General features: G+C 37.8%; 58 protein-coding genes (2 of these 58 running past the window's edge). 36 read left to right on the top strand and 22 right to left on the bottom strand.

All coding sequences use genetic code 11. The features are described from left to right. The 5 genes from RGU12_RS18670 to RGU12_RS18650 all read left to right on the top strand — a co-directional run. On the top strand, window positions 1–125 hold the end of the coding sequence (locus tag RGU12_RS18670) for a LytR/AlgR family response regulator transcription factor (protein WP_309537369.1). Its footprint begins 607 nt before the window's first position; only the last 125 of its 732 coding nucleotides appear in the window; its start codon lies off the left edge, out of view; the stop codon is at window positions 123–125. 159 nt (window positions 126–284) lie between these two features. Beyond that, window positions 285–1,736 (top strand): carbon starvation CstA family protein, encoded by a 1,452-nt coding sequence (locus RGU12_RS18665; protein WP_309537368.1) that lies wholly within the window; start codon window positions 285–287, stop codon window positions 1,734–1,736. Then, window positions 1,737–1,886: a hypothetical protein gene (locus tag RGU12_RS18660; RefSeq protein ID WP_309537367.1), complete on the top strand. Its 150-nt coding sequence runs from the start codon at window positions 1,737–1,739 to the stop codon at window positions 1,884–1,886. Window positions 1,887–2,050: 164 nt separating this feature from the next. Then, window positions 2,051–2,347 (top strand): HesB/YadR/YfhF family protein, encoded by a 297-nt coding sequence (locus RGU12_RS18655; RefSeq protein WP_309537366.1) that lies wholly within the window; start codon window positions 2,051–2,053, stop codon window positions 2,345–2,347. Between the two features lie 485 nt (window positions 2,348–2,832). Beyond that, entirely contained in the window at window positions 2,833–4,056 is a 1,224-nt protein-coding gene (locus tag RGU12_RS18650; RefSeq protein WP_309537365.1) for a DUF438 domain-containing protein, read from the top strand. A 313-nt stretch (window positions 4,057–4,369) separates the two neighbouring features. Here the strand turns inward: RGU12_RS18650 and brfA are convergent, their stop codons facing one another. Then, window positions 4,370–4,582 (bottom strand): ribosome rescue factor BrfA, encoded by a 213-nt coding sequence (brfA, locus tag RGU12_RS18645; RefSeq protein WP_309537364.1) that lies wholly within the window; start codon window positions 4,580–4,582, stop codon window positions 4,370–4,372. Between the two features lie 528 nt (window positions 4,583–5,110). Here brfA and RGU12_RS18640 point away from each other — a divergent pair. Beyond that, a complete protein-coding gene (locus RGU12_RS18640; protein ID WP_309537363.1) occupies window positions 5,111–5,287 on the top strand; it encodes a PepSY domain-containing protein in 177 nt (58 codons plus the stop codon). Window positions 5,288–5,330: 43 nt separating this feature from the next. Here the strand turns inward: RGU12_RS18640 and RGU12_RS18635 are convergent, their stop codons facing one another. Further along, window positions 5,331–6,350, bottom strand: a complete 1,020-nt coding sequence (locus tag RGU12_RS18635) for a serine hydrolase domain-containing protein (protein ID WP_309537362.1) — start codon at window positions 6,348–6,350, stop codon at window positions 5,331–5,333. Between the two features lie 193 nt (window positions 6,351–6,543). Between RGU12_RS18635 and RGU12_RS18630 the strand changes: the two genes are divergently transcribed. Beyond that, entirely contained in the window at window positions 6,544–6,960 is a 417-nt protein-coding gene (locus RGU12_RS18630) for a DUF1284 domain-containing protein (RefSeq protein ID WP_309537361.1), read from the top strand. Window positions 6,961–6,984: 24 nt separating this feature from the next. Here the strand turns inward: RGU12_RS18630 and RGU12_RS18625 are convergent, their stop codons facing one another. Beyond that, window positions 6,985–8,001: a DUF1646 family protein gene (locus RGU12_RS18625; protein WP_309537360.1), complete on the bottom strand. Its 1,017-nt coding sequence runs from the start codon at window positions 7,999–8,001 to the stop codon at window positions 6,985–6,987. A gap of 217 nt (window positions 8,002–8,218) precedes the next feature. Between RGU12_RS18625 and RGU12_RS18620 the strand changes: the two genes are divergently transcribed. The 6 genes from RGU12_RS18620 to RGU12_RS18595 all read left to right on the top strand — a co-directional run bounded on the left by RGU12_RS18620 (window position 8,219) and on the right by RGU12_RS18595 (window position 15,168). Further along, a complete protein-coding gene (locus RGU12_RS18620) occupies window positions 8,219–8,710 on the top strand; it encodes an RNA polymerase sigma factor (protein ID WP_309537359.1) in 492 nt (163 codons plus the stop codon). After that, window positions 8,703–9,281 (top strand): hypothetical protein, encoded by a 579-nt coding sequence (locus RGU12_RS18615; protein ID WP_309537358.1) that lies wholly within the window; start codon window positions 8,703–8,705, stop codon window positions 9,279–9,281. The genes RGU12_RS18620 and RGU12_RS18615 overlap by 8 nt, the downstream gene beginning before the upstream one ends. Then, complete coding sequence (locus tag RGU12_RS18610) at window positions 9,278–10,018, top strand: YfjL-like protein (protein WP_309537357.1); 741 nt, start codon at window positions 9,278–9,280, stop codon at window positions 10,016–10,018. Before RGU12_RS18615 ends, RGU12_RS18610 begins: the two co-directional genes overlap by 4 nt. Before the next feature lie 270 nt (window positions 10,019–10,288). Beyond that, window positions 10,289–10,750 carry a MarR family winged helix-turn-helix transcriptional regulator gene (locus RGU12_RS18605; RefSeq protein WP_309537356.1) on the top strand — a complete coding sequence of 154 codons (462 nt, stop codon included), beginning with the start codon at window positions 10,289–10,291 and terminating at the stop codon, window positions 10,748–10,750. Window positions 10,751–10,752: 2 nt separating this feature from the next. Next, entirely contained in the window at window positions 10,753–13,881 is a 3,129-nt protein-coding gene (locus tag RGU12_RS18600) for an efflux RND transporter permease subunit (RefSeq protein WP_309537355.1), read from the top strand. Between the two features lie 228 nt (window positions 13,882–14,109). Continuing rightward, window positions 14,110–15,168, top strand: a complete 1,059-nt coding sequence (locus RGU12_RS18595) for a peroxiredoxin family protein (RefSeq protein ID WP_309537354.1) — start codon at window positions 14,110–14,112, stop codon at window positions 15,166–15,168. A gap of 22 nt (window positions 15,169–15,190) precedes the next feature. On the opposite strand, the gene RGU12_RS18590 is transcribed toward RGU12_RS18595, so the two are convergent. Beyond that, window positions 15,191–15,772, bottom strand: coding sequence for a DUF1836 domain-containing protein (locus RGU12_RS18590; protein ID WP_309537353.1), 582 nt, complete (start codon window positions 15,770–15,772; stop codon window positions 15,191–15,193). A gap of 160 nt (window positions 15,773–15,932) precedes the next feature. Here RGU12_RS18590 and RGU12_RS18585 point away from each other — a divergent pair, with 160 nt between their 5' ends. The 3 genes from RGU12_RS18585 (at window position 15,933) to RGU12_RS18575 (ending at window position 18,714) form a co-directional block, all read left to right on the top strand. Continuing rightward, window positions 15,933–16,610 (top strand): SGNH/GDSL hydrolase family protein, encoded by a 678-nt coding sequence (locus RGU12_RS18585; protein WP_309537352.1) that lies wholly within the window; start codon window positions 15,933–15,935, stop codon window positions 16,608–16,610. Between the two features lie 324 nt (window positions 16,611–16,934). Next, a complete protein-coding gene (gene def / locus RGU12_RS18580) occupies window positions 16,935–17,522 on the top strand; it encodes a peptide deformylase (protein ID WP_309537351.1) in 588 nt (195 codons plus the stop codon). Between the two features lie 22 nt (window positions 17,523–17,544). Beyond that, a complete protein-coding gene (locus RGU12_RS18575; RefSeq protein WP_309537350.1) occupies window positions 17,545–18,714 on the top strand; it encodes a MalY/PatB family protein in 1,170 nt (389 codons plus the stop codon). 46 nt (window positions 18,715–18,760) lie between these two features. On the opposite strand, the gene RGU12_RS18570 is transcribed toward RGU12_RS18575, so the two are convergent. Beyond that, entirely contained in the window at window positions 18,761–19,189 is a 429-nt protein-coding gene (locus RGU12_RS18570; protein ID WP_309537349.1) for a DUF4064 domain-containing protein, read from the bottom strand. Window positions 19,190–19,556: 367 nt separating this feature from the next. Between RGU12_RS18570 and RGU12_RS18565 the strand changes: the two genes are divergently transcribed. From RGU12_RS18565 to RGU12_RS18550, 4 genes are all read left to right on the top strand, one after another. Then, window positions 19,557–20,564, top strand: a complete 1,008-nt coding sequence (locus RGU12_RS18565; RefSeq protein WP_309537348.1) for a TAXI family TRAP transporter solute-binding subunit — start codon at window positions 19,557–19,559, stop codon at window positions 20,562–20,564. A gap of 78 nt (window positions 20,565–20,642) precedes the next feature. After that, entirely contained in the window at window positions 20,643–22,649 is a 2,007-nt protein-coding gene (locus RGU12_RS18560; RefSeq protein WP_309537347.1) for a TRAP transporter permease, read from the top strand. 162 nt (window positions 22,650–22,811) lie between these two features. Then, complete coding sequence (locus RGU12_RS18555; RefSeq protein ID WP_309537346.1) at window positions 22,812–24,197, top strand: aspartate aminotransferase family protein; 1,386 nt, start codon at window positions 22,812–22,814, stop codon at window positions 24,195–24,197. Between the two features lie 4 nt (window positions 24,198–24,201). Continuing rightward, window positions 24,202–25,050 carry a MurR/RpiR family transcriptional regulator gene (locus RGU12_RS18550; RefSeq protein ID WP_309537345.1) on the top strand — a complete coding sequence of 283 codons (849 nt, stop codon included), beginning with the start codon at window positions 24,202–24,204 and terminating at the stop codon, window positions 25,048–25,050. A 25-nt stretch (window positions 25,051–25,075) separates the two neighbouring features. Here RGU12_RS18550 and RGU12_RS18545 read toward each other — a convergent pair whose 3' ends face one another. Continuing rightward, window positions 25,076–26,083 (bottom strand): DUF3231 family protein, encoded by a 1,008-nt coding sequence (locus RGU12_RS18545; protein ID WP_309537344.1) that lies wholly within the window; start codon window positions 26,081–26,083, stop codon window positions 25,076–25,078. An 88-nt stretch (window positions 26,084–26,171) separates the two neighbouring features. After that, window positions 26,172–26,660 (bottom strand): hypothetical protein, encoded by a 489-nt coding sequence (locus RGU12_RS18540; RefSeq protein WP_309537343.1) that lies wholly within the window; start codon window positions 26,658–26,660, stop codon window positions 26,172–26,174. A 172-nt stretch (window positions 26,661–26,832) separates the two neighbouring features. On the opposite strand from RGU12_RS18540, the gene RGU12_RS18535 reads away from it, so the two are divergent. Continuing rightward, window positions 26,833–27,438 carry an alpha/beta hydrolase gene (locus RGU12_RS18535; protein WP_309537342.1) on the top strand — a complete coding sequence of 202 codons (606 nt, stop codon included), beginning with the start codon at window positions 26,833–26,835 and terminating at the stop codon, window positions 27,436–27,438. A gap of 101 nt (window positions 27,439–27,539) precedes the next feature. Here the strand turns inward: RGU12_RS18535 and RGU12_RS18530 are convergent, their stop codons facing one another. The 4 genes from RGU12_RS18530 to RGU12_RS18515 form a co-directional block, all read right to left on the bottom strand. Further along, window positions 27,540–28,412 (bottom strand): IS3 family transposase, encoded by an 873-nt coding sequence (locus RGU12_RS18530; RefSeq protein WP_309537341.1) that lies wholly within the window; start codon window positions 28,410–28,412, stop codon window positions 27,540–27,542. Then, a complete protein-coding gene (locus tag RGU12_RS18525) occupies window positions 28,409–28,699 on the bottom strand; it encodes a helix-turn-helix domain-containing protein (protein WP_309537340.1) in 291 nt (96 codons plus the stop codon). The genes RGU12_RS18530 and RGU12_RS18525 overlap by 4 nt, the downstream gene beginning before the upstream one ends. A gap of 208 nt (window positions 28,700–28,907) precedes the next feature. Continuing rightward, window positions 28,908–29,057, bottom strand: coding sequence for a protein YpzF (gene ypzF, locus RGU12_RS18520; protein WP_165439141.1), 150 nt, complete (start codon window positions 29,055–29,057; stop codon window positions 28,908–28,910). Between the two features lie 139 nt (window positions 29,058–29,196). Then, a complete protein-coding gene (locus RGU12_RS18515; RefSeq protein WP_309537339.1) occupies window positions 29,197–29,541 on the bottom strand; it encodes a gamma-type small acid-soluble spore protein in 345 nt (114 codons plus the stop codon). 290 nt (window positions 29,542–29,831) lie between these two features. Here RGU12_RS18515 and RGU12_RS18510 point away from each other — a divergent pair, with 290 nt between their 5' ends. Together RGU12_RS18510 and RGU12_RS18505 are read left to right on the top strand one after the other, a co-directional pair. Beyond that, entirely contained in the window at window positions 29,832–30,545 is a 714-nt protein-coding gene (locus RGU12_RS18510; RefSeq protein WP_309537338.1) for an ASCH domain-containing protein, read from the top strand. Window positions 30,546–30,811: 266 nt separating this feature from the next. Then, a complete protein-coding gene (locus RGU12_RS18505; protein ID WP_309537337.1) occupies window positions 30,812–31,993 on the top strand; it encodes a D-alanyl-D-alanine carboxypeptidase family protein in 1,182 nt (393 codons plus the stop codon). Window positions 31,994–32,045: 52 nt separating this feature from the next. Here the strand turns inward: RGU12_RS18505 and RGU12_RS18500 are convergent, their stop codons facing one another. From RGU12_RS18500 to RGU12_RS18470, 7 genes are all read right to left on the bottom strand, one after another. Further along, a complete protein-coding gene (locus RGU12_RS18500; protein ID WP_309537336.1) occupies window positions 32,046–32,579 on the bottom strand; it encodes a DUF5381 family protein in 534 nt (177 codons plus the stop codon). A 129-nt stretch (window positions 32,580–32,708) separates the two neighbouring features. Further along, window positions 32,709–33,476, bottom strand: a complete 768-nt coding sequence (locus tag RGU12_RS18495; RefSeq protein WP_309537335.1) for a YfjC family protein — start codon at window positions 33,474–33,476, stop codon at window positions 32,709–32,711. A gap of 9 nt (window positions 33,477–33,485) precedes the next feature. Further along, entirely contained in the window at window positions 33,486–34,742 is a 1,257-nt protein-coding gene (locus tag RGU12_RS18490; protein WP_309537334.1) for a hypothetical protein, read from the bottom strand. 608 nt (window positions 34,743–35,350) lie between these two features. Further along, on the bottom strand, window positions 35,351–35,752 hold the full coding sequence (locus tag RGU12_RS18485) for a GtrA family protein (RefSeq protein WP_309537333.1): 402 nt from the start codon (window positions 35,750–35,752) through the stop codon (window positions 35,351–35,353). Then, window positions 35,721–36,752, bottom strand: coding sequence for a glycosyltransferase family 2 protein (locus RGU12_RS18480; RefSeq protein ID WP_309537332.1), 1,032 nt, complete (start codon window positions 36,750–36,752; stop codon window positions 35,721–35,723). Before RGU12_RS18480 ends, RGU12_RS18485 begins: the two co-directional genes overlap by 32 nt. 21 nt (window positions 36,753–36,773) lie before the next feature. After that, on the bottom strand, window positions 36,774–38,468 hold the full coding sequence (locus RGU12_RS18475) for a DUF6044 family protein (RefSeq protein WP_309537331.1): 1,695 nt from the start codon (window positions 38,466–38,468) through the stop codon (window positions 36,774–36,776). Window positions 38,469–38,554: 86 nt separating this feature from the next. Further along, complete coding sequence (locus tag RGU12_RS18470; protein WP_309537330.1) at window positions 38,555–39,934, bottom strand: S8 family peptidase; 1,380 nt, start codon at window positions 39,932–39,934, stop codon at window positions 38,555–38,557. Window positions 39,935–40,121: 187 nt separating this feature from the next. On the opposite strand from RGU12_RS18470, the gene RGU12_RS18465 reads away from it, so the two are divergent. The 5 genes from RGU12_RS18465 to RGU12_RS18445 all read left to right on the top strand — a co-directional run bounded on the left by RGU12_RS18465 (window position 40,122) and on the right by RGU12_RS18445 (window position 45,712). Then, on the top strand, window positions 40,122–41,606 hold the full coding sequence (locus RGU12_RS18465; protein ID WP_309537329.1) for a spore germination protein: 1,485 nt from the start codon (window positions 40,122–40,124) through the stop codon (window positions 41,604–41,606). A gap of 24 nt (window positions 41,607–41,630) precedes the next feature. Beyond that, window positions 41,631–42,719, top strand: a complete 1,089-nt coding sequence (locus RGU12_RS18460) for a GerAB/ArcD/ProY family transporter (RefSeq protein ID WP_309537328.1) — start codon at window positions 41,631–41,633, stop codon at window positions 42,717–42,719. Then, entirely contained in the window at window positions 42,716–43,798 is a 1,083-nt protein-coding gene (locus RGU12_RS18455; RefSeq protein ID WP_309537327.1) for a Ger(x)C family spore germination protein, read from the top strand. Before RGU12_RS18460 ends, RGU12_RS18455 begins: the two co-directional genes overlap by 4 nt. Window positions 43,799–43,908: 110 nt before the next feature. Continuing rightward, window positions 43,909–44,664, top strand: a complete 756-nt coding sequence (locus tag RGU12_RS18450; RefSeq protein WP_309537326.1) for a (S)-benzoin forming benzil reductase — start codon at window positions 43,909–43,911, stop codon at window positions 44,662–44,664. 97 nt (window positions 44,665–44,761) lie between these two features. Next, complete coding sequence (locus RGU12_RS18445; RefSeq protein WP_309537325.1) at window positions 44,762–45,712, top strand: Gfo/Idh/MocA family protein; 951 nt, start codon at window positions 44,762–44,764, stop codon at window positions 45,710–45,712. A gap of 43 nt (window positions 45,713–45,755) precedes the next feature. On the opposite strand, the gene RGU12_RS18440 is transcribed toward RGU12_RS18445, so the two are convergent. Then, window positions 45,756–46,727, bottom strand: coding sequence for an ABC transporter substrate-binding protein (locus RGU12_RS18440; protein WP_309537324.1), 972 nt, complete (start codon window positions 46,725–46,727; stop codon window positions 45,756–45,758). A gap of 339 nt (window positions 46,728–47,066) precedes the next feature. Between RGU12_RS18440 and RGU12_RS18435 the strand changes: the two genes are divergently transcribed. From RGU12_RS18435 to RGU12_RS18415, 5 genes are all read left to right on the top strand, one after another. Further along, window positions 47,067–48,071 (top strand): FecCD family ABC transporter permease, encoded by a 1,005-nt coding sequence (locus RGU12_RS18435; RefSeq protein WP_309537323.1) that lies wholly within the window; start codon window positions 47,067–47,069, stop codon window positions 48,069–48,071. Next, entirely contained in the window at window positions 48,068–49,126 is a 1,059-nt protein-coding gene (locus RGU12_RS18430) for a FecCD family ABC transporter permease (protein ID WP_309537322.1), read from the top strand. Before RGU12_RS18435 ends, RGU12_RS18430 begins: the two co-directional genes overlap by 4 nt. A gap of 76 nt (window positions 49,127–49,202) precedes the next feature. Next, a complete protein-coding gene (locus RGU12_RS18425; RefSeq protein ID WP_309538287.1) occupies window positions 49,203–50,012 on the top strand; it encodes an ABC transporter ATP-binding protein in 810 nt (269 codons plus the stop codon). A 2-nt stretch (window positions 50,013–50,014) separates the two neighbouring features. Next, window positions 50,015–50,791, top strand: a complete 777-nt coding sequence (locus RGU12_RS18420) for an IucA/IucC family C-terminal-domain containing protein (protein WP_309537321.1) — start codon at window positions 50,015–50,017, stop codon at window positions 50,789–50,791. Between the two features lies 1 nt (window position 50,792). Further along, on the top strand, window positions 50,793–51,047 hold the full coding sequence (locus RGU12_RS18415) for a YusU family protein (protein ID WP_309537320.1): 255 nt from the start codon (window positions 50,793–50,795) through the stop codon (window positions 51,045–51,047). Between the two features lie 30 nt (window positions 51,048–51,077). Here RGU12_RS18415 and RGU12_RS18410 read toward each other — a convergent pair whose 3' ends face one another. After that, on the bottom strand, window positions 51,078–51,431 hold the full coding sequence (locus tag RGU12_RS18410; RefSeq protein ID WP_309537319.1) for a spore coat protein: 354 nt from the start codon (window positions 51,429–51,431) through the stop codon (window positions 51,078–51,080). 14 nt (window positions 51,432–51,445) lie between these two features. Further along, window positions 51,446–51,772 (bottom strand): hypothetical protein, encoded by a 327-nt coding sequence (locus tag RGU12_RS18405; protein WP_309537318.1) that lies wholly within the window; start codon window positions 51,770–51,772, stop codon window positions 51,446–51,448. A gap of 198 nt (window positions 51,773–51,970) precedes the next feature. Here RGU12_RS18405 and RGU12_RS18400 point away from each other — a divergent pair, with 198 nt between their 5' ends. Both RGU12_RS18400 and RGU12_RS18395 read left to right on the top strand, forming a co-directional pair. Continuing rightward, complete coding sequence (locus RGU12_RS18400; protein ID WP_309537317.1) at window positions 51,971–52,888, top strand: proline dehydrogenase family protein; 918 nt, start codon at window positions 51,971–51,973, stop codon at window positions 52,886–52,888. A gap of 335 nt (window positions 52,889–53,223) precedes the next feature. Then, window positions 53,224–54,420: an IS256 family transposase gene (locus RGU12_RS18395; protein WP_309535301.1), complete on the top strand. Its 1,197-nt coding sequence runs from the start codon at window positions 53,224–53,226 to the stop codon at window positions 54,418–54,420. 719 nt (window positions 54,421–55,139) lie between these two features. Here the strand turns inward: RGU12_RS18395 and RGU12_RS18390 are convergent. Beyond that, window positions 55,140–55,289, bottom strand: a complete 150-nt coding sequence (locus RGU12_RS18390; RefSeq protein ID WP_309537316.1) for a YuzL family protein — start codon at window positions 55,287–55,289, stop codon at window positions 55,140–55,142. A gap of 245 nt (window positions 55,290–55,534) precedes the next feature. On the opposite strand from RGU12_RS18390, the gene RGU12_RS18385 reads away from it, so the two are divergent. After that, a protein-coding gene (locus RGU12_RS18385; RefSeq protein ID WP_309537315.1) for a 3-hydroxyacyl-CoA dehydrogenase/enoyl-CoA hydratase family protein crosses the window boundary here: on the top strand, window positions 55,535–57,671 show its 5' portion. It continues 248 nt past the right edge of the window; the window shows 2,137 of its 2,385 coding nt (coding positions 1–2,137); the start codon lies at window positions 55,535–55,537; its stop codon lies beyond the right edge, outside the window.

Raw genomic sequence — 57,671 nt, 5'->3', positions numbered from 1 at the left:
AATATGTCACTAGACTTACCCCTTGGTTTAATGGAGCCTACCAATTGGAAATTGAAGGAAGAGAAGAACAGCTTTCAGTTAGCCGTAATTATGTCAAAGCATTGCGTGCCCAATTAGAAATTTAATTAGATGAAGGTAGAATTTTGCGTTTTAGTTCACAATTTTGACACGTTATCGTCAAATTTCTACCTTTTAATCTTAAAGTCTTCTAAACTTCAATTTATCTACTATAATAAATGTAAACGCATTCATTATTTTGATAAAGGGAATAAGGGGGAAATAACATGATTACATTTTTAGCGAGTATCGCTTTGTTAATCATTGGATACTTTACGTATGGTAAATACATTGAAAAAGTATTCGGTGTTAAGGAAGAACGTACTACTCCAGCTTATGTAAATGCTGACGGTGTAGACTATATTCCAATGAGTACCAAGAAAAACTCACTGATCCAGCTTTTGAATATTGCGGGTACTGGACCTGTTTTCGGGCCTATTATGGGAGCGCTTTACGGACCAGTTGCATTCATTTGGATTGTTGTTGGATGTATTTTTGCAGGTGCCGTTCACGATTATTTAACTGGAATGATTTCCATACGTAACAAAGGAGCTCACTTACCAGAGCTTGCAACGAAGTTTTTAGGTAAAGCAATGAAGCACGTGGTTAACGCATTTGCTGTTTTACTACTTTTATTAGTTGGTACAGTATTCGTTTCAACACCAGCTTCACTTTTAAATCTCTTATTAGATGGTAAAGTTGCTTTAGGAATTCTTATCGCAGTTATTTTCATTTACTATATCTTGGCTACTTTATTGCCAGTTGATAAAATTATCGGTCGTCTTTATCCTTATTTTGGAGCAATTCTTTTAATCAGTGCTGTTGGAATTGGTATTGGTTTAATCGTAAAAGGTGCACCAATCCCAGAACTTTCATTATCAAATTTCCATCCTGATAATGCACCAATTTTCCCATTATTATTCTTTACAATTACTTGTGGTGCTTTATCTGGATTCCATGCAACACAAACACCTATTATTTCACGTACGACACAAAAGGAAAGTCAAGGACGTAAAATTTTCTACGGTATGATGATTGCGGAAGGTATCATCGCAATGATCTGGGCAGCAGCAGCTATGAGCTTATTTGATGGTTACGGCGGCTTACAAGAACTTCTTGCAGCCGGTGGTCCAGGAGCTATTGTAAGTGAAGTTTCAACATTAATGCTTGGTGCAATTGGTGGAACACTTGCAGTATTAGGTGTTATCGTATTACCAATCACTTCTGGTGATACTGCATTCCGTAGTGCGCGTATGATTATTGCTGAATATCTAAATTTGGCTCAAAAGAAAATGTCAAGTCGTCTATGGATTGCCGTTCCATTATTCGCAATCTCTGTTGTTCTTACTCAAATCGATTTTAATATTCTTTGGAGATACTTTAGTTGGGCGAACCAAGCAACAGCTGTTATTGCATTATTCGTAGGTGCAATGTACTTATACATTGCGAAAAAGAATTACTGGATTTCACTTATTCCAGGAACATTCATGCTTTGTATGGTCATTACGTATATCCTGAATGCTCAAATTGGATTCAGATTACCGATGAATATTGCGTGGTACGGTGGTTTTGCAGGCACAATCATCCTTGTCGCATTATTCTTCCGACAAGCAGTGAAATATCGTGCAGCCAATCTACCACTTGAAGAAGACATTTCAGACTACAATCGGGTGGCCTAAATGGGGTGCTGTAGTCCTGAATATCGGAAGGTAGTCGAGGATCAAGAAAAGAAGGTCAATCAAAATACGAAGGACAAAGTTCCCGTTTGGGGTAAAATCGTGAGCGTAGCCATTATAGTAGGTGCTACAATCGCCTTTGTCCTCTTATAAGAAAAATTTGCACGCAGTCTTAATGATTGCGTGCTTTTTAATGTTTGAGAAATATTTCACAAATTAGTTGGTATCTTATCCTTGAAATCTTTAGTACTATAAGATAATAAAGTCCATATTTCTGCACAAAATAGCAGAAGGACAGCCAGGGAGGTTCAATACATATGGAAATGACTATAAGTGATGCAGCTTTAAAATGGTTTAAAGAAGATATAAGTGTCAAAAAAGGTGATTCCGTTCGTTTCTATCCAATGTTTTACGGAACTAGCCCCGTACAAGAAAAATATTCATTGGCTTTTTCTACGCATGACGAGCCCATCCAAATTCATACAAGTCAAAGCGTCGATGATATTATGTTCTATGTAGAAGAAGATGACATCTGGTTCTTTAATGGTCATAATCTGATCGTTGATTATAATCCAGATAAAGATGAATTGGAATACCAATATCCAAAACCATAGATAAGTCAGTTAGGACTCACTTTTGTGAGTCTTTTTATTTGGCTGTTTTCGTAAACTATGTTGTATTTTGATATCCATTGTACGAAGGGATTAGTAATTATTGTCCTTCCAGTGATTTCAGCGGATGGTACGAGATCCTCGAAAATGCAAGCGTTTTCTTCATGCAGTGAAGTTTCAAGGCAGCAAACTCAACGTCCTGCGGGAATAGCGAGCCAGGCGAGACCCCGTAGTGAGGCATTAATGTTCGAAGCCTAAGAGCGCCACGTCCTGTGGCAACGGCTTCGTGACCTACATCGTGTAGGCCTGAGGAGGCTTGCGGATCGCCCGCGGAAAGCGAGTACCAGGAGGGGAAATCACCCTATGTTTTAAAAGCAACAATCTTTTAGAAATGAGCCTTTTATTTTGTAATGTGATTCGAATCACGAACCTTTTCCTTAAACTATGTTAATTTCGAAAGTAAGCATAGATTGAAAGGAGAATTTCGTATGAGTGAACTTATAAATAATCGTGAACAACATAAAATGAGTGACCAAGAGCGTGAGGCTCTTATAAAGCAAAGTTTTAAAGATTTACATAATGGTAAATCTGTTGAAGAGATAAAATCTAAATTAAAGGATAAAGTGGGCTATATAACGATTGGCGAAGTATCGAGGCTCCAACATGTGTTAATGGAAGAAGAAAATATCCAGGCACATGAGGCTACAGAAATTTGTACAAAGCATCGGAAGATTTTTAAGGATTTTATAGAAGAAACCAGAACGAGTCGACCAGAAGAACAACCTGGACATCCCGTGTATACGTTTAAGCTTGAAAATAGAGAACTTGAAAAGTTAGTTAGTAAAATTAAAATTCATTTGCAAGTTTTTGAAGCAGATGACCACTATGAAAATAGAATGAAGTTACTCAGTGATTGTAATCTTTTGCTGGATATCAGGAAGCATTATGAACGAAAAGAACAGCTTCTATTTCCATACTTAGAAAAGTACGGGATATATGGACCAACGAATATGATGTGGAAAATTGATGATTTTATTGTAGATGCAATAAAAGATGCAAAAAGAATGCTAACCGAATATGATGGGGAGAAACAATCAGTTGTGGAGGTTATTAACTTTTTTGTCGATCAAGTTGACGAAATGATTTATCGCGAAGAAAATATTCTCTTTCCAATGTCGCTAAATAATTTAACAGAGGACGAATGGTTAAAAATTGCTCAAGAAAGTGATGAAATCGGTTTTTGTTTGATTTCTCCGGAAGATTGGAAGCCTGAGCGAAGTGTCATTGATGATGAGCAAGTGATGTCAAAAGGATTTCTTAAGATGGAAACAGGTATATTATCTTTAAAACAGCTTGAATTACTGTTAAACCATTTACCGGTTGATATTACCTTTATCGATAAGGATGACGTCGTACGTTATTTCTCTAAAGGAAAAGAACGTATTTTTGCAAGGACAAAAGCAGTTATTGGGAGAACGGTTCAAAACTGTCACCCTCCAAGAAGTGTTCACGTTGTGGAAGAATTACTTGAAGACTTCAAATCAGGAAGAAAAGATGCTGAGGATTTCTGGATCAAAGCAAAAGGCAAATACGTGTATATCCGATACTTCGCCGTACGAGATGAGGAAGGAGAGTATATCGGAACCATGGAATTCTCCCAAAATATAGCTCCTATTCAAGAAATTGAGGGAGAAAAACGAATTTTATCATAGAAGATGCAAATAATGCTGACACCTTGGTGTCTACACGTTTTTTTACAGGATATCTAGATGAAATTACTCTCCCCAGACTGTCTTGAAAACGCTTGTCAGACAAGGCGCGCAGCCGATCGAAGACGCGAATAGAAGTTGCCTTCATGAGCGGATGAGAGAGGCAAGCAACGAAGTATGCGAGCGTTTGTCAACAGTCTGGCTGACACCTTGGTGTCAGTTTTTTTATTAGGAAAATATCGATTATAGCTTAAAGTCGATAGAATAGGGATAAAATTGATAGAACTAAAATAAAACCGATTAGAACCTAACCAAGCTAAACAATATCATCCACAAAAAAAAAAGAACCATCATTTCCATCAGTGAATGATTGGTTCTTATGTTTAGTTTGATATAAGTGATCCTTTTTCGTTTTTGTCATTCTTGATTGCATATCAATTAATGCAAATGGGCTTCTTCCGTTTTCGGGATTTCGCTTTCCTTCGCGTACAAGTTTTTCACGCTTTTTCCGAGCGTTTGATTTTGCCAACTTCATCACCTCTTCAAAATATTTACATCTTCATTATACATCGATTATCTCCACTATTCCATCATGAATTTTTCATAATTATGGGCATATTCCCAAACAGAACCCAAACCGTTGAATAGGATATAAACGAGAATTAAATTGGGGAGGTGCCGGTTTTGGCTGATAACAAAGAAAAGGAAACCATAGAAGAACAGGAATCTCAACGAATGGATGCATGGGAATTCTTTTGGGGGAGAAGACCAAGATCTCAAGAGGAAGAAATTGAAGAAGAATAGGCTTTTCATTAGTATCAATCACCATAGGTAAAACGTCCTGTGGTGATTGGTACTTTTCTTTTCAACAGGTAAAAGGGGCACATGTCGAAGAAATTGAACTAGATCGTGAAAACGGAGAGCTTGTTTACGAAGTAGAGCTAGAAGGTACACATGATGAAGATGCAGAGGTTTAGTTCATGCAACTACTGGAAAAGTTGTAAAAGTCGATGATGACCGCAATGACGATGGAAATAAATCTCAAAAAACTTCATCAGTGGAAATTTCTAAAGATCAAGCCATTTCAATTGGAACAAAGAATATACCAGGCACAATCACAGAAATCGAGTTAGACGATGACGGTTATTATGAAATTGAAATGAAAATTTCCGCAGTAGACGGGACGATTTTGAAAAAAGAAGTGGATGGCCGAGATGACGATGACCAAAACTAATATTTCAAAAAATGAGGCCAGGACTACTCCTGACCTCATTTTTTTACATATTTTCCTCAAATACATCCGTTACATCATGTGGTCCGTATGACTGATTGGATGGAATGACAAGTGTAACTTCAGAATCTGGGTAATAGGAAGAAGCGAAGCTCACTCCTGGGTCATACCCCATAACATGATATTTATAAATCTCAGATTCTCTTTTACTAATCCAAATGCCGTAACCGTAATATTCATCATCCTCAGCATGTACGTGAGGGGTTATTAGTAGATCGGTCATTTCCTGGCTCAGTAATTTATAATGTAGGAGCGCATCCCAAAGCTTCAGCATATCCGATGCAGTGACAAATGCTCCTCCATCAGACCCACCTTTAACAGGAATCGAATATATATTTGTTCGCCATGAACCGTCCTCTTTATCAATATATCCGAGCGCTGTATTTTTTGGGAGACAATCCAGAGAAAAATACCCGGAATCCTTCATCCCACACTGTTCAAAAATATTTTTAACTATATAGTCAGTAAAGGACAACCCTGACTTCTGCTCAACTATTAATCCTAATAATATATAACCGGCATTGTTATAATGAAATCTTTCACCCGGTGTAAACATCATATCCCCATTCTGAAACAAAGGTAGGAAATCCTTCAGTCCTCGAATCTGGTACATCGGATTTTCTTTCCATAGTTCCTCAAAATCATCCATAACCTCTTCATCAAAATAATCCGGGACACCAGAAGTATGAGTTAACAATTGATGGAGGGAAATATTCTCCTCGAAGTTTGGAAAATCGATATTAAGGCAATCTTTTAATCTTGTATCAAATGTTAGCAAACCCTTTTCAACCAACTGACAAACCGCAATAGCGGTAAAAAGCTTACACCCAGATGCTATACCAAACTTTGTATGGATGGTGTTTGCTAATTCTTCAGCTCTATTTGAATAACCGTATGTCAATTCTATTAATTTGGCATCCTTTTGTTTTGCTAAAACAACTCCTGAGAAATTACTTTGTTGACAAAATTGATCTATTCTATCATTTAATTTCGTTTCAATGTGCATGGATATAACTCCTTGTTTTGAATTCCAATTGGCATTTGTGACAAACAATAATTATTTTCAGGGACTCAATAAAAGGGTACCATATTTTTCTAGTAGCAGGTAAGAAAATAGAAAAAGTTGAACAAATTTTTGGAGTTTTAAGATAAAATATATGTAAACTGAAAATTAACTATAGTTAACAAAGGGGGCTATTATGTACAAACTGCGCGGCCATCATTTATTTTGCCTTTTGGGCTACCGAGGAATGGGCTATTCTCAGGAATACGTGGAAAATATGACGATTGTCCATCAAACACTTAGAAAGAATCCGAAGACACTTGTTCAGATTGTAAAAGGGCCCGATCATTTATGCGAAAAGTATCCAAACAATGGTAAATACCATTGTGAAGACAATTCCATCTACGAAAGGGATGCACAAATTCTAGAAAAAATGGGCATCCGAATTGGACAAATTTTAAGATGGGAGGACATTGAATCACGAATCCAGAAACATGTTGTCCCACTTGATATTCAAACAGTCTGCGAAACCTGTTCGTGGCGGGCTTATGGCGTTTGCGAGGAAGGGGTACAAGAAATTCTCGATGGAAAAGGACTGCGAGAAGTCAATTAAAAAATGCCTAGAGATAGGCATTTTTTACATTGAATAGATAATTAAGAAATATCCTAGCATGACGCAAAGCCCGACTGGTACACCAAACTTTGCCCATTCCTTACTTGTAATGTCCAGTTTTCCTGCGGCAATGATATTCGGAATGTTACCTGGAATCAGCATTCCTCCACTAATCATTAAACCAAGCAAAATCGATTGAATCGTAAAATGGTCCATCGCTGGACTAATTTCTGCAGCTGCTAAAGTGGCGTTATCGAGAATCGCGGAAATCATATTTAACCAGTAAAGTAACAATGGATCAAGTCCAATGAAATAACGGTTGATCATTGGCTCAAAACCTGATCCTAATAAAGTTAATCCCATTACGAAAAAATAAATCTTTAGGGATCGTACGAAAATTTCCTCATAGGTCTCACTATTCGATTCCTTTTGAAATGATTCTTTCTTCCGTTTTGGAGGTTCAACTACAAAGGTTGCCAACAAGCCAAAAATAAAGAATGAAGCAAATATTTGTGGGCCAATTAAACCGATTAAAAAGAAAAAACCCTCGTTAAGCTTGCTGATGGCAATCGTTGATAAGGGTTCTCCGATTGGGGTCAGCGCTGCGCCTAAACCAATCGAAAAACACGCAATCACGACGAAACGAATGGCAGAACCACGCTCAAGTCTCAATGAAGTTACAATCAATACAAGTACAAGTGCCGCTATGATGGCCGTTATTACACTTGAAATCAGGCCTAAAAAGATGACAACTAACCCGATAAATAAACGAAATGGAATTTTGCGACTCATTCCAACAATTAATTTTTGCAAAGGTGCATGAAACCATTTAAATAATAGCCCGGCAATTAAAACAGCTAGTGTAATCTTAATGGGGTCAACGGATGCTCGTACAAAAAGCTGGCTATTAAATACACCACCGACAACCGCAGCAAGAAGCCCCATGAAAAAGAGAAAGACCTCTAAATTTTTTTCGATCAGCTTAACTGAAAATGGTAAAAACAAAACAAGGATTAAAATCACTAATAGACCGAAAAACATTCACATTCCCCCAACTTTCTTAAATTGTCCTCCAATGAGCAAGTAATAAAAACATATGCCTAAAATCGGACAAACTTGCTTATTTTTTCATTTACACAGGACAAACCCTGGATTATGCTTTGGAAGATTAGAATATTTAAATAAGTTTGTAACGAAAACGGATTCCAAGGTACTAATACAATGAACGAACAAAAATCAAGTAGATAGGGAGAGAAAAATGGAGCTAGAGGAGTTATATAAAGAAGTACAACCACGAATATATGCTTTTTTCTTTATCAAAACCTCTAGCAAAGAGATTGCGGAGGACTTAACTCAAGAGGTTTTCTATGAAGCACTTAAAAGCATGCATACCTTTTCACAGCAATCAACAATCCAGACGTGGTTATTCTCCATTGCAAAAAATCGATTGTTAAAGCATTATCGCTCCAATAAATATAAGACGCAGTTAAACGAGTTGCTTAAAAAAGAAAAAGGGGAATCGACTACACCGGAGGAGGAAGTACTAAAAAGGGAAGTGAAACAAAATCTAATCGAGTATATCAATCGACTAGATGATGTATCAAAAGAAGTTGTCACACTAAGAATCTACGGAGAGTTATCGTTTAAAGAGATTGGAAGCTTGCTTGGAAAAAGTGAAAACTTTGCTAGAGTCACATTTCACCGAGCGAAACTTAAGCTTCATAAGGAAATGGAGGGATATCATGGATAAACGTAAACAAGCAATCATTGAGGATTTGCTACCTCTATACAATGAGGGACTGTTGAGTGCAGAAACGACCACATGGCTAGAGGAACAAATACAGGATAACCAGGAACTACAAAAACTCATGCACCAAGCAATGACTCCGCTCGAAAAGGATAAAATTGAATCGCCTGTTCAGCACGATAAAATGATCACAAACATCAAAAGAAGGCTCGCGCTCTATCAACTCATTTTTGTTGGGCTATCCTTTTTCCTTGCCGTTCAAACATCCATGCTCAATGAAAGTTTTGGTTTTATTTTATGGTATGCAGTACTTGGATTACTCACTTACCTATTTTACAAAGATATGAAAATTGTTTTTTACATCTCTTTTATCCCCATCTTTATTTGGTCACTAGCTGGGAACATAGGTGACTTTATTCAAGGGGACATGGGTTCCACAGTTTCTTTTGGGCAGTTTTTATTGCAGTCTATTATGGGATCCATCCTGGTAACCTTGATTCATTATTTATTTGCTTTTATCGGCAGTATGATTGGATTTTTATATCTGAAAATAAGGAATGGTGAGGATAAATGAAAAAGCGAAAAGTAATGTATAGTATTCTCCTTGGATTGCTCGTTTTGTTCATCCTATTTATCTATAACGAATTTAATGGAAATCCCGTGAGTAAGCTATATTCAACAAATACTCTTAAACATTATTTAGAGGAGACTTACCCTGACCGCGAGTTCCGGATTGAGGAGGGATTCTATAATTTTAAGTTTAAGACCTATGATTTTAACGTAATAGAAATTGGCGGGACTGTTCCTAATGAGAACGGGCCAAAGACCTATGAATTTAACGTTAGAGGATTTTTAAAGCCGCATGTGATTATAGACTCCATCTACACAGAGAACTTAGATGAGCCGTTAATGGAAAAATTAAGTGCGGAAGCTCAAAGGGAAATAACGGAACTATTAAAGAAATCCGTCCCGACTGTGAAAGGAATGGGGGTTTCTTTAGAGGTTCAAAAAGGTGATTATGACTTGAATACAACATGGAGCAAGGATATGAAACTAGAGAAGCCTATCAGCATCCATATTGTGTTGGATTCAACCCAATCAACAAAGGAAGATGTTTTAACAGATTCCCAAGTCATTCAGAAGGTTCTTAATGACAATAACTATACCTATGCAGGTGTCACGATTAATGGGAACATCATTGATGACTCTAAAGCCGAATATGTAAAAGATGATACCGGATATGTAAAGTATTATGTTTCATTCGAAAAGGACACAGACATTGAATTGAAGGATATTGAAGTAATTGAATAGCGGGAAATTAAATCCACATCTCTCTTCTTTTAGAGGGATGTTTTAATTTTATTCATCAGAAGTCCTCTACTTCTGATGAATAAAATTTAAGCCTCCGGCGGATGCCACAGATTTTCAAAGGAAAGTTTTCGAGCTAGCTCGAAAAAATCTGGGCGCAAATACGCCAAGTCGTATTTGACTTGACATTATTATTGGTGCAAATTATAGTTAACTTTGTTAATAGTTAAATAGTTTAACTATTATTTTTATACTGTGAGGTGATTTCAAACGATGACTATAACAAACATTAAAGAATTAGTGGATTCTTATATAGATGTATCTTTTTCAGTAAATACCACCGCTGAGTCGCTTGTAAAGGAACAAATCGGAAGTAACCTTACAAATGAACAGCATTATACACTTCGCTACATAAATAAGGTAGGTTCGTGTACATCAACAGAACTTGCAGAAGTTTTTGAAGTGAAAAAGAGTGCGATTACTGCGATTATTAACCGACTATTTGAAAAAGGGTTGATTCAAAGAACGCGGGATGAGAATGATCGAAGAATTGTTTACTTAACATTGTCAAACAAAGGAAATGAACTATTTACCAAGACAGAGGAGCGGGTTCATAAGTTAGTCGAATCGATCATTGGTGAATTTTCAGAAGAGGAAATTGTTCGATTTCTAAAAACCTATGAAAAGCTTAATGGAATCCTACAACAAATAAAAAATAACAGGGTGGTGGATTAAGCATGAATTTTATCATTAAACGGAAGTGGTTTGTCCTTATCGCATGGATTGTTGTCGTGGCTGGATTATTTCTTGCAGCTCCAAATATGGCGGATCTTGTCCGTGAAAAGGGTCAAATCACCGTTCCAGACGAATACTCATCCTCCATTGCAGGAGAAATTTTAAGCGATGCCCAATCCCAAAAGGGTGGAGGAAATGAAACACAGGTTGCACTTGTGTTTCACGATGAAAAGAAGCTAACCGAAGACGAAATCAAAGAAGCTGAACGGGCCATCCGACTTCTTGAAGACAAAAAAGGAGAAATCGGGATTACCGAAATCCTAACTCATTTTAACGAAGATACACTAAAGGAACAGCTAGTTTCAGAGGATGGAAAATCAATCTTAGCATCTGTAACAGTAAGTTGGAATGATCGTGAACCAAAAGAAGTTAGCGAGGCTTTATATCAGGCAATTGAAGATGTTAAAGTTGATCACTATTACACGAGTGAATGGCTAATTACTGAGGACCTAATGACGAGTGCCCAAGAAGGTTTAAAAAAGACAGAGGGTATAACAGTTGTCTTTATTCTGGTCGTTCTTTTACTTGTTTTTAGATCATTAATTGCACCTATTATTCCACTTGTGACAGTAGGATTTGCTTATCTTGCTTCGCAATCCATTGTTGCAATGCTGGTTGATCAATTTGACTTTCCAATATCAACCTACACTCAGATTTTCTTAGTTGCAGTTTTATTTGGAATTGGAACGGACTACTGTATCTTACTATTAAGTCGTTTTAAAGAGGAGCTTTCACATCGGGAGAGCTTAACTGAAGCGATTATTGAAACGTATAAAAATGCAGGACGCACTGTTCTATTTAGTGGAATTGCGGTCATGATTGGTTTTGCGGCAATCGGGTTTTCACAATTTATTTTATACCAATCTGCTGTCGCTGTAGCAGTTGGGGTAGCACTTTTATTAGGTGCCTTATTTACTGTTGTTCCATTCTTTATGGCTGTTTTAGGGAGAAAACTATTCTGGCCATCTAAGAAAAATTTGGAACATGGGGACAGCAAGATTTGGGAAATAGCTGGTCGTTTTTCATTGGGGCGCCCACTCCTATCTTTATTAGTTGTAGCGGCAATCGTTGCTCCATTTTTATTTGTATATGATGGTGACATCTCCTATGATTCATTAGAAGAATTAAGTGGTGATGTAAATTCAATCAAAGCCTTTAACGCCATCGCAGGTAGCTTCGGACCAGGTGAATCTATGCCTACTCAAATCGTTTTAAAAAATGATGAGGCGATGGACTCCACTGAATATATCGAACTAGCAGAAAAAATCAGCCAAGAAGTGGAAAAGGTAGACTTAGTTGACACAGTTCGCTCAGTCACACGACCAACTGGCGAACCAATCGAGGATTTGTTCGTGGCAAACCAAGCTAAAACACTTGAGGAAGGTCTTGGTGAAGGAAAAGATGGACTCACTCAAATTAAGGATGGCTTAGAGGAAGCAGGTAGTGAACTCGCAAAATCAGAGCCGGAACTTAAAACGGCTACGGATGGAATTGGAGAATTAATCACAGGTACAAACCAAGTCAAATCAGGCCTTACCGAAATTCAAACCAATCTTTCAAAAATCGAGTCTGGTATCCGTAGTGGAACAGCTGGAATCGATACGATGATTGCCGAGGTTGGCAAGGCAAAGGCCGGTGCTGAAGAATTAGGAACCTATTATAATAATCTATCAGCTGGGTATAAGGATGCTCAAGGTGGGATTGCTACATTACTTGAACAGTACTCAGGAGTGGCTTTACAATTAGATCAACTATCAACTCAGTTAAATCAATTTAACGAACAAGGTTTTGAGGAGTTCCAAAAAAGGCATCAAGGGGTTGCTGAAGATCCATTTTATGGCGGGATGAAAAAAAGCATTCTTACATTACAACAAGGAATCCCAGCAATATCTGGTGGCATAAAGACATTAAATGGTCATCTTTCAGGGGCAAATGATGGATTAATAGAAGCTAACGCAGGTTTTGAGCAATTGCTGAAAGAACAAACAGCACTACCAACAGGTTTTGAACAACTAATTGCAGGTCTAGAACAACTTAAAGGGGGACTTCTTCAAGCTGCAAATGGGCAAGGTCAAATTGTTCAAGGAATGCCACAAATTACAAATGGTCTAACAGGCATTAATGACGGTCAGAAGCAACTTCTTGCTGGATTTGGAAGCCTTGGTGGTCAAATCACACAGTTAACAGATGGACTCACGCAAAGTGCAGAGGGGCTTGGGCAGGTTTCAGATGGTTTAGGATCTGCTCAGGAATATTTATCTGACCTTTCCAACTCAGAAGATTTAAATGCTTTTTACATGCCAGAAGAAGTGCTTGAAAGTGACGATTTCGCTCAGGTTCTTGATGTCTACATGTCTAAGGACCGTAAAATCATGACATTTGATGTCATTTTTGAAGCAAACCCTTATTCGAACGAAGCAATGGATCAAATCGACGAAATCAATGCAGCTGTTGAAAGAGCAACGAAAGGTACAAAGCTTGAAAATGCTGATGTAGCACTTGGCGGTATCACGAGCACGAACACGGATTTAAGCAAAATGTCTGAGCAGGACTATTCTCGAACAATTGTCTTGATGTTTATCGGGATTGCGCTCATTTTAATTTTCTTATTCCGTTCATTGATCATGCCAATCTATATCATCGGTTCATTGATTTTAACCTATTACACATCAATGGCGATCAATGAAGTGATTTTTGTTAATATTCTTGGGTACACCGGAATTAGCTGGGCAGTTCCATTCTTTGGATTTGTTATCCTCGTCGCACTCGGGGTTGATTACAGTATCTTTTTAATGGACCGCTTTAACGAATTTCGTGATATCTCAGTCGCAGAAGCAATGCTTCTTTCCATGAAGAAGATGGGAACTGTTATTATTTCAGCAGCCATTATTCTCGGAGGAACATTTGCCGCAATGATGCCTTCTGGAATGCTATCGTTGCTGCAAATTGCGTCGATCACACTCGTCGGACTATTGTTGTACGCATTTGTGATTCTGCCATTATTTATTCCAGTTATGGTCAAAAACTTCGGAATTGCCAACTGGTGGCCGTTCAAAAGACCAACAAATTAAAGAAAATGAGGCTCCGATTGCGGGGCCTCATTGTTTTTTGGCGAAAGTTTTAACTCTTCGTTTAAGTTTACTGTCACTATTTAAAAAATACTGTCACTATCTGAATAATACTGTCATTATTCCAGAAATACTGTCACTATGTAAAATTTACTGTCACAAAACGTTTTAAGTAATTAAATATGATTTACATTGTATAATAGTTGTACTAAAACATGACGGAGGACAAGCATGCATTTCATACAAATAGGCTCGTTAGCCATTATGACAAAATGGATCATACTTGGAATAGGAATAATTACGGGATTACTAGTTGCACGTTTCTGGCTGGCAAAAACACAAACGAAAGAAATAACCAAAGCCATTCTAAACTTACTCACTAATGGTATTTTTATTGGTTTTTTGTCGTGGAAAGGCAGTTTAATCCTTCTAGAACCAAAACTCGTCATAAAAAGTCCAATGTCCTTACTGTATTTTACAGGTGGTACGAAAGGATTTGTGATTGCATTCGTAATTACACTTCTTTATTTACTGTATCATTTGAAAAAGGGTACTGTTCACTCAATACTTCTTATTCGTTCCATTCTAATTACGAGCTTCACAACCTTGATGACCTATGATTTACTTGCATTATTTTGGTTACAGGAACAAGTAGTCCTTCATTTTATAAAATCAATGGGTGCATTCTTTCTCGTTTTGTTGACATTCTATTATAGAGGACCACAGAAAAAGGAAGTGTTTCATTTGTTTAAAAAGGCAGCACTCATCGTGGGTTTAACAGGGCTTATCGTGTGGACCATCAATAGCAATATTTCATTCGCAACACCAAAAGAAGAGGTAGAAACAGTAGAAAATAAAGTAGGGATCTCCGAAGGTCAACTTGCACCTGATTTTACACTGAAAACAATAAATGGAGAAGAATTGACGCTTTCGGCGTTTAGGGGAAAGAAAGTCATTTTAAACTTTTGGGCGAGCTGGTGCCCACCTTGTAAAGCAGAAATGCCACATATGCAGGAGTTTTATGTAGAAAATAAAGATTCCAATATTGTTCTTTTATCCGTTAATTTGACAACCGCTGAGAAGAAAAGTTCAGATGTAGCAAAGTTTGTAGACGAATACGAGCTCACCTTTCCTGTCATGCTCGATGAGAAAGGGGATATCGGACAAACCTATCAGGCTTACGCTATTCCAACGAGTTATTTAATTGATTCCAAAGGCGTCGTTCGGAAAAAAGTTGTAGGACCAATGGATAAAGAAATGATGAACGGGTTATTCAATAGTATAAAATAGTGAAAAAAGAAAAGTGAGCCAGTCACTTTTCTTTTTTTTCGTTCTGTTCACTTATTAACTCATCTACCAATGTTTCCGCAGCACGACGGTAAAATTGACTAGCTGTAATAAAAGATAAAATCAAAAGTACTTTTTTCAATTGTTTATCTGCGGCAGAACCCATCTCTTCTGCTACATTATTCATTTTGGTCTCGATGTCCCTTTTGAATTCCTCCCCATTTTTACCAAACAGGGCAAGATAACTTTTATAAAAATCCTCAAGGTTAAACGCTTCTTCATCCATAACCCGTTGATTTACGGGATTAAGGGTCGCTTTTATATCATTGATTGATATTCCACTTTTAAGCTGATAAATCAAGCTTAATAAAATCAAATGCTCCCTTGAATATTTCTTATTTTTAATCGGGATTAGCAGTTTTCCTTTTGCGTAATTATTGATCATGGTCTTCGTTAGGATCTTTTCGTCCTCATTTCTTTTAGCCGTGTTAAATGTATTTTCAAAGAGCTGAATGACCTGATCCATATATAAATCAATCTGTGGAATATCTTCTAAAAAGATATTTTTATCAATTTCTAATACTTTGAGTAAATCCTTCTCCTCCACTTTAACAACCTCATTTTTCCAATGATTTGTTATTTAGTTTACCTTATAACCACCAAGAAGTAAATCTTGACTATATGATATAATGCGCATATGATTATATGTAGTATTAAAAACCACATGTGGTAGTAACGTGAAAAAATAATGGTAAGCGGGGATAAATATGAAAATTATATGCTTTGGTGATAGTTTAACGAGAGGTGTCTCTTTTGTGAAAGGTCGCATGCGAATTTTAAAAGAGAATTATCCAGCTATTTTACAGCAGTTCGCATCTGATCATTTCACTGTTATGAACAAAGGTGTTTTTAATGATAACTCAGATTTATTATTGTCCCGTGTTGAGAAAGATGTGATTTCCGAACATCCGGACTACGTGATTATTAATATTGGCGGTAATGACTGCAATTTTAAATGGGATGAAGTGGCTGAAAAACCCGAAGCAGAGCATCAACCAATTGTCCCGATTGACCGATATATAGAAAATCTAAAACAATTGATTATAAAAATACAAGATTCGAATAGTACTCCTATTTTGATGACATTGCCACCCCTTGACCCTGTTCGCTATTACAAGCTGCTTGCCGAAAAATATGGAAGCTCAATTAGTCATTGGATTAGTCTTCAAGGAGGAATTGAGCACTGGCATGGCCTTTATAACCGCAGTATTAATAGCTTAGCTGAGCAATTAAGTGTGCTAAAGATTGATGTTCGTTCAGCTATGAAACATAAAGGGGACCTAAAAGACTTTATTAGTGATGATGGCATTCATTTGACAGGTGAAGGTTATAAAACAATGAGTAATGAAGTTTTTAATTCATTATTAAAAAATGCAACGATTTGAAATGTCTCCAGTACCGGAGGCATTTTTCTTTTTCACGTAGAATACATCTCGTGTATTGTGAAAACACTGTATATCAATGGACATAAACGAAAGAGAAAGCTAAGATTAACTATATTGAGTGGGGGCTTTAACCCCGACTCAATATAGTTAAAGCCTCCGGCGGATGCCACAGATTTTCAAAGGAAACTTTTCGAGCATGAGATCAAAGACTAAGAACGCCACGTCCTGATGTCTTCGTCTTTGTGACCCACCTCGTGTAGGCTTAAAAATCTGGGCGCAAATACGCCAAGGCGCATTTGATTAGATGAAAATGAGAAAAGGTAGATGAAAAGCATGTACTATAAATCTGATTATGTGATTACGATGAAGGATATTGTCCGTGAGGGACACCCGATTTTAGCACAAAAAACGGAAGAGGTTCCTGTGCCATTGTCTGAAGAAGACAAAGAATCCCTAATTAGTATGATGAATTATTTGAAAAATAGCCAAGACCCTGAGCTTGCAAAAAAATATGGCTTACGACCAGGAGTTGGTTTATCTGCAAACCAAGTCGGTTTGGATAAGCGCATGTTTGTCACTTACTTTACCGACTTTGATGATACATTATATGAGTATCATATCGTCAATCCGAAAATTATCAGCCATTCTGTATCGATGACGTATTTGCCTGAAGGAGAAGGGTGTCTTTCTGTTGATCGCCCAGTAGAAGGCTATGTTCCAAGATATGAAAAAATTAAGATAAAAGCGTTCGATATTCATGGACAAGAGATTTTGCTTCGTTTAAAAGGGTATGCCTCCATCGTATTTCAACATGAAATGGACCATTTGAACGGAATCATGTTCTACGATCACATCAACAAAGAGAATCCATTTAAGTTACCAGAAAATGTGGCAATAAAAAGCTTATATTAAAAATAGATGGAGGGGTTTGGTTTTGAAGTATAACTTTAATGAATCGATTAATCGATTACAGACGAACTCAGTGAAATGGGATGAGGTAGAAAACTTGTTTGGAGACAAAGAAATCCTTCCGATGTGGGTGGCTGATATGGATTTCAAATCACCACAGCCTGTTATTGAAGCCTTAAAAAAGAGAGCTGATCACGGAATTTACGGATATACAACAAGACCTGACTCCTATTATGAAGCAACAGTGGGGTGGATGAAGCGTCGTCATAATTGGACGATTGAAAAGGATTGGATTACCTTTACACCAGGTGTCGTACCCGCACTTGGTATTATTGTCCAAAGCTTTACGAACCCAGGTGATAAGATAATCATTCAGCAACCCGTTTATTACCCCTTTATGAGTGTAATTGAAAAAAATGGCCGGGAAATAGTCAATAATCCGTTACGACTTGAAAATGGACGTTATTACATGGATTTTGAGGACCTTGAGAAAAAGATTGATCCATCTGTAAAAATGATCATAATTTCAAATCCACACAATCCTGTCGGTCGAGTTTGGGAGCAAGATGAACTCACAAAACTAGGAGAAATTTGTTTAAAGCACAATATACTGGTTGTTTCAGATGAAATTCACTCTGACCTTGTATATGAAGGGAATATACATACTCCATTTGCATCAATATCCGATAATTTTGCCGGGCGTTCGATAACGTGCACTGCACCAAGCAAAACCTTTAATCTTGCAGGCTTGCAAACATCCAATATGATTATTCCGAACCAAGAACTTCGTGAAAGGTTTAATAAAGCTCTCGAAGATCGCTTTATTGGCATGACCAATACATTTGGGGTAACTGCCTTAATCGCTGCATACGAGGAAGGAGAAGAATGGCTGGATCAGCTCCTTGTTTATTTAAAAGGGAATCTTGATTTTCTAAACGAGTATATTAAGTCGAACATCCCAGAGGTAAAAGTAATTAAGCCAGATGCAACATACCTTGTGTGGCTTGATTGCCGTGAGCTTGGATTGGATGCAAAAAAATTAGAAGAAGTCATCCAAAAACAAGGGAAAGTCGCATTTGATGAAGGGTACATTTTTGGAAAAGAAGGAGAAGGCTTTACAAGAATCAACATTGCCTGCCCGAGGGCGCTGTTGGAAGAAGGCTTAAAAAGGTTTAGTGAAGCACTCAAAAAATAGTTCATATAAAAAGCTTGAAGGAGCGAAACCTTCAAGCTTTTAATCGTTAATATTCCGGATTAAATGTTTCCTTTTGTTTTCGGACGAGACATAGGATACCTGCGACTAAATAAAGGATACTTGAGATAATCGAGATAAGGACTGTTGCAAGTGCACTAAGCACAGCTACGATAATTAAAATAATCCCAGCCGCCTTTGGATGTTTATCTCCCTTTAATAGAACAAGTGAAACAATTCCAAGAATAATAGCAAGAATGCCAACGATGATAAAATACCAGCCTCCAGCCGCGACCATATCAGTCATGAATCCCATATCGATTCCTTCAAGAGCTGGATCTGTAGCAGCCATGTTCTCCATTTCCTGTGTAAATGCATTATCCCCACTAAGACCTAGAAACATAAACCCAAATAAACTAATTAATGCAAAAAAACAAGCTCCAATAATCGTTAATACAATTTCACCTGTACGTTTCATAAGATGGTTTCCCCCTCGAAAAAATGTTTCTTTTTGATTGTACTATACAGTAAATAGTATGCAATCCCTTTTTCCTAAACCTCTCCAAAAATGGAATTAACCTATATACGAAAAGAGACGGAAAAAGGTTTCAAAAAAGATGTGAAAAAGAGTATATCTATTTTAAAATCATCTCATAGGAAATTAAAGGGATTATTTCAAACCTGTTAATAGAATATTAAAAAAATTTTGCAAATCGCAAATGATTTGTGTTAACCTAGGAATGTAGGAGTTGAATTGGTAATTATACCAAATTAACCCAAAATAGTAGACTGGTAGTGTCCTCATTCCTGAGGGTCTACATAAAAAAATAATAGGGGGAATGCAAATGCTAAAGAAGTACTCATTTCTTACTTTGCTATTAGCATTGGTTTTAGTCATTGCGGCTTGCAGCAGTGATAACACGAATGGTGAGGACAAGGATGAAGGCGGAGAAGGTAGCGGAAAATCCGGTACAGTAGATCTTCTCATGGGTACGGGTAGCCAAGGTGGTACCTATTTCCCACTTGGTGCAGAAATGGCGAATGTTTGGAACAAGAATATTGAAAGCGTTAACGTAACATCAACAGAGTCTGGTGCGTCTGTAGAAAACCTGGCGAAAATCTCTAATGGGGAATTTGACCTTGGTATGACTGTTAATCTACCTGCCTATGATGCTCTAAAAGGTACTGGTGATTTCGAGGGTAAGAAGGTTGAGAACTTTGCCTTTATCGGACATATTTACCCAGAGGTTCTTCAAATTATTACCCGTGAAAGTACGGGTGTGGAAACAATCGCTGACCTTAAAGGAAAGAGGATTGCAATTGGACCTCCAGGAAGTGGAACACAAGCAGCAACGAAAGCGGTATTAGCAGCTTATGGTATTAACGATGGGGATTATGAGGCATACCAAGAAGGATTTGGTGATGCAAAGTCGAAGCTTCAGGATGGAACAATTGATGCTTCATTCGGATTATTAGGATTACCAGATGCGGGAATAGATGAACTTCAAGCTTCAGTAAAAGATGTCAAATTCTTAGAGGTAACAGGTGATGAGCTAAAAACGGTTGAAGAAACCAGTGGTTATTCTGGCTACACAATCAAAGCGGGCTCATATGAATGGTTAAAAGAGGATGCCAATGTTGTATCCGCATTTGCTGTTCTAGTTGCCAACACCGATACAGTGGATGATGAACTAGCATACCAACTTGCAAAGGTTATGATTGAAAAAGCAAGTGAAAACACACATGCTCAGGCAGCGCATATGACGAAAGAAAATGCGCTTAGCGGATTAGGAGATTTACCAATCCATCCAGGTGCAGAAAAGTATTATAAGGAAGTTGGAATACTAGATTAATAACCTTAGAAAAAGGGGCTTGACACAATGTGTTTTGCCCTTTTTTTACCAATAGTTTATGATCAGGTGGTGAGAATAATGAAATGGTGGAAGAATAAGGAGATGAGCGATTCAAATAAGCTTACTCAACAGGATGAAAAACTAACGACAGAGGAAATTCTTGAAAAATACGACCGGGAAAGTACGTACCGACGAAACCTAGGAAAGTGGAAGTGGGTCGTTCTCATTTTGGCAGTTGGTCTTACAATCTTCCATTTATTCACAGGATATCGGGGTGCGTTCGAGGCACGTATTCAAGGACCGATTCATTTAGGAACGGCGCTTGGCTTAATCTTCTTGTTGTATCCTGTAAAAAAAGGACTTCATCGTAAGCAAAAGGGAATACCTTGGTATGATGTAGTCTTAGCAATTATTTCATTAGGTGTCGGTTATTATAATGTCATATTTTATGAGGAGCTTGTAACGGAGCGAATTGTCTTTGGGTATACGACGCCAGACTTTATTGTAGCAACATTAGGGGTTTTACTTGTTCTCGAAGCAGCAAGAAGATGTGTTGGATTACCGATTGTGATTGTTTCAAGTGTGGCGATCCTTTATGCGTTATATGGAAACTTGATCCCTACGAAACTATTTGCGCACCGTGGATTTTCTTGGGATACATTAGTTACTGATTTGTATTTAACAACGAAAGGAATCTACAGTACACCAATTCAAGTGTCTTCGACTTTTATCTTTTTATTCTTATTTTTTGGTGTAATGTTAATCCGAACCGGTGTCGGACAATTTTTCAATGACATTGCATTTGCCATTACAGGCAGGTTTACGGGTGGTCAAGCAAAAGCAGCAGTCGTTGCAAGTGCCTTGCAAGGAATGGTTTCAGGTAGCTCAGTAGCAAATACGGTTGGATCTGGTTCTTTTACCATTCCGATGATGAAAAAAGCGGGGTATAAGCCAGAGTTTGCAGCTGCAGCTGAAGCTTCCGCATCAACTGGTGGTCAAATTATGCCGCCAATCATGGGGGCAGCAGCATTTATCATGGCTTCTTATACAAATATTCCGTATAGCCAAATCATGATTATTGCCATCATTCCAGCGATTCTCTATTTTTTAGGTGTATTCTTAGGAGTTCATTTTGAATCTAAAAAGATTGGAATTGTTGGGGCTCCAAAGGAGACTTTACCAAAAGCAAAGAAATTAATGCTTGAGCGAGGGTACTTATTGTTACCACTCATCGTTATTTTTTATACATTGTTAACCGGTAAAACGCCAATGCGTGCTGCTTTACTTGCTATACTAGTTTCATTCTTAGTAAGTCTTGTTCGTAAAGACACAAGAATGTCTTTAAAAAGCATGGTTGGAGCACTTGAGGAAGGTGCAAGAGTTGCCTTGCCAGTAATCGCTGCCTGTGCATCAGCCGGAATCATTGTTGGAGTCGTTGTTCAAACAGGACTTGGTGGACGTATTGCAGATGGAATCATTGCATTAGGTGGAGGTAGCCTCATTCTTACGTTATTCTTTACCATGATTGCTTGCTTAATTCTTGGTATGGGTCTTCCTACAACTGCAAACTACGTTGTTACAGCAACAATGGCAGCACCTGCATTAATCCTTGGATTAGACGTTCCGGTTCTCGCTGCTCATATGTTTGTATTCTATTTTGGAATTGTAGCAGACATTACTCCACCGGTTTGCTTAGCTGCCTATGCTGGAGCAGGTTTAGCGAGGGCAAATCCATTTTCGACGGGAGTTACGGCAACAAAGTTAGCAACTGCTGCATATATCATTCCATTTATCTTTGTAATCAACCCACAGATGCTCTTAATAGACTATGAGATTCCATTCTTAACCATATCAGTGATAACTGCGATTATTGGCATGATTGGAATAAGTACAGCAATGGTAGGCTTCTTCATAAGAAGAACTTTTATTTGGGAGCGAATTATTCTATTTGCAGCAGGTCTTTCACTTGTTTCACCGAGTATTTATTTCGGAGCTGCAGGTGTAATTGCCTTATTGGCCATTTTATTTATCCAATCACGACGACCAAAAGAAAATATTCAATCTCCAACTGTATCACTAAGCTAAGGCTCTACCACCCTTTTAGAAAGGGTGGTTTTTTACTGTTTTTGTAGAATGAAAAATGAATTCGAGAAGCCTATTTACTTCCACGTCCGTCCTACTTTATAATGAAATAAATATTTCAAACATTATTAATGTGAAATATTAATTTCAAAGGGGTGTGTTCGATTGACATTATTTCATTCTAACCAAAGGCTTAACTCAGAAAAAACAAGTAGGTCAGCAAACTATTTTTTGAATGCAAAATCCGTGATACCTGGTGGAGTTTCTGCGAACATTAAATTCTTTTCACCGCATCCGATTTTTATGGAAAAAGGAAATGGGAGCCGTTTAGTTGATGTAGATGGAAATGAATATATTGATTATTTATTATGCTATGGAGCGCTTCTTCTTGGGCATGGCCACCCAGAAATTACGTCTGCTGTAAATAATCAATTTGTCACTGCAGGTACAGCTGTATTTGGTGCGCCTCATTTGTTGGAAGTAGAAATGGCAAATAAACTAATTGATTATTTTCCAGGTATTGAGATGGTTCGCTATACCAATTCGGGCCTAGAGGCAACTTTACTAGCGATTCGGATTGCACAAGCGTATACAGGGAAAACGACTCTCGCAAAATTTGAAGGTCATTATCATGGAGGCTATAATGAAGTTTTGTTAAGCGTAAATCCAACAATCGATGAGGCTGGTCATGAGAAGAGACCAAACTCTGTACCAGAATCGAAAGGAATATCGGAGCGCTATGTCGAAAATACAGTTATTCTCCCATTTAACGATTTAGAATCAACAACACAGTTATTACAAAAATATAAAGATGAAGTTGCAGCTGTGATAATTGAACCAGTTCAAGGTGGATTTATCCCAGCTGAAAAGAGTTTTATGGATGGGCTTCGGAAATTAACCAAGGATCTTGGGATACTTTTAATCTTTGACGAGGTTAAGACTGGATTTCGTTTAACGCTAGGAGGAGCACAATCAATTTATGGTATAAAACCTGACCTTACGGCACTTGGAAAAGTGTTGGGTGGAGGTTTTCCAATTGGAGCAGTTGGTGGACTTCAAGATATTATGGAGATAATGGATCCTTCGAATGGGGGAGATATTTTATCAGCAGGTGGAAAGGCTGCGCAGAAAGAAGATGTTTTATTTCATAGTGGAACGTATAATGGTCATCCGATTGTCTTAGCAGCAGGATTAGCAACCATCAAAGTTCTCGAAGGAGCGAATGTGTACCCTGAATTAATACAAAAGACGGATTACCTTCGTTCAAGCCTTGAAAAACTTTACAACTCATATGGGATCCCTATGCAGACTGTTGGGATGGGGAGTATTTTTAATATTGTGCATGCTAATCATCAAATTCGAAATTACCGTGATTTAATTAAGGCAGATATGAAATTCCGTAAAAAACTGGATGATGAGCTTTTAAAGCTTGGAATCTATACAAAACCACTTAATCGCTATTCAATGTCTATTGTACATTCAGAAGAAGATTTAAATGAAACCATCAGTAAGCATGAAAAAGCGATTAGGAGAGTGAAAGGAATCGAGTAAGAAGATGGAAGAGGTATACCAAAACATCACCAATAAATTAACTGAAATGAGTAAATCACAACGTAAAATTGCAACGTATGTATTGGCACATACAGACTCTGTTCCATTTTTTACAGTTGGACAGCTTGCGAAAATGGCAGGTGTTAGTGAAGCGACTGTTGTTCGTTTTTCTACATTTCTTGGATATAGTGGATATCCCGAGTGGCAAAAAGCGATGCAAGATTCCGTGAAAAGGCAACTTACCACGGTGGAAAGGTTAAAAATCTCTGATGATATTTATGACTCGGAGGATAAAGCCGTTTATGAAATGTTTCAGGAGGAAGTAGGCCGAATTCAAAAGATGGCAGACCAATTCGATATAACTGCGTTCCGTCAGGCAGTTCAAGCAATTATCGATGCAAAACGAATTTTTATTGTTGCGAATCGAAGTGCAATTTCACTTGGTTCCTTTTTAGAGTTTTATTTGGACCTCTTGTTTGAAAATACAGAGTTAATTAGAAACCCGAATGGTATTTCTGAAAAGTTATTTCGAATAAATAATGAGGATACCGTAATCGGACTAAGCTTTGCGAGATATACGAAAAATACAATTGATGCTATATCATTCGCAAAAGATCGGGGGGCAAATGTAATTGCGATTACAGATACGATACTTTCACCCTTGATTCCCTATGCCGATATTACTCTTTGCTCGCCTAGCGAAATGCCGTCCTATATTGATTCGTTTGTTGCTCCGTTAAGTTTAGTGAATGCTTTATTAACGGAAGTGGGGCGAAAAAAGCGGGGAGAAATTGAAAAACATCTTACTGATTTAGAGGAAGTGTGGGATCGGTTTCAAATTTTTCATAAATAACGACGTGCCTCAAATGGCACGCCGTTTATTTATGAGTGTTCCTTAATTTATTTCGATCAAGGTTTGAAGGAGGTTCCTGCATCCATCCTCGTTCAACTAAAAGATTAAAGCCTTTTGCGGCATATAAGAAAATCTCACCTATTGTTTTTGTATAAAAAGCGATTAAATCTGTCCTCATCGATAATGATTGGGCATGTCCAATAAGAGTAATATCGATTGCGTTAAGAGCATGGAAGAGCGTCAAAATGAGTTTATCGGAAAACGGAGAAACGGTCGAACCTGTTACCTCCATAGAGATAGAGGTTGTACCCATGAGATTCTCCTCTTTAAATAAGTCATTAATAAAAGTTATTTGCATCTCAGAAATCTTTCTTCCTTCTTTAATAAATTCCAAGATTTCCTTGTCTTGGACCACCTGCTGAAATCCCATACAAAGGACAATCGCAAAGTAATTCCGTTCAATATTAAAAAACATATCGGTTATTTCTACCACATTTAATGGTCTTTTTCCACCGATTACTTTAGTTAGATAAGATTTCTTTTCAATATACTCATTTTCAGTAGGATAGACGACCATTGGTGGTCGGTCATACATTCCTTTTTCAAGCATTAACTGTGTGGCCTCATTATATTGTATTAATGCATCAGAAAGACAATTAGAAAAAAATGATCGCACATCTTCTCTAGTGATATTTGATGTAATGAAACTAAAATTAATCATGTTCATACGACTCATCGCATAAACAAATGTGAGAGCAAAAGGATCGTAAAACAGTGGTGGGGCGGACAAGTTTAAATCCTCATCACCAAATGCATCAGGTATGGGGATCTTCTCTTGTGAAAAAACTTCCTTTATTTGTTTCATTTGCCCACTATAGATGCGATCAGACTGTTTCAAGATAGCTTTAATTTCTTCATCTTGTAAATGGTGAAGGAAATATTTGATTAAACAAATGGTCATACTACCCTGGATGTAAGTTGTCCACAAACCACCAATTTCAGCACTAGATAAGCGAACATTATGCTTATCCACGAGGCCACCTCCCCGAATCATCATCTATGGGTAGTATTTGGTTAAATGTTCAATTCTATTCTTTTGCGTGGAGACGCACTACATCAATTTATCCTTTCATTGAACGATACAATTTATCTAATTCCTCATTTATTATTTTCATTTCTTCATAAGCCTCATCCGTCTTCTTTGGGTTACCAGTTGAAATTCCTTCAAGCTGCATATTCATGGCTTCCATGTATTGTTCAATCGACGCTTGAACATGACTTCTTAGTTCATGCAAATTTTCATTAGTGGGCTGATCATCAAGCTCAATTAGGTTGTAAATATACATGGCCTCTTCGTTCGCGATTTGCATCGTTTCAATGGCTGCCTCAAGTCCATCCTCTTTTTTCATTTCATCCAAAAGCATATCTAGTTCTTCATTAAGTTGGATAAATTTTTGAACATGACTTTCCAAGCTATTTAATAATGCCAGGTCCTTCTGCGAGAGATTTTGATCAAGGGTGCTGAACAGTTCTGAGGCTGTCTTTGAATTTGCAGTGCATCCTATTAAAAATGTTAGTAAAATAAATAGAAAAATGATTTTTCGACTCATACTTCCCCTCCTAAAAACGTATATAAAAGAATATGAAACTTGTCCGAGTTATATGACAATTGACAAATGGAATGGAGTATATTATCTTGAAATTAAGATACTTTAATTTGAGTTATTAATTAAATTTCAAGTTGGAAATACTAGAACGACCATTTTTTTGGAGGGAATTATAATGAAGCATATTTTCCGAGAAGGCAAAGATAAGACAAAACCAACATTACTCTTGTTACATGGAACAGGTGGAACTGAATCTGATTTATTGCCGCTTGCTCCACATATTGATGAAGATGCGTCAGTATTAAGTGTCCGTGGAAATGTATCAGAAAATGGCATGCCTCGCTTTTTTCGTCGCTTAGCCGAGGGTGTTTTTGATATAGAGGATCTTATTTTCCGAACAAAAGAATTAAATGATTTTCTCGATGAAGCGGCAAAAGAATATTCATTCGATCGAAATAACATAGTGGCTATCGGATATTCAAATGGAGCCAATATCGCGGGAAGCCTATTGTTCCATTACAAGGATGCATTAAAAGGAGCTATCCTACATCATCCGATGGTGCCAAGACGTGACATTGAATTACCAGACCAATCAGGTATACCAGTCTTCATCGCAGCCGGTAAAAATGACCCGATTTGTCCTGCACAAGAAACCATTGACCTTCAAAACCTTTTACAAAATGCAAATGCAGATGTAAAGGTTCACTGGGAAAACCATGGACATATGTTAACCGGAACAGAGGTTGCAGCCGCAGCTGAGTGGTATAAAAAGCATTTCTAAACAGGGATAATTAAGTCCGATTGCGCTTTAATCTAGTCGAATTGCGCGATAGCAAACTGAACATGCCCCTGTCAAGTAGACACTATTAAAAACGCACAAAATTAAGCTGCTTGAGTCCTATATTCAACAGGACTCATTTCTAATTTCGTTTGGATACGTTTATTGTTATAATAATGAATATAAGCTTCTACTGCTTGTCGCACTTCTATCACTGTTTCAGGGTGGCTGAAACAAGGCATTTCACATTTCAAATGCCCAAAGAAGTTCTCTATGCAAGCATTGTCCCAGCAGTTGCCTCTGCGGGACATAGATTGGCTAATACCCATTTCTTGTAGTCGCTTCATATACCGATGGTTTGTGAATTGAGTACCTTGATCGCTATGCATGATCGCTCTATTCTCAAACCCTCTTTTTTTCAATGCATCTAACGCTCTATATACTAGTTTCATCCCCTGATTCGTTCCAAGTGAATGAGCTACTATTTCCCCGTTGAATAGGTCTTTTATTGCACATAAATACATCCATTTCTGAGAACCTTTTTCCACTTCAATATATGTAATATCAATCGCTAATTTAATCCCAGGTCTCATCGCACGAAAATTTCTATCCAATATATTCGGTATTAATCCATTTGGTTGAGGTCTATTTTTGAACTTCTTTCTTCGAACCTTACACTGTAATCCATATTTACGCATGATTCTAGAAATTCGTTTCTCATTAACAACCAACCCATAATCTTTCTTTAACCCAATTTTAATTCGCTTTCTACCAACTGTTCCTGGATTATCAGTAAATATCTTGTGAATATAAAGAAATAGAGATTCATCTATCCTATCTTGATTATTGCTTCCGTTCCTTTTTAACCATTTATAGTAACCAGAACGTGATACCTCCGTTATTTCCACCAATTTTGTGACTGGGTATTCAGTTGAATAAGCATGAATAAAAGCGTATTGTTCTTCCTTATCGTTCACCCCCTTTTTAGATCCAACAACTTTTTTAAGTATTCATTCTCCAACTTTAGTAATTCGAACTCTTCTTCTAACGTCTTTTTCTTCTTACTCTTCCCCTTACTTTTCTGTCCCCTAGAATTGTTTAATGCAGAGTACCCCTCGGCTCTCACCTTCTCTACCCAGTCATATACTCTACGTTGATTTTTTATCTCAAATTTCGTTGCCAATTCAGCCGCAGAATATCCCTCTAAGAACATCTCTACAACTTGCTTCTTTAAATCATATGGATAATTACTTTGAATACTCATTTTTACACTCTCCCTAAACTAAATGTAACATTTTGAGAGTGCGTTTTTCTAAAGTTGTCTACCATATGGGTACAATAGCAGGCCGGAATTGCGCGATAGCAAACGAGAAATGCGTGTTACTTTTAGTAATTGCGTATTATTTATAATAATTGCGCTATAACTTCATCTTTAGGTTCAAAAAAGGTCAAGGCTACACCTTGACCTTACTTTATTTCTTTTTCTTCTTTTGAACATTTTGTTTTTCTGCTTCTACTTCTGTATAGGATGCAAATTCAACAAGTTCTTCACTGATTCTATTTCCTTTTTTGACATTATTATTTCGCTGCGCATTTGCATTTCCACGCTTCGTTCTACCCAATTCCTTCATCTCCATTCTTAACTTTTCATTTTGTAGTATGAGTAGTTTAGAACCTTTTATGTGGTGCCTAGTGTTGGAAATTTAGGTAATTCCTTAAAAATACCTCCACATGGTGTGGAGGTATTATAGTAAAGAGTGACTAGCGATTTTTGTTAGCTTGTGATTGCTGGTTCTGTTTTCGAACCTCAGCTACATCAGTTTCGCTAGCAAATTCAGTACTGAAAGAGGAACCAGATGAAGTGAACTGTTGTTGCCCAACAGATTGTTGGAGCTGTTGTGCGGTCTGCTCTATCTGATTTAATTGTTGAGCAGCATTCAATTCACGTCCTGCAAATCCAGGGGCAGCCTGTTGTGCTTGTGGTGAGCTTTGTTGGAACTGTTGAGCATTCATTTGCTCTGTTTGGGCTAATTGCTTAGCCGTTTGTTTAATCTGATTTAAAGCGGCTTGAGCCTGTTCTGGAATTTGCTGATTGTTGTTTTGCATGTGAACCTCCCAGACGAATTTTTTGGATAGTCAAAAGGCCATCACCTTTTAAAAATCCTTTCTTAATTTGTGTAGAAACGCTCGTCCCCATGTATTGTAAAAAATACTATATGTGTGACTTTTTTCATTTAATGAGAGAGGGTAGCAGGGGTATAATCTAAAGCGTATGCATTGAACTAAAAATGGTAAAATCGGTTTAATTAAGTACAATCATGGAGTTTACCGAGTTTTTTGGTTGTTTCTTTCAAACCTCCCATTATATAATTCAAATAGTGGAAGAGGTGATTTGAATGAAACGAATCGATTTTTGGGGTCGAGATGAATACGATGAAAGACTTCTAGAAGAGGTATTAAGAGGTGTAAAGACAGTCACCTGTACTCCAAAGGTTTGGTATGATCAATTACCAAACGAGGAAAAGAGCGAAATAGGCGATATCATTCAGGTTTTTACAAAGCGAAATGAGCATAAAGCAAACCTCCAAATCACCGATTTTTATGAAATTCGATTTGGCGAAATGAATGGTGAAGTGGGAGAGCGAATTGCAAAAGGTGAAAATTCCACTTTGGATGAATTTATCGAGGACCATATTTTTAGCTGGGAAAAGCCTTTAAAAAATGATGGCTACGAGCTTAACGAAGATACCATTATAGTGGTGGAACATTTCCAGGTTACAGACATTTTTACAGATGTTACAATAGACTTACACCTTGTCCCAATGACGGAGGCTGAAGGTTATAAGATAACTAATTGGACCGATTTTGAATTGTTTAGAAAGTCAACAGATTACTTTTATTCGGTCTTTAAAGAGAAGGACTTTGTTGCGTTTGTTCGGTTTCGCCAAAATGATACGAACACCTATATGTATTATAAAGTGAATCCTGACTTTGAAGGACAATTAAATGAAAAGGAACTCATGAAAAAAGCTGAGAAGTTTGCACAAGAAGCACTTTTGGCAACAAATATCATCCATGAATGGAGTTCCATTTACACATACCATAAATAATTTAAAAAGCAGACGTTTGGTAAAATATCGCCAACGTCTTTTCTATGTCTAGACCCAGGCGCCAAAGGCTCAAGGCTACAAGTCAATCCTTTTCCTCTGGTGATCGCCGAACTGTGAGTACCCGTCAGAAAATCAATTTGACATACGAATACCTGTAATTGTAAAATCGTGTGGGACGAGGGTGCAGGTAGCTTGTCCCAAAAACGAGAGAAATCATAGCTGAGACACGGGAGTAAGGGTCTCTTTGTATCAAGGGGAGAAGTGAAATGAAACAGTTTTATTTTGTTTTCGTTCTAGTATTTCTAATGACTTCTCTTTCGCCTTTTCAAGTTCATGCAGAAGGTGCTACGAAAATTGGAACACCCGCGATCAAGAGTGATGCAGTCATTTTAGTAGATGCAAATACTGGTTCAATTTTATATGAAAAAAATAGTCGTACCCAAATGTACCCTGCGAGTTTAACGAAAATGGCAACGGCCATTTATGCGATTGAAAAAGGAAATTTAGATGATGTTGTATCTGTCAGTGCAAACGCCTATGAAACAGATGGTACACGTGTATACCTTGAAGAAGGGGAGCAGGTTACATTAAAACATCTTATTCAAGGCTTATTAATCAATTCCGGAAACGACGCGGGGGTTGCCCTCGCGGAACATCTTAATGGAGACATAAAGTCTTTTGCAAAGTCACTAAATCAATATTTAATAGAGAAAATTGGTGTTGAACAGACTCATTTTACAAACCCACACGGTCTCTTCGATGAAAATCACTACACAACCGCATATGACCTTGCTTTAATTACGAAATATGCATTAAAGAACCCCGTTTTCCGTGAGATTTTTGGAACAAAGGAATTAGCATGGGATGGAGAATCATGGGATACTACCCTTTTTAGCCATCATTTAATGCTACGAGGTGAAATTCCCTATGAAGGGATTACTGGTGGAAAAACTGGTTTTGTACAAGAATCGCGATACACTCTTTCAACATCGGCAGAACAAGGAGATTTATCTTTAATTGCAATAGTGTTAAAGGCAGAACGTGATGAAGACGCATATGAGGATACAGTAGCGCTTTTAGATTATGGCTTTGAAAACTTCGAGATATCAGAGGTAGCTGCAAATAAGAAGTTTTACGGTGAGCAGAATGAAAGCTACCATCTCAATAAACCACTTCCATACACGCAAAAGAAAAATGAAAACGTTCAACTGGCAATGAATGACCAAGGCGTACTTCAGGTCCTTGGGGATGATGGCCGGCAACTTGCGGCGAAGCAACTTAAAATGGATATGCCAAAGGAAGCAATGGGCACTCGTGCCGAAATCGATCCGGATGAACTATCTAAAAAGAACCATTTACCGGCAATCCTTATGCTCGTTTTTTTAAGCGTTGGTGTTGTCTTCCTTCAGAAAACGATAAAAAACATGAAAAAAAAGCACTTAACCTAAAAGTGCTTTTTTTGCTAGATAAAATGTGAGGGGGACGCCTCTTTTGAGCCCTCTATAATTTAAGTGTCTCACTAGAACTTTTCCGATTTTGCTCCCATTTGATCTTACAAGCAGGGTTTGCATTTGGAAGAATATATTCTTCGACTAGCTGTTTCATGATATGATCAGGAATTAAATTATAGTAAGAATAGTAATATTTTTTTTCATTTGTTGTGGTGACAACGAGGTTTTGGAACACGCCACCGCTTAATTTTTCAGCATGCCATCCATAAGATACGTCCGTAATATCAGCTAAAGGTATACGATTTTTACGGTTAATCAAATGGCCATCTTCAACTGTGATTAAGACTTTGCTTTTCGATAGTACAGAGACTAGTCTTAAAATGGCACCACCTGTAAATAGGACACCGATTAAGCCTATGATGACTCCAATAAATCCTTTGAATGTACCAAGAGTAGTACCGATGATTAGGACGAAAAGAGATGCAATAAGTCCAATTCCCACTCCTATATATAGGCAACCAACCCCGCCACTCTTATATACAAGGTCAACACCATTTTTATTGGGTATCAGATAATTATTCATAAAAAAACATCGTTCCTTTCATAATAAATGTATGTGGAACCTCGATTTAATAGAATATGTGAACGGTTTTTTCTTAATGTAATAGGAAGCAAAAGGAAGTAAGGACTATTCCAGAGCTTCGTTTCCGTTTCACTGAGGTACTTTCGTGTATTTGTTTAAAAGTTCTTTCATTGAGTTTTGTGTACTTAATTTTATGTTGAAGGTATCGCCAATTTTTTCAATTTCATAGTTGTTCTCTTTGTTATCCGTAAACAGAATCACAGTATCAACGATAGGTTCATTCTTTTTGCCGAATTCGATGAACATTAGGGTGTTAAGTTTGCCTTTGGACTCCCATAACACGTTAAAAAACTGATGCATTTCACCTTCGAAGTGTGGAAGATCAAATTGTTTTTCATTGCTATCAAATATCTCTAGTAAACTTTCGAATTCTTCCTGTGTGAGTGTGAGGACCGAACTCGACAATGAGTCTTCTTTACTTACATGAAAGAAGTCAACTAGGTTATCAATTACATCATGATCTATGATTTTTTCAAATACATGAACTTGGTCATCGTATTTCGTGAATTGTTTAATCACAAGGCTTTCCCCAATATGATAGGAGATCGCTTCTTCTTCGTTTTGATCACCATGTTTAGATGCGCGAACAGTTTGTTCTGCAGAGTTAATGAAAATGATAATTTCTTTCAAGTCTTCAACCAATGTGAATTTACGATTTTTATAAATTAATAGGTCTTTCGATAGTAACGATCGATTTGCAGTTTCTAACATGAGTTCTAGTTTTTCATCACTTAAATCTCCAAAATACACTTGCCTTATTGCATTACCTTGTTCAAAATAACCTTCGCTGTAAAAACAGAAGATTACCTCTTCTACAGAAAGTGAAAATTTCTCCATAATGTCCATTTAACCTCCAAACCCTAATTTACTAAAAAAATTACCAGCACCTTTAACCAGGTTCGCAGCATTTTCTTTTACAGCATTAAATCCTTCTTTTACTTTATCTACACCTTTTCCGATAAACTCCGTGCCTTTATGGATGGTGTCTTTAAACTTAACAGCAGTGTCTGTTACCCATTGTGGTGTATGTTTTGTAATGGCATCACCAACAAGGCTACCGAGGAAACCACCAACACTAGCGCCGACAACAGTACCTACCGGACCGAGTACGCTTAATGCGCCGCCAAGGATAACGGCACCCGCTGTAGATGCTGCTGTATTGACGACAGTTTTATAAGCTGCTTCACCTACAACTTTTGCATTTTCTGTTTTTAATTTTTCAATATCATTCCCGTATAAGGCATAGTTTTCCGTTATTTTAATGGTTGCTCCAATTCCCTCAGTTACGAGTGTAATTCCACCTGCAAGAAGTGCATTTCCTTTTAAGAAACGAAGGGAAGTTTTTGCCATAGTACCTGCGTTGTTTTTTATCACATTCATAACACCTCTAGCTCCATCATCGGATGCTCCTATCATCATGGCCTTTACATTGTTCGCATAATTCACGACGGTTTTCGGATACTGTTTCGTGAATTTATTGTAAATTAACTCAGATAATGACTTATCCTTATGGAGGAAAAGGGAAGATGGTTTTGTTAAGAATCGTGCTGCAGCATTTAAATATTTATTCCGTTCAATGAAATCGACTACGCGACCAGTAGGTATATTAAACTTCTTGAAAGTTTTGTCGCTCGTAATGAATCGGTATAACCCATTATCCATTTTCTCAAATTGAAATCCTAGGGCCTGGTAGAGGAACGCACTTCCAGAATAGGCACCTGCTGTAATTAATCCATCTACGACTCCCCAAGTATTGTTATAGAATTCATATAAATTACTTGGCATAAGGTTTTTACGAAAATCATTTAGCATATCTTCTAGTTGTTGACCTTTTTGTGAAACTCTGCCTTCAGCGGTTTGATATTTTTGAACGGTGTTTGTAATAAATGACTTTAATTGGTTTAAATCGTGTTCAACATCTTGCATTGAACTCGTTGCGTTTGACAATCTGCTTTGGATACTACTACGACTTGAAATTTTACTGTCGATACCGAACTTGAGAGAATTTACATTTGATCTTATACTTGATAGTTTTGAAATCGTTTGGCCCAAGCCTGATATGTTCCCATTCAACGCAGATGGGTTTATATGTATTTGCGACACAAAGCTCCACTCCTTTATGTTTTTTATTTGATTAATTTGTCTTGGATTGTTTCGAATGAGGGAATTTGATGGGTAAATTAGTCACTATAGATAATAGTAAAAAAGTAGTGAATGTTCGTAAAGGGACTAAAGATATATTTTACATTATTTTCTTGTGGTTTTTGCCGAAATAAGGTCGATTTTCTGGCATTTTCCAAAAAAAGAGGAGTTGACGGGTTACCGTTAAACAAGAAGGCTCTTTTCAAAAGAATGTTGCTATTAACTTAAAGTTTATAGGTGGAACTAGGGTGATTTCCGCTTCTGGCACTCGCTTTCCGCGGGCCTCCCGCTCGTGCCTCACTCCGGGGTCTCGCTTGGCTCGCTATTCCCGCAGGACGTTGAGTTTACTTCCTTGAAACTACATCGCACGCAGAAAATGCCTGCATTTTCGAGGATCTCGTTCCATACGTTCCAATCACTATAGGGAACACCTAAGTGTCTAATAATACTTATTAATGGCAATATCAAAAACAACAAAGTTCGCAAAAACAGCCAATAAAAAAAATATGAAAAAAGCACTTCTACAATGGGGTTCCTTGCTTATTGGACTCCCCAAAGTCAAAGTGCTTTTATGATGAAAACACAAGATATTTCTGCCCGAGATAGTTCATAACGGTATAAAGGCCCGTCCCCAGAAACACAGCAATCTCGTTTGTATATTGCGTAAAAATAAAACCTGAAATCATCTTACTCATTGAAAAAGAAAGAAAGTAGCAGCTTAAAATCACTAAAACAAACAATGGAATACTCTTGCCATGCATTGCTTTGCTAGCGAAAGTGAATTGCCTGTTCAACATATAGCTGACTCCGGCTCCAATTGAATGACCAACAAAGGTAGAAAGCCAATAGGAAAGACTGACTACATCTAACAATAAAAATATACTCGATAGTCCAACCAGCGTATTTATCACGCCTACCAGCAAAAAACGAACAAAGGTATTAGTTGGTTTTGGAAAGTGAGTTGTAATCAATCAAGAGTTCCCCCTCTTTAGGAGTAAGAGGCTCTTCATCCGGAACCGCAAGATTATACGTATCAATATCAACAACAAACTTTGGCCGTCGCTTCGTCTCCTTATAGATTTTTCCGATATATTCCCCAATAAAACCTAGAGCAATCAACTGTAGCCCACCAATTAACCAAATCGACGTAATCATTGAAGTCCATCCTGTTTGGGTTTGGCCACTAAATTTTAAATAAAAAAAGTATCCACCAAAGAAAAGGCTGACAAAAAAGGAGAGCAATCCAATCAAGGAAATAAAGCGAATCGGTGTGATGCTAAAGGATGTAATCCCATCAAGGGCAAATGAGAGCATTTTCCGTAATGGGTATTTCGTCTCGCCGGCCATTCGTTCCTTCCGATCATAAAAAACAGACGTCGATTGAAAGCCAACAAGAGGAACAACACCGCGTAAAAAAAGATTGCTCTCATCAAATTGTTCAAGGACCTCAACGGCTCGTTTACTCATTAACCGGTAATCAGCATGGTTATAAACAAGGTTCACACCCATGAATTGCATCAGCTTATAGAATCCTTGTGCTGTATGTTTTTTGAAAAAGGTGTCTGTCTTGCGCTCTTTTCGGACACCATATACAACCTCATATCCTTCAGTATACCGATTCAGAAACTCGCGAATGACGGCAATATCATCTTGTAAATCGGCATCAATTGAAACCAGACAATCAGATTGACGTTTTGCAGCAAACAGACCCGCCAGTAATGCATTTTGGTGCCCGACATTTCGGGCTAATTTAAGCCCTTTAATCTTACTGTCTTCTAGTCCTTTTTTATAAATAATGGACCAAGTTTGATCCTTGCTGCCATCATCGACAAACAAGAGTCTGCTTTTTTCTGATACAAGCTTGTCTGTAATAAGTTCCTCTATAAGGGATCGAAGCTGTTTCATCGTTTCTGGAAGAACTTCTTCTTCATTGTAGCAAGGGACAACAATGGTAAGGATTGGTGCTTTCATGATGAATCCCCCTAGTAGTTTTTATTCATTAACTGACACCCGATATAAATAAATCCTCCATGCAGATTCAGGTGAATCGAAGGTTTGCTCAAGTTTGAGATGATTTTTTGTCGCATTTTTGATGGGTAAGGATGAAAAAATATACCTTCCTCCCATGTCGTAAAATGCTTTCATATTTAGTTCCATTTTTTTTATTTCCTTTTTGGAGGTCTTTTTGAACATATAGTGTTTTCCGAGTTCATCCAAAAAGAGATAACAACGCCCTCCCCATTCATCGAAATATTGACGTAATTTTTTATCCCTATCTAGCTCTTTGGCAATAATTTCCCGAAATTGATGCTTATAGGAAAGAGGATAAAAGTTATTGTATGTGTCAAGGGTGTAAAATCCGTTAAATTGAGCGATGGCAGGATGGAGACCGATGCTTGCAACACGGTAATCGTCTTGTGGCAAACCTATGTACGTTTTGATATCCTCAAATTGTTTTTCAGCAAAAAATTGCTGAAAGGAGGGCTTCTTTTTATAGACAATTTCTTCATTAAAGGAGACCACAACTGCTAATTGGGCAACCAAGAATAATAAGCTTGCTCGCTTCCAATTCGTTTTGTACTCCCACAGAATTTTTAACGAAAGGGCAAATAACATGTAGATCACCATTGGTCTAAGAAAATGGTATCTTGCAAAATTAAATGTGTTTAGAAAATGAAACCGTTCCGTTAAAGGAACCCAGCCTTTATAAAACCAAAATGCGTACCAAATAGATAAAAAAGCATTTAAGATATGTAAGAAAAGAAATACCTTTTCCTGCTTCCATTTCTTCTTTAAAAACACAATATTTAAAGCTAATAGAGTTACTGGCAAAATGATTAAGCCATGAACACTCATTACATGGGTATGACCTAGGACGTAATTTTTTAAGGAAAGTCGTAACGCACTAAAGAATGATAAGCGCGCATGAAAATATTCATCACGACTGTTTGGTTCGTCCATAAAAAGAAAGGAGTACACTAATCGGTATTCAACCACCATAAATATGAGGGTGAAATAGATGAGTGCCCATAAAAAACGAAGATTCCATCCCTTTCCACGTACACAATCTACAATCCAAAGGAGCCCCATCGCGCTTATAAAAAAGAAAAAACCAAGGACGATGCTTGCGTAGAACGGGAGTAAGGTCAATGTCAACCAATTGACCCATGATTTCTCACCTGAACGAATATTAAGGAGTGCCCAAAGGGCTAAAGGCATCCCTAGGGTACTTAGCATTCCAGATGGCCAAAAAGGAGTTAGTGCAAAAGCTAATGAAACCCCTACACGAATCCATGACCATTCCTTTTTTGATAAAAAATGTTTTTTTAATAACAAGTACATCCCGATGAATGCAAATAATCTGGTGATAAATTGGCTTAGCCCATAGGCAACCATTGGTGGAAATAGAACATGTAACCAAACAATCCCGCTAAATTCTGTTCCAAATGCACCTCTTTGGAGTTCCCCATTGATGATTTGTGGGATGTTCGCATCAACTGGTCCAAGAATTTGATTGCTCTGGGCTAAAACCCGATACCAGGCAAGATTTGAGTCTAAATTGTCATGGACTCGTAAATGAGCATTCTCTCCAAGAATAAAATACGGAGATACAAAAATGACGATGAGTAAAAGTGCAGCGATGATGAGACGATACTCACTTCGTTGTTGAGTTCCAGTATTAGACAACTTCCTTCCTCCAATACTATGCCTATTTCTTTTTTTATCCTTTCCTAAATCGTTTGGAATATGAATGTAAAAAGAAAAAGTGGGGGTTACCCACTTTTAGCTTTCGCTCCTTGTTTTGCTTGTTGGAGAGCTTGGACAATGTCAATCAGCCCTTCGCCAAAATAAATATCCTTCCCAGCTTTTCCGAGATCCAAGCTGGTGCCTTTGATCATATCCATAATTTCTTTATTTGAAAGGTTTGGGTTGATTGAGCGCATTAAAGCTGCAAGAGCAGCAACATGCGGGGCAGCCATTGAAGTACCTGATAATGCAGCATATTGCTCATCAATGTAGGTACTTGGTATCGTTACACCTGGTGCTGCTACATCGATATAATCGCCATAATTAGAAAAATCCGCTTTATCCCCGTTTAGGTCAACGGCTGCTACACTTAATACTTGTGGGTATGCGGATGGATAGCTCGGTTGGCTTGAATTGTCATTCCCTGATGCCGCGACCATTACAACATCGTGTTTGTATGCATATTCAACCGCTTGTTTTAATAGCTTTGAGCCCTGATAGTTGCCAAGGCTAAGGTTGATAACATCCGCCCCATGGTCAGTTGCCCAAATGATACCTCGGGCAATATCAAAAGTGGAACCATATCCATCAGACCCCATTACTTTAACAGGCATGATGGGGTTAAACCATGTGATCCCTGCTGTTCCTTCATGATTGTTTGTTTGGGATGCAATAATACCGGCAACATGTGTACCATGACCATTATCATCATCTGGAACATTATTATCCTTTAGAATGTTATAACCCTCTGTAATTCGATTAACGAGATCAGGATGATCGAGGTCTACCCCTGTATCAACAATTGCAATTTTCACCTTATCCGATCCTTGCGTAATGCCCCAGCCGTTTTCCGAATCAATCATCCGTAAATTCCATTGGAAATCATTGTATAAAAGGTCATTTGGATGCTCCTGGTTTTGCATCATAATATAATTTGGCTCGGCAAACTCAACGTTTTTGTTTTTTTCGAAATACGAAATCATTTCACCTGTTTTCAAGTTAGTTGATTCAAAAATATAAGAGGAATCGAGTTTGCGTAAAAGCTTTCCTTCGATATCTTTTTCGATTTGTTTAATTTCGGCTTGTGTTAGGTGGTTTTTAAAATCAACAATGACTTGATGGTGATGGTAATGGCTTTTGTCTTTGCCATTATGATCAATCACATCAATTTCTTTATGGTTATCTAATTGTTTTTGAACTTTATTATACAGTTGAATCGAATCAACATTCATAATTTGAGGAGTCGTATCAATCGCTTCATTCTTTAATCTTACAGAACTGTTAGGAGATGAATACGATCTTGTGCGTGTCTTATCCTCATCATTAAAGTATGAAAAAGAAACAAATAGCGTTAGTCCAATTGTAATGGCTAATGCCACAATAGCAATTCTTTTTTTATTCCACATTAGGATCACCTCAAACACACTTTTTCTTATTATCCTGCTGGACACCCAGTTTCATGCCTCAATTTCATTCCAATAATTTCAAAGTAAATAGAAGTTCTATGCATAAATTCCATGCATTTCAAGGAATAATTAACAGGAGGGGAGATGTGGCAAAAAGTGAACCATGTAAAAAAAGGGGAGGATAGCTATGGCAAATTGGTTTAAAAAAGAACATAAAAAACCTCGATTAACTGAGGATATCTATCAGACCTTCCGAAAATCATCGGACTTTATTTGTCACTTTAATAACCAAGCCATTCGCCCTTTTTGGGTTTGTTATCAGCGCAATATTATTGATACACAAACCCTCAATGAACAGATTCTACCATACTTGCTGTATACAAAAATCCATTCAATCCAAAACCTTAAAGGAGTTCTTCCGAATAAGGAGATTGTGATTACAAATAAGGTCAAAGAAATAGAAAATAAAATTTTGCAAGGCAGTATCATGGTTCAATTTCACAAGCATGACGGCTATTGTGCCCTTATAGACGCAGTGAAATTTGAAAAAAGATCGGTTAGTACACCTGAAGTTGAATTCAGTGTAAATGGTCCGAAAGAGGCATTTGTCGAATCACTGGATACCAATTTGAATTTAATACGAAAACGATTGCCGGTACCTGAATTGCGTGTGAAGGAACTAACGGTTGGGAAGTTATCAAGGACGAAGGTAGCCGTACTTTATATAGAAGACATTGTGGAAAAAGAGAATGTTCAAACCCTTTTACAGCGACTCCATGATTTCGAGTATGATTCGATTAATGATACTTCTTTTATTTCGGAAATCATTGCTGATAATACGAATTCTCCATTTCCACAAGTTCTTGAAACAGAGCGTCCTGACCGCACTGCTTCCGTATTAGTGGAGGGAAAAGTTGTGGTGCTATCCGAGGGATCTCCTCAAGCCATTATAGCCCCGACTACCCTTGTTGAGTTTTTTTCATCGTTTGAAGACTATTTCATGAATTGGTACATTGGGTCATTTGTTCGGATGCTTCGTCTTTTTTCAGTCGTCTTTTCCATATTAATCACACCAATTTATGTGGCCGTTCTTACCTATCATCATGAATTAATTCCACGAGATTTGCTGGCAACTTTGGTTATCTCAAGACGTGAGGTTCCATTGCCTCCTATTTTAGAGGCTTTGTTTTTAGAAATAACCATTGAGTTGCTACGTGAGGCTGGTGCAAGGCTACCAGCCAAGGTTGGTCAAACAATCGGTATCGTGGGTGGTATCGTGATTGGAACGGCATCTGTTGAAGCTGGACTTACGAGTAATGTGTTGTTGATTATGATTGCCCTAGCTGCATTAGCTTCTTTTACAACACCTGTTTATACAATGGGTAACACAATTAGGTTAATACGATTTCCATTTCTCCTTTTAGCACAGCTTTGGGGATTATTAGGAATTGTGATTTGTTTCTGTTTTTTATTAACACATTTAATTCGATTAACTTCCTTAGGGCGACCATTTTTAGAACCACTTTACCCATTGCGGATTCGGGATTTAAAGGATGCATTTGTTCGGTTGCCATTTTCGCAGCTTTCGAAACGCCCAATGTATGTTCGTCCAGGAGACACAAACCGTTTTAATTCAAAGAATGCACAGAAGAAAAAAGACATTGATGAGTAGCCGAAAGTCCAAGGAGTTGCAACTATGGAAAGGATCAAAGAATCATTTTTAGTATCTCCTTTTTTTGTATTTTTCTTAATTCATTCCATGCAGATAGGGGTAGGGATACTTGGTTTCCAACGAATCATTGCAAAATCAGCAGGGTATGACAGTTGGATTGCCGTTATTCTAGCCGGAGCTGCAGTACACGTTATTGTGTGGATGATGTATAAAATATTAAATGATTCAAAAGGGGACATAATTGAAGTTCATAAAGAGGTTTTCGGGAAATGGATTGGGGGGGTTTTTAGCCTTTTATTTGTCGTGTATCTTATGGCTTTATCAATCACTGTTTTACGCACCTATATTGAGGTTGTTCAAGTTTGGATGTTTCCAGAATTAAATGCCTGGGTTTTTGGTTTTTTTGCATTGGCACTCACGTACTATATTATTTTAGGTGGTTTTAGAACAGTAACCGGGATTAGCTTTTTTAGCATTGTTCTGCCGGTCTACATTCTTCTATTAGTTTTTTTTCCTTTAGAATTTGCACATGTACGAAACTTAGTACCTATCTTGAATCATTCTTTTACAGAAATTGCACAAGCAACAAGGGATATGACCTTGAGTATTCTCGGCTTTGAAACGCTGTTAATCTTTTATCCATTTATTAAAAATCCTAAAAGTTCTCAGAAATGGGCCCACCTTGGCGTCTTAGCTACGACAGGTCTATACTTAATTACGATAATTACAACCATTATGTTCTACAGTTCTGGTCAGTTAGATAAACATATTTGGGCAACTTTATCCATGTTTAAAACAATTGTTATGCCTTTTGTGGAGAGGTTTGAATATGTCGGAGTAGCATCTTGGTTTTTTATCATCCTTCCTAATATCTGTATTTCGATCTGGGGTGCAAGCAGAGGCATTAAAAAGGTATTTTCCGTTCAACAACGAAAAGTGCTGCTTTTCATTTTACCAGTTGTTTGGGTGGCAAGCAGTTTCTTAAAAACACGCCAAGGGATAGATAAGCTTAACGAATACATGTCAAATTTTGGTTTCTATACTGTTTTTGTTTATATTCCTATCCTTTTTGTACTCACACTAGTCATTCGTAAAGTGAGGAAGAATAAATGAAAAAGATCCTAACAGGAATTGTGTTAACTGCCGTTTTAGTCCTAACGATTGTATATGGTAGAGTATCCGAAGAAATCATTGATGAGGTTAATGTCGTTTCAGCTATTGGGTTTGACCGTGCTGAAGGACAAAAAATTAGAGGTACAGCTGCTATCCCTGTTTTTAATGCGGATAAAAGTATCGACAATGCCAGTTTTTCTGACGAGTCAGTCTTGGCAAAAGAAATTATAAATGTATTACAAAAACAATCGGCGGACCCACTCGTCACAGGTGGTCTACGAGTTGCTTTATATGAAGATGAGTTAGCGAAAAACGGGGTTTTACGGTATATTGATGCGCTTCAACGGGATGCAAGTGTTGGAGCACAAGTTTATTTAGGTATTGTTGAGGGGAAGACAAGGGATGTTTTAGAAAAAAACTTAGGAAACAGGGGAACAGGGGAATATCTTTCCACGATATTAGAACATAATATCCAAAAACAAGATGTACCAAAGTCTGATCTTCATACCTTTTTATATTTGAATTATATGGAAGGGATGGACCCTTATCTTCCCACATTAAAATTAATCGGAGATAAGATGGAAATCACGGGCTTAGCTTTGTTTCAAAATGGAACAATGGTATCAAAAATTAAAGAAGAAAATTTGTTCTTTTTTAAAGCCTTGGTCGAAAATTATGGTGAGGGGTCTTATACATTACGATTAAAGGATACGGATGAGTATGCGTCCGTCAAACGGATTAAAACAAAAAGGGAAATTAAGGTAGAGGATGTGCATGGGAAGCCAAAGGTAAACATTACAATTAAGTTTGAGGGGATATTAAGTGAGTTTTCCGGGCAAAAGGCAACTCCAGAAATCACCAAACAGATTATTACTCAACTCGAAAGTATCATTAAGGAAAAATCTGAAGAAATGCTAAAACATTTTCAGGAAAAAAATATTGACCCGGTAGGGATTGGGTATATAGCTAGACATTCAGTTCGCAGTTTAGATTTTAAAAAATGGCAACTTGAATATCCGAATATAGAAATAGCAGTGCATGCAAAGGTAAAACTAATTGAGACGGGAATTACTGAATAAAATGGTAAAGTACAATTTGCTTACTTTTTTCCTCTCAACAAGTGTTCAATAGGGTATGATATACTTTTGTAAATGGTGGAAAAGATAAAAGTCTATTGGGAGTGTCTTATTTGAAATATTTTATTATTACTGGTACATCTAGGGGATTGGGAGAATCCATTGTAAAACAAATTATGGACAAGAATCATACCTTATTTTGTATCTCAAGGAAACAAAACAATGAATTAAAAGAAATGGCGTCTGAAAAAGGAATCAATCTATATTACTTTTCTTGTGATCTCCATAAAACAGAAGAGATTGAAAAAGTAATGGAACGAATTTTTTCATCTATTGATTTCTCAAATGCAGAAGGAATCTACTTAGTAAACAATGCTGGAACGATTGATCCAATTAAGCCGATTGGAAAGGCAAGTCCAAGAGAACTAACGGAAAGTATTCATGTCAATCTGTTGGCTCCAATGATCGTAAGTTCCTATTTTATTAAGCATACAGCATCATTTGCGACCAAAAAGGTGATTGTGAATATTTCATCAGGTGCTGCTAAGCGTGCAAGACATGGATGGACTGCATATTCTTCGACCAAAGCAGGTATTGATATGTTCACAAAATCAGTTGGTTTTGAGCAGGAAATAGCTGAGCATCCAGTAACCATGATTTCCTTTTCACCGGGTGTCATGGATACAGAAATGCAAGAAGTAATCCGAAAAACAAAAAAAGAGGATTTCACAGAGGTCGAGCAATTTATTGAATTTAATGAGAAAGGCATGCTAAGGTCGCCTGATTTTGTTGCTGGAGTAATCCTAGACCTAATCCTAAATCAGGAATTAATCAATGGTCATGTCTATGATATAAAATCATTTGTATAATTCGAAAACCCCTTTAAAAGGGGTTATTTTTATGAGTATGTTTCGTAGACGATTCAAAGGGTCGGAATTATAATGGAGAAAGAGGGGGAGAGGTAAAATGGAACAAATACGAGTAGGAGTAATCGGTCTTGGAGCTATTGGAGAAAGACTCATCCATGGCTTTAACGCCAATAAACATACAACCGTTCAAGCAGTCGTTGATACCGATAAAGAGCGTGCCGCAAAGATGGCAGATAAACTTGGTGGAATTAACTGGTATGATAGTCACAATAAAATGCTAGCGGAAGAGGATTTGGATCTAGTGTATGTAGCTGTTCCACCAAAATATCATCATGCCGTTACCATGGATGTCATTGAAAAAGGGATACATGTGTTATGTGAAAAACCTCTCGCGAATTCGGTCGAAGAGGCTAAGGAAATGTTCGAAAAAGCTGAGCAAGCAGGAATTATTCATGCTATGAATTTCCCGCTTAACTATAGTAGTCCAGCAAATACCTTTGACCAGTTGATTAAAGAAGGATACATAGGTCAATTACGAAAACTTGAACTTTCAATGAATTTCCCTAATTGGCCGCGTCTTTGGCAGCAGAATGATTGGGTGGCGGGTCGTGAACAAGGTGGTTTTGTCTTGGAGGTAGGGGTTCATTTTATTCAATTAACCCAACGTATTTTTGGTTCCATTACGCATTTAAATAGTCGCTTGGAACTTCCTAAGGATACGACCAGATGTGAAACCGGCGTTATTGCCTCATTAGCATTAGCAAATGGAGCACCAATTTTAATCAATGGTATGAGTCAGATTGCCGGAACTGAGCGAATTGCCTACACGGCTTATGGTACTGAGGGGACTCTTTCACTAATAGATTGGGGTAAACTTGAAGGTGGTAAGCTAGGTGAGGAGATTCATTCGATTGAAAATGAAAAGGAAGAAACCTCAACACTTATTGACCATGTCGTTGCTGCAATTGCTGGAAGAGAAAGTCACCTATATACATTTAAGGATGGATATGAGGCGCAGACTATTTTAGAAAAGCTTAGAGATAAATAAACAAACGAAAAGCTCCCACCGATCCGACGGCGGGAGCCCATTTTTACTTTGCCATGTATTTTTCAATATCATCAAGCATAAGATTAGCTGCTAGGACACCACCTGCAGTGTTCCAAATAGGATCACTTACTTTGTGAACATTGCCTTCCTTCACCGCATTTAATCCTTTCCATAACGGATTATTAATCCATTCTTCTTCGACCTTTGTTGCTTCGCCATTACCTGTTTCATAGGTAAAATAAAAAATGACATCTCCATCCATAAGTGGAATCTTTTCTTGGTCAACTTCTCGAGCGAATTGATCATTTTGGTCTTGAGCAAACAAATCAACCTGTTGCTGTGGACGCTTCAAGCCTAATTGTTCAAAAATAACCCCTGAGAAAGAATTTGTATAATAAATTCGAGTTCGACCTTCCATAAAACGGACAACAGAAACTTCAGTATCCGTATTAATGTTTTCTTTTACTTTATTTAAATGGTCATCAAAATCAGCCAGAACTTTCTTTCCTTCTTCCTCTTTATTGATTGCTTTTGAATAGAGGGTAAAGTTTTTTTGCCAATCTCCACGCAAGTCTTCAGCAAAAACAGTTGGCGCTATCGCTTTTAATTGTTCATAAATTTTTTCCTGACGCATCTTATTACCAATGATTAAATCAGGCTCAAGTGCAGCAATTGCTTCAATATTTACATTGCTTTCTTCACCAACAACTTCTACACCTTCCATTTGATCCTCAATATGAGCATACCAAGGATCCCCAATCCAAGAACGAACAGCGCCAACAGGCTTAACTCCCATTGCCAGTATAGCCTCTGTGCCTTCATTTGTTAAAACAACAATTCGTTTTGGATCTTTGTTAATCGGTGTAGAACCCATCGCATGTTCAACTGTGTATGTATTAGGACTTTCAACTTCTCCATTCTTGTCGGTATTGTCTGCAGCGCCACAAGCAGTCAATAATAGTGAAAATACAGCCAACGTAAGAAATCCAAGATAAGTTTTCTTTCTAAAGTTCATTATGTATCCTCCTGTTAATTGATAATGATTTTCATTTACTTATGATAATAAAGTGATTTGAAATATTAGTCAATACAAAATTGAGAATGATTTTCATTACGTTGACAATCATTCTCATTTCCAATAGACTAAAAGAGAAATAAGTTACTAATTTTTCTTGACCTTTGCTATGTATAAGAAGGCATAAGAGAAGCTAAACCTATCTAAAAACATCTAATATTAACATAAACATGTTTTACCAAAGTCATACATGTGTTTCTAACTATGGCTAGCGCCATCGGTTCTAAGCCGCTATGTGGGCGCCTTGCGCTTTCTAATTACTCAAGGAGTATTAAATAAATGGTTTTAAAATCAAATCAAGCAAAACTTGCAGGACTTGTGATCGGAATTTTAGTATTGCTTGTATCGATATGTGCAAGCATTGTATATGGATACACAGATACATCTTGGAAAATAGCCTATGAAACATTTACAGCTTATAATGGCTCAAATGAACATATTATCATTGAAACAATTCGACTTCCACGTGCTCTCATTGCTACAGCTGTTGGAGCAAGCTTGGGAATAGCAGGAGCTCTTATGCAAGCCCTAACGAAGAATCCATTAGCATCACCAGGAATTTTTGGGGTCAATGCAGGAGCGGGTTTTTTTATCGTTGCTGCTGTTTCTATTTTCTCAATTAATTCCTTACAAGCCTTTACCTGGGTGGCCTTTTTAGGGGCTGCGGTTGCAGCGTTTATCGTTTATTTCATCGGTTCACTTGGACGGGAAGGTCTCACCCCCATGAAATTAACATTAGCAGGTGCGGCAATTGCTGCCATGTTTTCTTCCTTTACCCAAGGGTTACTCGTCATCGATGAGATGGCGCTAGACCAAGTATTATTCTGGCTAGCAGGCTCTATTCAAGGAAGAAAGCTTGAAATGCTTACAAGTGTTCTTCCCTATTTGGGAGTTGCTTGGGTTGCATCATTACTCTTAGCGAATAAAATCAATATCCTATCAATGGGTGAAGATGTAGCAAAAGGACTCGGACAGCGAACAGGTACAGTTAAGCTTTTAACAGCCATAACCATCATTCTGTTAGCTGGTGGGGCAGTGGCTGTGGCAGGGCCAATTGGGTTTATCGGTATTGTCATTCCACACCTTGCGCGGGCTTTGGTCGGCATTGACCATCGTTGGATTCTTCCATTTAGTGGGATTCTTGGTGGCGTTTTACTACTCTTAGCTGATATCTCGGCTCGGTATATAGTCATGCCAGAAGAAGTGCCAGTAGGTGTTATGACGGCCCTAATTGGAACACCTTTCTTTATATATGTAGCGAGAAAGGGGTTTCGCAAAGTATGAATAAATATAGAGCCTTTCGAATTGGTAAAAAGGGAAAAATCTCTTTTTTAATTGACAATAAAGCATTTATAAAGATTTTTATTTTAGTAACAGTAGCAACGATCCTGTTTTTAGTAAGTACCGGACTTGGGGAAATGAAGATCGACCCTATTACGGTTGTGAAAACACTATTTGGATATGGTACCCGAATGGAGCAATTGGTCGTTACATCCTTCCGTTTACCACGAATTATCATTGCCTTTTTAGTAGGAATGGCACTTGCAGTTGCCGGGAGTATTTTACAAGGAATTATTCGAAATCCACTTGCTTCACCAGATATTCTAGGAATTACAGGTGGTGCGTCTGTTGCAGTTGTTGCTTTTTTAGCGTTCTTCTCAAATTCAAGTAATGCATTAACTGTAAGTATTAAATGGATGCCAGTTGCTGCATTTATTGGTGCAACTATTGTTGCTTTTTTAGTGTATATTTTGGCTTGGAAAAATGGTGTATCACCTATACGACTTGTATTAATAGGAATTGGGTTTTCAGCCCTCACACAAGCTCTGACAACTACATTTATGGTAATGGGACCGATTTATCAAGCAAGTCAAGCGAATATCTGGATTACCGGAACTGTAAATGGGTCAACATGGGCAAATGTACAAATTCTAAGTCCTGTTGTCATCATTTTAGTAATCATCTGCTTGATGCTCGCACGCAACTTAAACATTCAAGAGCTAGGAGAAGAGCTTGCAACTGGTGTTGGAAGTGACGTTCAGAAGCAACGATTTCTATTATTACTAGCAAGTACAGCATTAACAGGCAGTGCGGTTGCGTTTGCTGGGGGGATCGGTTTTGTTGGGTTAATGGCACCCCATATGGCGCGCAGAATGGTAGGTTCAGCCTTTGGCGCATTGATTCCAACTGCAGCTCTTCTAGGGGGAATCCTTGTGATGTTGGCAGATTTAATTGGCAGAACCGTATTTTCACCAACGGAAGTTCCTGCTGGCGTATTTACCGCTGCAATAGGTGCACCATATTTTATCTATTTACTCTATAAGAGTAGAAATAGGTAGAGAGTTATTAGCTTAGCAAAAATCCAGTTCTTTCAGCTGCGGATTTTTAACATAGATTTGGAAGGGGGCGTACTTGATGAATGCATTGAAAACGGAAAACTTGACTCTGTCGTATGGCGACTCCATTATCATTGAAGATTTACATCTTGAGTTACCAAAAGGTGAAATCACTGTTTTTATAGGTGGAAATGGATGCGGCAAATCAACCTTGCTGCGTTCTTTAGCAAGACTTCTAAAGCCAAAACAAGGCGCTGTTCTCTTAGAAGGAGAGGCGATTGCAAAGCTTCCGACAAAAGAAGTAGCACGAAAGCTTGCTATTCTTCCGCAAGGACCAACTGCTCCTGAAGGTTTGACTGTTCTCCAGTTAGTTAAACAAGGTCGTTACCCTTATCAAAACTGGCTCAAGCAATGGACGGAAGAAGATGAAAAAATAGTTAATCATGCTTTAGAAGCGACCAATATGACAGTTTTTGCCGAGCGAACCGTCGATTCTCTCTCGGGTGGTCAACGCCAACGTGCTTGGATTGCGATGACGCTTGCTCAGCAAACCGATATTATTTTACTAGATGAACCAACCACCTATCTTGATATGACGCATCAGATCGAGATTCTCGACCTTTTATTTGAACTGAACGAAACTGAAAAACGAACGATCATCATGGTTTTACATGATTTAAATTTAGCATGCCGCTATGCCCATCATATTGTAGCGATAAAAGATAAACAAATTTATGGTCAGGGAAAACCTGAGCTTGTTGTGAATAGCAGCCTTGTAAAAGATGTGTTTGGAATGGATTGTGAAATTGCCGTTGATCCTTTGTTCGGTACACCTTTGTGCATTCCACACGGCAAGGGGCGGTGTATATTAAATAAGGTAGGAGTATAACAATGTCAAATCTCCTTTTAGAAGCGGAAATCGAACAATTAAAGGAGTTCCGTTTTAGTGACAGGCGATTTCAATCAAGCCTATCAAGGCCTGTAATCGAGCTTTGTGATGAAAAAATAATCCAACAGTATTTAGACAATGTCGGGCAAAAGATTTCAGCACCCGATAAACGTGTAGCAGCCTCCATGTTCATGAAGCGTTATGGATTTTTCGCGGTCCTTAATTTGTTTGCGATGACGGTTTTCAACAAACGATTAAATGTGTCATTGTCCAACATCTCGTTGGAAACAAGTGAAGAAGAGAAAATGTGGTATTGGAATCCGAAATTCTATTTCACAGACCTTCAGACCGTGTCAGCACCTTCCGATTCTCGAGAAAGTTGGCGAGACGATACAATTCGCGCTATTTTTCATGATCACATCCATGAAGTTATCATAATTCTTACAAAACATTCGGGATTATCGAAAAAGGTTCTATGGGAAAATGTCGCCATTTATGTGTATTGGCTCTATGAATCTGTATTGGCAACACATGCGTTTGATGATAAACGAAAGATCATAGAAGAGGATTTTGAGTATCTTGTGAAGATGGCAGAAGGGGAACTATTCGGTCCGATTGCTTTCAACCCGTTATCACGTTATTTTGGTGTAAAGGCATATCGAGCAGAATACGACCAAAACATCCGAACTAGGAAAACGTGCTGTCTTTATTATAAGACAACCACTACCGAAGACCGCTGTAAAACATGTCCGTTAAATTGCAAAATAGGAGATAAATAAGATGAATCAAAAAATAGAAGAACAAGTTGATGGATTGCTAGAAAAATACACAGAGCTTTTACTTGGTGAAAGTTCACCTGAATTAAAAGAAAAAGTAAAGCTTTGGTCGCTTTATATGCATATTTCAAAATCAATGCCACCACTTGCTAAGCACTGGAACGAAACGTATCCAGATGCAAAAGAAGGCATTAAGGAAATCATTGCAGAAATTAAAACATTAAATGAAGCACATCGTTCAAACACAAGTAAGAGATGAAGCACCAATTAGTGGGCTCCATCTCTTTTTTTATTGGACAGTGTTATGGTCTGGAAATTGTGTCGTTGTATAGTTATAAAACTGTTGTAGCTTTTGTTGAACTTTTTGTGTTTCTGCTTCCTCAAGCTTATACCAGCCATTTTTAAACATGAGATTATATAGCTCTCTCTGACAATCCTGTGTTTCATTAAAAATGGAACGGATATCCTCATATAAACCGTCATGACTCATTTCATTTAACGCAGTGCTATAAGCAGCTGTCATATACTTTTCAGTTGCTAACATGTCGTTAATAAAATCACGATCATTCATTTGTGGTGTTTTTGGTACACTCGTTTTAGGATTTTTTACTTGGTTTTGATTTTGATTCATTTGCTGATTCATTTATGTAGCCCCCTTTATTGCATTTGCTGGCTTTGAATTTGGCCTTGATTTGGTTGCTGTGGCTGTTGACCTGTATGCTTTTGCATATGATCTAAAATCTGGTTATAGTGGCGCTCGTGCATTTGACATGCCTTTTCTAGCGCTTGAGAGATTTCAGACATCTGACATTGACCCGCATAAAAGTGTGCCTTTTTTAATGCTAAAAGGTTCCATGACATCATATCGGTTAAATACAACAGATCCTTTGTTGTAATTACCGCTGGTGCCTCTGACATTTGTGGTCCCTTTGGTGTATAAAAAGGTTGCTGTTGCTGCTGCTGTTGTGATTGCTGTTGTTGCATAAGAAAACCCTCCTTAACCTATTTTCGCTATTAGGATGCCAATAAAACGTTTTTGTATGCAATGCATACAATACTACTGTAAGCGATTAATATTTTTTTTAGATGTATATTCAAGTTAAAATAAACGTGATAAACTATATGTGAAATTAAGAGATTTATAGAATTGCAACTAGAGTACGTTTCGAGGGGGAACTTGGAATGGAACAAGTTTTACGAAATTTCTTTTTATTTTTGTCAAAAAATAAAGCGTTTACAAAACTTGCTAGAAAATATGGCTTACGCTTTGGTGCTGCACGATTTGTTGCTGGGGAAACAATTGATTTAGCTGTAAAAAAAATTAAAGAGCTTAATGCAAAAGGCCTTGCGGTCACCATTGATTATCTTGGTGAATTTGTCGATAGTATTGAAGAAGCAAATATGATGGCTGACGGATCCATTGAGGCAATAAAAGCAATTGGCCGGGAAAAATTAAATGCACAACTTTCCTTAAAAATGACCTCTATGGGATTGGACATTTCAGATGAAGTTGTGATGAATAATATGCGAAGAATTCTTGATGCAGCAAAAGAAAACGATGTCTTCGTGACGATCGATATGGAGGATTACTCCAGATGTGAGAAGACAATCGAAACCTTTAAAAAGCTTCGTAAAGATTACGACAATGTAGGAACGGTTATTCAAGCATATCTGTATCGGACTGTAAAAGATATTGAAGACTTAAATGAGTACCATCCTAATCTTCGCCTTGTTAAGGGTGCCTATAAGGAATCTCCGGAAGTAGCATTTCCTGAGAAGAAGGATGTAGATGAGAACTTTAAGAAAATCATAAAAATGCATCTCCTAAATGGCAACTACACGGCAGTTGCTTCTCACGATGAGGCCATCATTCAATATACGAAGGAATTAGTTAAGGAACATAATATCAGCCATGACCAATTTGAGTTCCAAATGCTATATGGGATTCGTTCAGAACGCCATGAGGAACTTGTAAAAGAAGGCTATACGATGCGCGTGTATGTACCGTATGGAACGGACTGGTATGGATATTTCATGAGACGTCTTGCAGAACGCCCTGCAAACGTAGCATTCGTTTTGAAGGGTGTTTTTGGGAAATAGAGTGTTTGTAAAAATGTAAAGCAGTGCGAGAAAGTAATGTTTTTCTCGCGCTGCTTTTTGTTTGATGAAATGAGACTAAACCATGAAGACCGAAAAACCGAAGGATTCGGTGCGAAAAGGTCATCATCGCAGTGATGAAGACCGAAACACCGGAGGATTCAGCATAAAAAGGTCATCATAGCGTTCATGAAGACCAAATCACCGAAGGATTCGGCATGAATATGTCATCATAGCGATTAAGTCCGTATAATTGTGTAAAAAGAAAATGAGTCATTTTATTCCTTTTTGTCAACAATGTTTAACGACCAAGAAAAACATAGAAAAGAGGAATAATAATGACTCAAATACAGTTTAACCTAGATCTCGATCTTTTAAAAGAATCAGTAATGAATTCTGATATTGACTCTGTAATTAAAGCTTCGATTGTTCTTGTATTAAATTCTGTGATGGAGAAAGAACGTGACGAATATCTACAAGTTGGAGCTTATGAACGTACTAATGACCGATTTGATTCTCGTAATGGGTACTATGAGCGCGAGCTCATTATGAGTATTGGTAGGGTGAATCTAAAGGTTCCTCGTACTCGCAACGGAGGATTTTCACCTTCCTTGTTTGAAAAATATGCACGGTGTGATCAAGCATTTGTACTTTCAATGCTAGAAATGGTTGTAAACGGTGTGTCTACTCGAAAAGTCAAAAATATAGTTCAACAATTATGTGGTGAAAGTGTTTCAAAGTCTTTTGTTTCTTCCCTTACTGAAAAACTCGATCCAATTGTCAACGCATGGGCAAATCGACCGTTGAATACGACATACTATCCTTATATTTTTGCTGACGCTATGTATATTAAAGTGCGCGAACATAATCGTGTTGTATCAAAAGCTGTTTATATTGCTACTGCCATTACGGAAGAAAACCGCCGAGAAATCCTTGGAGTAAGAGTAGATCACGTAGAGAGCTATGATGCATGGAAAGCCTTTTTACACCACTTACAATCTAGGGGAGTACAATCGCCAAAACTATTTATTACAGATGCACATCCTGGCTTAAAAAAGGCTCTAAAAGAGGTCTTTGTTGGAACGGTTTGGCAACGTTGTACAGTACATCTCAAGCGAAATATCTTTAATGTACTTCCCAAAAAAGGGATAGATGAAGAAAAACTTGGTTTAAAAAGAATTTTTGAAGCTGTAAGTGTAGAGGATGCCCGAAAGTTTAAAGATGAGTTTCTTGAACGTTTTGGAGAAAATCCAAAACTGGAGAAAGCAATTCAAACTTTAGAAGATGGCTTCGAAGATGCAATCCAATACCTAAATGAACCGGTAAGATTTCAACAATATATTCGTAGTACAAATTCACTGGAACGCCTAAATCAAGAGGTTAGAAGAAGAGAACAAGTCATCCGAATATTTCCAAATACTCAATCTGCATTTAGAATGATTGGAGCTATCCTTATGCAAGTAAATGAAGAACTTGAAATGAAAAAAAACACAAGAAGTAATGAGGGGATTAGAAAAAAGTCACCTGCCAAATAACGTCGGAACGCCTAATTTCGAATTGACATTGAGCCTCCGGCGGGCATGATGTAAAGCCAGGAAGCCAGGAGTTTAACAACACCTGGCTTGCCCTCCAGGCTATCATACCCGCCCCTCAAAGTAAATTCGAAATAAATGTAGTGTCTCTATACAAATTTTTAATTGGCCGATTATCGTTGTTGACACTTTTACACAACATTAAGGACTTGACTATCATAGCAGTCATGAAGACCAAACCACCGTAGGATTCAGCATGAATATGTCATCATCGCGGTTATGAAGACCGAAACACCGAAGGATTCAGCATAAAAAGGTCATCATAGCGTTCATGAAGACCAAATCACCGAAGGATTCGGCATGAATATGTCATCATAGCGGTCATGAAGACCAAACCACCGTAGGATTCAGCATGAATATGTCATCATCGCGGTTATGAAGACCGAAACTCCGAAGGATTCAGCATAAAAAGGTCATCATCGCGGTCATGAAGACCAAATCACCGAAGGATTCGGCATGAATATGTCATCATAGCGTTCATGAAGACCGAAACACCGAAGTATTCGGAATAAAAAAGTCTTCATCGCCATGAAGACCAAACCACTGTGGGATTCGGTATGAATATGTCATCATCCCGGTGATGAAGACCCCTTCGCCTACAAAATCACACCGAATAGTCCTTCAACAAACTCTCTTCCAAGGTGCATTTGAAAAAATTCTACTTATTCTTCGCTACCCGTATTATGGGCTCCATATTGTTGGTTGGTGGATTGGGTTTTCCCGAATTTTTTCCTAGAATCAGGGCCTGCATTACCTTTAACACTTGCTGCACTAACAGCGCGTTTAGATGGGTTTTTATCAACTTTCGCCATTTGGATTGTCACCTCCATTTTTAGAATTCCCTGTTTCACTATTTAAAAACGAATAAACAAAAAAAAGAAAAATTGTTTCGTGAATATATTGCGAAAATTTAAATATTGATTTATATTTAGATATAAAGGAACTCATTCTTTTGGATGTTTAATATTCAATGGGCTTGAAATGAATAAGGGATATTTTTTTTGAAGGAAAAATGAATGAGTATTCATTCAAAATGAATCGAAGGGGGAAACTGTGAATGATCCAAAGCATTAAAAGAGCTGCAGTTCTTGGTTCAGGAGTTATGGGCTCAGGTATTGCTGCACACTTAGCAAACATCGGAATACCTACCTTACTATTAGATATTGTTCCTCGTGAACTTTTAGAAGTAGAAAAAAAGAAAGGGCTTACACTTGAGGATAAAGAAGTTCGAAACCGTTTAAGTCATACAGCGGTTCAAAAGCTGTTAAAACAAAAGCCGGCGCCGCTTACTTCTAAGGAAAACATCGGTCTTATTACAACTGGAAACTTTGAAGACGATTTGGCAAAGCTTTCAGAAGTGGATTGGATTATTGAAGTGGTTGTTGAGAACCTTGATGTTAAGAAAAAGGTTTTTAGCCAAATCGATGAGGTTAGAAAACCAGGCAGTATCGTAAGCTCTAACACATCTGGTATTTCGGTTGAAGCAATGGCTGAAGGACGTTCAGAGGATTTTCAAAAACACTTTTTAGGAACACACTTCTTCAACCCACCACGCTATTTGAAGTTGCTTGAAGTGATTCCGACAAAAAACACAAGCCCAGAAGTGCTTACTTTTATGAAAACATTTGGTGAGGATGTACTTGGTAAAGGTGTTGTTGAAGCGAAGGATACACCTAATTTCATTGCAAATCGAATTGGAACATATGGTTTGCTTGTAACTGTTCGTGAAATGCTTAAGGGCGGATACAGCATTGGTGAAGTAGACTCCGTTACAGGTCCAATGATTGGTCGGCCGAAGAGTGCAACCTTCCGTACCCTTGATGTTGTTGGTCTTGATACATTTATTCATGTTGCAAATAATGTTTATGAGCAAGTGAAAGGAGAAGAAAAAGAAGTTTTCAATGTTCCTGACTTCATGAAGAAAATGCAGGAAAAAGGATGGTTAGGAAGTAAATCAGGTCAAGGTTTCTTCTTGAAACAGGGTAAGGAAATCCTTGAATTAAATCCTGAAACACTTGAATATCAAGAGCGCAAGAAGCTTCAAACACCAGTTACTGCGTCGATTAAACAAGTAAAAGGGACTGCGAATAAGCTGAAAACGCTCTTATACACTGAAGATCGCGCTGGAAAGCTTTTATGGAATATTACAAGCCCAGCACTTATCTATTCTGCTAATCTTCTAGGTGAAATTGCGGACGATATTGTCGCCATTGATGAAGCAATGAAGTGGGGCTTTGGCTGGCAGTTGGGGCCATTTGAAATGTGGGATGCAATCGGTCTTGAAAATTCTGTGAAGAAGATGGAAGCAGAAGGCTCTGTTGTACCGGCTTGGATAAAAGAGATGTTAGCAAACGGGAATACCTCTTTCTATAAAAAAGAAAATGGCTCTGTATCTTATTTTCAAGATGGAAAATACAAAGCTATTAAGGAAAATCCGAAGAATATTCATATAAAAACATTAAAAGAAACGAATGGCGTCATTAAGAAAAACAGTGGTGCTAGTTTAATAGATTTAGGTGATGATGTCGCCTTATTAGAATTCACATCACCAAATAATGCAATCGGTTTCGATATTATTCAGATGATCAATTACTCCATAGAAGAAGTGGCGAAAAACTATAAAGGCCTAGTCATCGGAAACCAGGCGAAAAACTTCTGTGTTGGTGCAAACCTTGCGATGATCTTAATGGAAGCACAAGATGACAATTTCTATGACATTGATCTTGTTGTACGTAATTTCCAACAAGCGATGATGAATATCAAATACAGTGAAAAGCCGGTTGTGGTAGCACCATTTGGTATGACCCTTGGTGGAGGAGCAGAAATCTGTTTACCGGCAGCGAAAATTCAAGCCTCAAGCGAAACGTACATGGGGCTAGTTGAAGTAGGTGTTGGTGTGATTCCTGGTGGTGGTGGTAACAAGGAGCTTTATATCAACCACCTTCAAGGAATGCCTACAGGAGTAGAAGTTAACCTTCAAAATGTCGCAAATAAAGTATTCGAAACAATCGCAATGGCAAAGGTTTCAAATTCAGCTGAAGAAGCTCGAACAAATAACTTCTTAACAAAAGAAGATGGTATCACCTTTAACAGCGATCACCTTGTCTATGATGCAAAACAATCCGTATTGGCATTATCCGCACAAGGCTATAAGGCTCCAGTGCGTAAGAAGGTACCAGTGGTTGGTGAAACAG

Origin of the sequence: Ferdinandcohnia sp. QZ13 (genome assembly GCF_031324165.1) — a bacterium.
Lineage (GTDB): Bacteria > Bacillota > Bacilli > Bacillales > Bacillaceae_L > Ferdinandcohnia.
The sequence above is the reverse complement of the archived record's forward strand: the minus strand, read 5'-3'. Positions and strand labels throughout refer to the sequence as shown.

Excerpts from the sequence above, each read along its gene's own strand:
- RGU12_RS18665 (WP_309537368.1), top strand. The coding sequence starts at position 285 with ATGATTACATTTTTAGCGAGTATCGCTTTGTTAATCATTGGATACTTT.
- RGU12_RS18660 (WP_309537367.1), top strand. The coding sequence starts at position 1,737 with ATGGGGTGCTGTAGTCCTGAATATCGGAAGGTAGTCGAGGATCAAGAA.
- RGU12_RS18655 (WP_309537366.1), top strand. The coding sequence starts at position 2,051 with ATGGAAATGACTATAAGTGATGCAGCTTTAAAATGGTTTAAAGAAGAT.
- RGU12_RS18650 (WP_309537365.1), top strand. The coding sequence starts at position 2,833 with ATGAGTGAACTTATAAATAATCGTGAACAACATAAAATGAGTGACCAA.
- RGU12_RS18635 (WP_309537362.1), bottom strand. The coding sequence starts at position 6,350 with ATGCACATTGAAACGAAATTAAATGATAGAATAGATCAATTTTGTCAA.
- RGU12_RS18630 (WP_309537361.1), top strand. The coding sequence starts at position 6,544 with ATGTACAAACTGCGCGGCCATCATTTATTTTGCCTTTTGGGCTACCGA.
- RGU12_RS18625 (WP_309537360.1), bottom strand. The coding sequence starts at position 8,001 with ATGTTTTTCGGTCTATTAGTGATTTTAATCCTTGTTTTGTTTTTACCA.
- RGU12_RS18620 (WP_309537359.1), top strand. The coding sequence starts at position 8,219 with ATGGAGCTAGAGGAGTTATATAAAGAAGTACAACCACGAATATATGCT.
- RGU12_RS18615 (WP_309537358.1), top strand. The coding sequence starts at position 8,703 with ATGGATAAACGTAAACAAGCAATCATTGAGGATTTGCTACCTCTATAC.
- RGU12_RS18610 (WP_309537357.1), top strand. The coding sequence starts at position 9,278 with ATGAAAAAGCGAAAAGTAATGTATAGTATTCTCCTTGGATTGCTCGTT.
- RGU12_RS18605 (WP_309537356.1), top strand. The coding sequence starts at position 10,289 with ATGACTATAACAAACATTAAAGAATTAGTGGATTCTTATATAGATGTA.
- RGU12_RS18600 (WP_309537355.1), top strand. The coding sequence starts at position 10,753 with ATGAATTTTATCATTAAACGGAAGTGGTTTGTCCTTATCGCATGGATT.
- RGU12_RS18595 (WP_309537354.1), top strand. The coding sequence starts at position 14,110 with ATGCATTTCATACAAATAGGCTCGTTAGCCATTATGACAAAATGGATC.
- RGU12_RS18585 (WP_309537352.1), top strand. The coding sequence starts at position 15,933 with ATGAAAATTATATGCTTTGGTGATAGTTTAACGAGAGGTGTCTCTTTT.
- def (WP_309537351.1), top strand. The coding sequence starts at position 16,935 with ATGAAAAGCATGTACTATAAATCTGATTATGTGATTACGATGAAGGAT.
- RGU12_RS18570 (WP_309537349.1), bottom strand. The coding sequence starts at position 19,189 with ATGAAACGTACAGGTGAAATTGTATTAACGATTATTGGAGCTTGTTTT.
- RGU12_RS18565 (WP_309537348.1), top strand. The coding sequence starts at position 19,557 with ATGCTAAAGAAGTACTCATTTCTTACTTTGCTATTAGCATTGGTTTTA.
- RGU12_RS18560 (WP_309537347.1), top strand. The coding sequence starts at position 20,643 with ATGAAATGGTGGAAGAATAAGGAGATGAGCGATTCAAATAAGCTTACT.
- RGU12_RS18550 (WP_309537345.1), top strand. The coding sequence starts at position 24,202 with ATGGAAGAGGTATACCAAAACATCACCAATAAATTAACTGAAATGAGT.
- RGU12_RS18540 (WP_309537343.1), bottom strand. The coding sequence starts at position 26,660 with ATGAGTCGAAAAATCATTTTTCTATTTATTTTACTAACATTTTTAATA.
- RGU12_RS18535 (WP_309537342.1), top strand. The coding sequence starts at position 26,833 with ATGAAGCATATTTTCCGAGAAGGCAAAGATAAGACAAAACCAACATTA.
- RGU12_RS18525 (WP_309537340.1), bottom strand. The coding sequence starts at position 28,699 with ATGAGTATTCAAAGTAATTATCCATATGATTTAAAGAAGCAAGTTGTA.
- RGU12_RS18515 (WP_309537339.1), bottom strand. The coding sequence starts at position 29,541 with ATGCAAAACAACAATCAGCAAATTCCAGAACAGGCTCAAGCCGCTTTA.
- RGU12_RS18510 (WP_309537338.1), top strand. The coding sequence starts at position 29,832 with ATGAAACGAATCGATTTTTGGGGTCGAGATGAATACGATGAAAGACTT.
- RGU12_RS18505 (WP_309537337.1), top strand. The coding sequence starts at position 30,812 with ATGAAACAGTTTTATTTTGTTTTCGTTCTAGTATTTCTAATGACTTCT.
- RGU12_RS18500 (WP_309537336.1), bottom strand. The coding sequence starts at position 32,579 with ATGAATAATTATCTGATACCCAATAAAAATGGTGTTGACCTTGTATAT.
- RGU12_RS18495 (WP_309537335.1), bottom strand. The coding sequence starts at position 33,476 with ATGGAGAAATTTTCACTTTCTGTAGAAGAGGTAATCTTCTGTTTTTAC.
- RGU12_RS18480 (WP_309537332.1), bottom strand. The coding sequence starts at position 36,752 with ATGAAAGCACCAATCCTTACCATTGTTGTCCCTTGCTACAATGAAGAA.
- RGU12_RS18470 (WP_309537330.1), bottom strand. The coding sequence starts at position 39,934 with ATGTGGAATAAAAAAAGAATTGCTATTGTGGCATTAGCCATTACAATT.
- RGU12_RS18465 (WP_309537329.1), top strand. The coding sequence starts at position 40,122 with ATGGCAAATTGGTTTAAAAAAGAACATAAAAAACCTCGATTAACTGAG.
- RGU12_RS18460 (WP_309537328.1), top strand. The coding sequence starts at position 41,631 with ATGGAAAGGATCAAAGAATCATTTTTAGTATCTCCTTTTTTTGTATTT.
- RGU12_RS18455 (WP_309537327.1), top strand. The coding sequence starts at position 42,716 with ATGAAAAAGATCCTAACAGGAATTGTGTTAACTGCCGTTTTAGTCCTA.
- RGU12_RS18445 (WP_309537325.1), top strand. The coding sequence starts at position 44,762 with ATGGAACAAATACGAGTAGGAGTAATCGGTCTTGGAGCTATTGGAGAA.
- RGU12_RS18440 (WP_309537324.1), bottom strand. The coding sequence starts at position 46,727 with ATGAACTTTAGAAAGAAAACTTATCTTGGATTTCTTACGTTGGCTGTA.
- RGU12_RS18435 (WP_309537323.1), top strand. The coding sequence starts at position 47,067 with ATGGTTTTAAAATCAAATCAAGCAAAACTTGCAGGACTTGTGATCGGA.
- RGU12_RS18430 (WP_309537322.1), top strand. The coding sequence starts at position 48,068 with ATGAATAAATATAGAGCCTTTCGAATTGGTAAAAAGGGAAAAATCTCT.
- RGU12_RS18425 (WP_309538287.1), top strand. The coding sequence starts at position 49,203 with ATGAATGCATTGAAAACGGAAAACTTGACTCTGTCGTATGGCGACTCC.
- RGU12_RS18420 (WP_309537321.1), top strand. The coding sequence starts at position 50,015 with ATGTCAAATCTCCTTTTAGAAGCGGAAATCGAACAATTAAAGGAGTTC.
- RGU12_RS18415 (WP_309537320.1), top strand. The coding sequence starts at position 50,793 with ATGAATCAAAAAATAGAAGAACAAGTTGATGGATTGCTAGAAAAATAC.
- RGU12_RS18410 (WP_309537319.1), bottom strand. The coding sequence starts at position 51,431 with ATGAATCAGCAAATGAATCAAAATCAAAACCAAGTAAAAAATCCTAAA.
- RGU12_RS18405 (WP_309537318.1), bottom strand. The coding sequence starts at position 51,772 with ATGCAACAACAGCAATCACAACAGCAGCAGCAACAGCAACCTTTTTAT.
- RGU12_RS18400 (WP_309537317.1), top strand. The coding sequence starts at position 51,971 with ATGGAACAAGTTTTACGAAATTTCTTTTTATTTTTGTCAAAAAATAAA.
- RGU12_RS18395 (WP_309535301.1), top strand. The coding sequence starts at position 53,224 with ATGACTCAAATACAGTTTAACCTAGATCTCGATCTTTTAAAAGAATCA.
- RGU12_RS18390 (WP_309537316.1), bottom strand. The coding sequence starts at position 55,289 with ATGGCGAAAGTTGATAAAAACCCATCTAAACGCGCTGTTAGTGCAGCA.